Source organism: Pseudomonas sp. GW821-FHT07G10 (assembly GCF_059418545.1).
This window is the reverse complement of record NZ_JBWKQB010000007.1, coordinates 1-57,671: the sequence shown is the minus strand read 5'-3', so window position 1 is coordinate 57,671 and position 57,671 is coordinate 1. Positions and strand designations below refer to the sequence as shown.

Sequence of the window (57,671 nt, the reverse complement as noted above, 5' to 3'; positions counted from 1 at the left end):
GTAACGCCGCGCCCAGCGCCCGCACTACCCAACGGCCTCCATCGATACCCAGCCACAGCGTACCCAGCCCAGTGCCGATAAAAATCGCCAACAGCATCGGCCACAGCCGTTTGATCAGCGAACTCAAATGCCCACCGAAGGCCAATTGCCAGATATTGGTCAGGGTCGCCGGAATGATCAGCAACGCCGCAGCCTGCGCCGGAACCATAGCCAGGCCCAGCAGGCCCATGGCAATGGTTGGCAGACCAAGGCCGATTACACCTTTGATCATCCCGGCTAGCAGAAAGGTGCCAATGACCAATAATGACAAGGCCGGGCCGAGGTTTTGGTAGAACGCGACAAGTGTCTTCATGGCACTATCCTGGGCCCTGCGCGCGACCTTGAAAATTCGCCATATACTGAGGCAGCCTCTTGTGATTGTTGAGGCTAATCGTTCCCACGCTCTGCGTGGGAATGCATCTCGTGACGCTCCGCATCACAAAGGGCAGACGCAGAGCGTCCAGGGCGGCATTCCCACGCGGAGCGTGGGAACGATCCAACGCATCTCGTCTTCATGGCGCTATCCAAGGCCTTGCGCCTGGCCTTGAAAATTCGCCATATACTGAGGCAACCTCTTGTTAAAATTGAGGCTGATCGTTCCCACGCTCTGCGTGGGAATGCATCTCGTGACGCTCTGCGTCACAAGGGGCGGACGCAGAGCGTCCAGGGCGGCATTCCCACGCGGAGCGTGGGAACGATCCAAGTGTCTTCATGGCACTATCCTGGGCCCTGTGCTCGACCTTGAAAATTCGCCATATACTGAGGCAGCCTATTGTTAACGTTGAGGCTGATCGTTCCCACGCTCTGCGTGGGAATGCATCTCGTGACGCTCTGCGTCACAAAGGGCGGACGCAGAGCGTCCAGGGCGGCATTCCCACGCGGAGCGTGGGAACGATCCATCGAAGGCGACCCTATATGCACTTTGATCTGACCGATCTGCGGCTGTACTTGAACATTCTCCAAGCTGGCAATATCACCGCAGGTGCCAGCCGCAGCCATCTGTCGCTGGCGGCGGCCAGTGCCCGGATTCGGGCGCTGGAAGCTTCGCTGGGCACTCCATTTCTAGAGCGTGGACGCCGTGGCGTCAGTCCCACGCCGGCCGGCAAGGCCTTGGCCCAACATGCTCGGGTGCTGCTGCAACAGGCTGAATGCATGCAGCAGGATCTGGCCGAGTACGCCAAAGGCGTCAAAGGCCAGGTGCGGTTGTTGTGCAACACCACGGCAATCACCGAGTACCTGCCGGAATTGCTGGCGGACTTTCTGCGCAGCCATCCCAACCTCGACATCGACCTGCAAGAATTGCCAAGTCTGCGTATCGCCCACGCCTTGCGTCAGGGTTCGGCTGACCTTGGCATCGTCTCCGACGCGGTGGACACCCAGGACCTTCAGACCCGGCCCTTTCGCGACGACCCGCTGGTGTTGATCATGCCGCCCGATCATCCCTTGGCCAATGGCAGGCCGCCGGGTTTCAGCGATACCTTGCTTCACGATTACGTTGGTCTGGCCGCCAATAGCGCGCTGGCGGTGTACCTCGAAGAACAGGCGCTGCACACCGGCGTACGCATGCAAATACGTATCCGCGCTGAAGGCTTCGACGGGGTGATTCGTATGGTCGCCCGCGGCGCTGGCGTGGCGATCGTGCCACTGGCCGCGATCCGGCGCTGGACGGTCGAGCAACCGTTCAAAAGCTTCGCGCTGAAGGAAGAGTGGGCTCAGCGAAAACTGCTGCTGTGCGCGCGCTCATTCGACAGCCTGCCCGGTTATGCCAAAGCCTTGTTTGAGGCCTTGTCTGTTGAATGAGCCACCCATTGACTCTCCCGTTAGGGGCAGACTCTACCCTGAAAGCTCCACTTTCAGGATTTAGTCACGATGAGCAAGCGAGTACTGGTGATTCTGGGTCACCCCTCAACCGATAGTTTCTGTGGAGCCCTGACCAATACCTATGTCGAGGCCGCAAAAAGTGCCGGACATGATGTACGTCTGCTACGACTCGATGCTCTGAACTTCGACCCGGTACTGCACGATGGTTACAACCTGATTCAGATGCTGGAGCCCGATCTACTCAAAGCCCAGTCCGATATCACCTGGGCTGAACATCTGGCGTTTGTTTATCCGATCTGGTGGGGCGGCATTCCGGCCTTGATGAAAGGCTTTTTCGACCGGGTTTTCCTGCCCGGTTTTGCCTTCAAATACCGCAAAGGCAAAGCTTTCCCGGACAAACTCCTGAAAGGACGAACCGCTCACCTGCTGGTGACCATGGATACTCCACCGTGGTACTACAAGTGGGTCTACCGCATGCCCGGGCTGCACCAGATGCGCAAGACCACGCTGGAATTCTGTGGCATCAAACCATTGAAGACCCTGACGTTCGGCCCGATCCTCGGCTCGAAGTCGACACAACGGGACGCCTGGCTCAAGCAAGCCCAGGCTATCGCCAGTCACTGAAGCCTTGCTACGGGCGATGCCGGCTTCGTCGCGCCCTGCGCCCCACACCCGCCGCCATTTAATACGCCCGGGTTCCCGCCTCGGCATGCTTGTGTAAAGATGCCGCGCCGAAGCTTGCCTATCCGTGGAACGATTGATACCACGGGGCCAATCGATAGCTGTTCAGCTGGAACATTGCCTGTCATCACGTCAGTTGATACAGGTGCGGCAGGCGCGTGAACGCTCGGCCTCTTTGTGCACATAAAAAAGGACTTTTCATGTATATCGGCAAAGCCGCCCAGCTGTCGGGCACGACGGTCAAGAGTATCCGGCACTACGAAGAAATCGGCTTGTTACCGCCGCCACAGCGCGAAGGTAAATATCGCGTCTATAGCCAGCAGAGCGTTGAGCTGCTGACGTTCATCAAGTGCGCCCAGCAACTCGGTTTCAAGCTCAAGGAAATGCAAGCGATCCTGCAGGATCACAGGGGCCAGGAACTGCCATGGGACCTGGCGAACAAGGCTATAGCGGACAAAAAACAGGAGCTGATGACCCAGATTGAAGCGTTGCAGAAGGTGCACTCGGGGCTGGTCGAATTCGAAGCCAGCCTCAAGGACGCTCAGGATCAATGCCAGTTCGAACATATCGCCAAAATCGCCTGAACACCGTCACCCCGCTGCACAGAACTGAAACAGTTGTTAAGCCGCTTTGCGCTGCCAAGGCACGCCGGCAATGAGTGGTTACTACAAACCCAATGCCGGCGCATCCTGCTGCAACAGCAGCCCTTGCGCTTAACTCAAGGCGCCATCACGCAATGGGTGTTCACGTTCATCCACGGGCGACTCAGGCACGATCGCGGCAAAGAACCACGGCGAAATCAATGTCACCAGCAAGATGGTCATTACTCCACTGGAAAATAGCGCCAGCGCCACCAGCGTTCCCAGGTCAATGACCGGCTTGTAGGCGGAAAACAGCAACGCCAGGAACCCCACCGAAAAAATCACCACGTTGACCACGGTCGAACGCCCGACGCTGTGCATGGCTGTGAGAATCGCCTCATCGACATGCACGCCTTGCTGAACCAGCAACTTGATCCGCGACAGCAGGTGTACGGCGTAGTCGACCACCCCCACCACCAGGAACGTCACCAGCGTCGTGCCAATGTTCAGCTCGATGTCCAGCAGATACATACAGCCATAGACCGTCACGGACGTGGTCAGCAGCGTGAGCATGCCAAGAATGCCCAGGCGTACCGACTTCAACCAGTACATCATCATCAGCGTGACCACCACCAGCGCCAGGGAGAAGCTCAGCACCTGGCCCTGGGTGATTTCCTGCAGCACTCCAGTCCAGATGTAGGGTGTACCGGCATGGGTCACTTGCAGGTTGGCCGGCTTGTTCACCAGCAGCCAGGCATCCAGGCGATCAAGCATGTCCTGATAGTCGCTGGCGACCGAGGAGGTCATGGTGTAAAGCGTCAGCGCCTTGGAATAGTCGGCATTGAGCACGTTCTGCAAATCCGAGCCGCCGCCGTTCTCGAACATCATGATGTGTTGCTCGATCAGCGAGTTGCCGTCGACCTCAAAGGTTTCTGTCTGCCCCTCATCATTGACCGACTTCACCTGTTCCAGCGCCTGCGGCACACGCAGATAGTCGGGCTTCATGTCATTGAGCACCAGGTTCATGCGCTTGACGTAAGTCGCCACCGAATAGGTGTAACTGACGTTCGGCTGGGACTTGATGAATTGGTCGAGCCTGTCGAGGAACTGCACCACCTCGGTGGTCAGGACACCTCGCGGGGTCTTGCTGTCGAAGGCAATCCAGCCCGGAGAAGTGCCGGCGACATGGGCCCGATTGATGAACTCATCCGAGACCCGGAGCGGGCTGTCCTTCTTGAAGTAGGCAATCCCCGAGTCCTCGATATTGACCATGAAGGTGAATACCGTCATCAACGCCAACAACGGCAGGGTCACGACCAGAACCGGCTTGCGCCACTGGATCAAACGCGCACAGAACGCCACCAGGTAGCGCGAGATGATCGACTCTTTGTGGACTACTTTGCGCGGTGGCTGATCCTTGCCCCAGATGGAGATCCACGCCGGGATCAGCAGCAGGGAAATGATCAAGGCCGCCGTCAGCCCGATAGACATGAAGAGACCGAAATTGCGAATGCTGACGATATTGTTGGTGGTGGAAATCATGAACGTGGCAATGGTGGTGACGGTGGTCAGCACCACTGGAACGACCATCATCCGCATGGTCTCGCGGTTGGCCTCACGAAAGGATTTGCCGGCATTGAGCTGCTCGTAATACTCGGCCATCACATGGATCGCGTCGGCACAGCAAATGGTGAACAAAAAGACCGGCAACACGCTGGTCAGCAAGTCCATCGGTACCTGAAACAGCGCCATCAGGCCCAAGGTCCAGATGGTGCAGAAGAGGATATTGAACAGCGGCAGGAGCACGCCCAAAGGCTTGCGGAAAAAGAACACCAGCAGCGAAGTCACCAGCAGGAACACGATCGGGAACAGCAGCGCCAGGTCGTGATCGATGATCTCCTGCTGCGCCGCAATAAAGATCGGCATCCCGGCGATGAACACCTCATCGGTGAATTGCGGATGTTTGGCCTGGTAGTCCGCGATGATTTGACGAACCTGGTGATAGGCGCGTAGTTGAGCCTGGGCGTCGTCCTGTTTGGTCCCCAGTTCAGCGACCACCATGGCGACTTTCTTGTCGGCGGAAACTACCCCGCCGACCATTTGCTCGTTGCCCATGATCTGCGCTTCGACGACCTTGGGGTCCATGTCCAGGCCATGCAGGGTCTTGTGAATCCACAGTTCGCCATCGGGGCTCAGGCTGATGTTTTCCAGGTCGGCCATGGAGGCCATTTCCTTGATCGGGTTGATCCGCTCGACGAGAAAGCCGAGGAACTGCTGATCGCGCTCGCCCCAGCCCTGACTGCGGGCGTGATCGAGCAATACCTTGGCCTGGGCGTAATCGTTCTGGGAAAAACCCTCATTGAGAATGTCCGCGGCCAGCAGTTGGGCGCGACTGTCCGCCCCATGCTTGCCGACAATGCGCTGAAGTTCGACTTCATCCTCTGCGTTGGCCAGCATCAGCCGCCGCAGGGCTTGCGAAAGTTCGAACTGGGCATTGAGCGAGTCGGTGTTGAAGACACTCTGCCGATTGTTCAGCGCCACCATGACCGAGTCGTAGGTACCGGTGAATTCGTGCTGCAGGTCGAGAATGGTTTTGCGCGCCGGATGGGTTTCCTTGAGTAAATAGGGATTGGTGTCCGACATCAGCGAGCCGAGTGTGTAGGTGAACCAGGCGGTGATCGCCACCAGCACAAATACAATCGCCCGCGCATAGCGCTCAACGAAGTTCAGGTATCGTTCCATGATCATGCGTTCCACAAAGGTCGGAGCAGTGCTTAGCGAGCGGACACGGCGAATTCAGGCAGGTCGCCGGTCTTCAGGCCGCGTTTGATGGCGGTCTGGGTAAACAGTCGGTCGTCCAGCTCAACGTTGTACTGCAACTGGTTGAAACGCAGCTGGGAGCGAGTGCCCGCGATGAAGTCTTCGGTCTCGCTCAGGGTGATGCTGTCAATCTTATCGACAGTCTCGACTTTCAGCGTGCGCATCTGTTTGAACATCACGCCTTTGACATCGAAGAAATCCTGACGCATGACCAGCAGATTCTTTTTGTCGATCCAGACCTTGAGCTTGTTGTAGCCGGTCTTGGCCAGGACTTGCGCGGACGCAGGCGTGCGCTCGATGACATAACACTCACGACCGGCAATGTTCTCTTCGCCGACCAGGGTCTGGCGATAATCGTTGGCCCGGATCTTGTCCAGGTCTGCATAGGAATAATCACTGCCCATGAAGGCGCCGCGCTTGTCGGTGGTCGAAATGCGCCGGGTCTGCCGGCTGACCGGCAAGTACATCCACTGGCTATCTTCGGTGCTCAGTGCTTCGTGGGGGTTTTCAATGTGGAAGGCGACATCGCGCACGTCATTGGGCGCCGAGAAATACATGGTGAACTTGTCGCTGTCCGGATAATCCTTCTGCAGGTAGTTGAACTCGCGCACCCGGCTATTGCCCTGCTTGTCGAGCAGGATCAACGACACCTGCGACATGAAGCTCTTGCCGTCGTTGCGATCTCTGGCCTGGCGGATGATTTCGTCGGCGTCCTGGCCCTCGGCGGCAAACACCGAAGCGCTCGTCAGCATCAACACACCAGCGGTCAGGACCTTTAATAGCGGCAACATAGAATTTTCCTTTTCATCATGTGAGTGAGTTGCTCGCCAACGCACGGTGCACGCAGGCGCTGTATGTTCAGAACAAGCTGTATGGTTAAAACAAATAGCCCGCCGAAAGCCGAACCTGATCGCGCTGGTCGTACTCGCCAAATGACCGGTCCTGCTTGCCAAAAAACACATCCACCTCCAGCCCCAGCTTGAGCCAGTCGACCGGTTTGTAGGTGAAGATGCCCTGCAGCAAGGCGTCGTCTTTGGCCGGCGGTGACATAGCCAGCACCAACCGACTCTTGAGCCGGTCCCGCAGATGTGTGCCTTCGGCAGACAGGGTGAAGAGATCGGCACGTTTGTCCTGCAACATCCCGACCTGCCAGTCGAGCAATTGCTGCTCCTGCCATTGCAGGGAGATCAGCCAGTTGCGCAGCAGATAGTCGACGCCAAGCAGTGACTTGATCATCGGGCTCTCGTCGCTGCCGTACTGGCGGAAGGGATTGGTCACTCTCCAGTCATCGAAATAGGCCACCTCGCTGCGCACGACGATACTGTGCCCGGCATCGATCGCCAGACCGGCCCCGGCCATGCTGTAACGCGGAAACTGCCGTTCCAGGCGAATTCGCTGATCGTCGGCCACACCCTCGACCGCATACACCGGATCTTGCTGACGGGCATTGAGTGCGACGAAGCTGGCGTCCACCGCGCCGATCCGGCCGTTGGCGCTCAGGCCATAGGAGAAACCGCGTTGAGCGTTGTAGTCGGGCGTGGAATCGACGATGAACGTTGCCGGGTCCGGCCGGGCGAACAGCGGAGCGTCGAACTCACTGCCTTGGGCCGGTGCCTGGTTCTTCACAAAGTCGGTAATCCACAGGGCTTCCAGCTCCCACTCGCCCACCGGCTGGGTCAGACGCACCATAGGCACCGCAATGCGGCTGTCTTCGAGCAAGGCAGTCAGGCCCTCGCGGTAGTCGAGCGGGTTGATCTGATCGAGCACTCGCAGTTCATCCGCGCGGCCCCAGACCACCTGCTGCCAACCCACTGTCAGCTCACCGTCACCGACGTATTGTCCCCAGTACAAATGCCGCCAGTCGGCGCTGAAGCGGTAGTCTTCCCGGGCTTCCTGGCTGTAGGGGTTATTGCCGTCATAGCGGGCGTCATAACGCACCCGGCCCTTGGCCTTGTAATAGCCACTGTCCCAGTTGTCCTCCAGATTGGCCTTGAAGTAGACGGCCTTCTGCGTGACCTGGTCGTCACCATGCAAGCGCAGCGCGGTGGCCACGCCGACTTCAGCATCGGCATGGGCCGGCACGATGTCGGCGCTGGCCAGCTGCGGGCCGAGACAGGCCAGCACGGCAACCAGCCCCTGCCTGAATCGCTCTCTGGCCATGACTACATTCCCAACCCGACGCCGCCATCGATCATCAGGCTCTGCGCCGTGACGCCCGCCGCCTCGGGACTCGCCAGGTAACGCACCATCGCCGCCACTTCATCGCCCTGAATGAATCGCCGCAGCGGCAATTTCTTTTTCGCGTTGCGCAGGATCTGCTCTTGGCTGATCCCCGCGATACGGGCTTGAGCCGCCAACTCGCCCTGCAACATCGGCGTATCGATCCAGGCCGGCAGGATCGCGTTGACCGTGATCTGGCGGGGTGCCAGGTCCATCGCCAGTGCCTTGGTCATGCCAATGATGCCGTGCTTGGAAGCGCAGTAAGCGCTGTTACGCACCTTGCCGGCACGCCCCAGAATCGACGACATGTTGATGATCCGCCCACGGTCCGCCATCAGCGGCAGGCACAGCGAGGTGACATAGAATGTTCCGTTCAGGTTGATCGAAATCACCTTGTGCCAGTTGTCCAGGTCCTCAGGCTCGTTTTCGTTGCAGACACCGGCGCTGTTCACCAATACATCGATGTAACCCAGACGCGCGGCCAGTGTCTTGAACAGCACCTGTAAACCGGCAAGGTCGGCGATATCGGCCCCATGGGTTTCGATGCTCGCCGCAAACGCCTGCCCGGTCACCCAGCCTTGCAACTGCGGCAGATCCAGATCGAGCAGGATCAGACGGTTTCCAGCGTCGGCGGCGAAGCTTTCCGCTACCGCCCTGCCGATGCCTTTGGCTGCACCTGTAATCAAAAACGTTCGTAGCGCGCTCATGGCATTTTCAATCCGCCGTTGACGGACAACACTTCACCCGTCAGGTAATGTCCGCGCTCGGCGATGTACAGCACCGCCTCGGCAATGTCCTGTGGTTCGGCGAAGCGTTTGATCAACAGGCGCGACTGGATTTCCTGCTCGTGGGCCCCCAGCAACGCGGCGGTCATGTCGGTATTGACGATGCCTGGCGCAACCGCGTTGACGCGGATGTTGCGCGGTGCCAGCTCAACGGCCAGGGCACGGGTCAGCGCCTCGACTCCGCCCTTGGCGGCGGCATAGTTGCTTTGGCCCTTGCCGGGCTTTTGCGCGGCCACCGAGCTTAAGTTAATGATGCAGCCGCTACGTTGGCGCATCATGCCGGGCACGACCTGCTGGCAGCAGAGCAAGGTCCCGATCAGGTTGGTCTGGATCACCTCGGTGAGGTCATTGATCGACAGCGTCGCCAGCAAACCATCGCGGGTGATCCCGGCGTTATTGACCAGCAGATCGATGCGTTCGAACCGCTGTTCGACGCGGTCGAAAAAGTCCTTGATGCTGTTGCCGTCTTTGACGTCGCATTGCGACGCCAGGCATTCGCGCCCCATGGCCTCGACCTCGGCACGTAACAGCATGGCCGCCTCTTTGTCGCGCACATAACTGAATGCAATCTGATAACCGGCGCCGGCCAGTGCCAGGACAATCGCTTTACCGATGCCGCGACTGCCCCCGGTCACTACCGCTATTTTCTGGTTCATGGCCGTTCCTTAGAGTGAGTTGTTGGTCTTGAACTGAGCAAGGCCGAAGCCATGGATCGCCGCCAATGCGCGGATTTGCTGCACTTGCTCACGACTGATATCGCCATAGGAGTAATGCTGCTTGATCCCCGACAACCCCATCAGGACCGACTCGGCCATGCAGGCATACAACTGACCCTGTTTCAGATAGGCCCGGACATTTGGCGCAAGCCCATCGCCAAGCGGCGTCTGGACAATGCCGCCATGCATGTACAGAACATCCGCACGCTGGCTGCAGAGCGCCTGGTCAACGTTCAACGGCACCGCGATATCGCAAATCACACTGTTCTCGGCAAAATGTCCGGCATCCAGGAACGGCTGCGCAGCGTTCGCCGCACACAGCACGACACGGGCTCGCTTGAGTGCTTTCAGATCATTGGTGACGGTGATGAACGCATTCACCCCGACGCGCTCCTGCACCAGCCGCGAGATACGCAGACCCAGGTCCGGGCTGCTGCCATGTTCCTGGAGCAACTCCTCGATACCGTTGAGCTTGAGCAGACGCATCGCCAGCCGATCCTGTTCGGCGTTGCCCTTGAGGATCGACCGGGCGGCGTCGGCGTAGATCAGCTGCGCGGTTTTCTCCAGGCGACGCACCGAGCCATCGCGACCACTGCCGATCAGGATCAGGTGATCGACGGTGGCCGACAGCAGGGACGCGTAAGTCGAAGCAACGTTGCCGGCCGCCCCGACCACGGCCGCGGTTTGCCCGCGCAGCTCAAGCTGCTGTTGTTTGCAGCCTTGCTCAATGGCTTCCAGCCCCATGCCGATGGTCAAGGCATTGCCGGACGTCAGCGCCATGTCCGGGATCTTCAGCGCCTGGCAGTTGTTAGTCACGATGGAGGTGTACATCCCCAGCCCCGCGACGCTGTAACCATCGGCGCGAGCGTCGAGAATGCGGTTGCCGACCTCTTCGCGGATGACCTCCAGGTCACCGCTGATGATGTAGTCCGCCATGGCGTTGGAGTCCATGCACAACGGATACAAGGTGAACTCCACCGCAGTACCGAGCCGCGAGCGAATCAGCACCGGTCCGACTGGCGCAGCCCGGCGTTCCGGCGCAGTGCGCGTAATGAAAGCGCGCTTCTGTTCGGCGCTCAGCTGGCCTAACGACGGATCGACATCGCCAAGAATGTCGGCATCGATCAAGTGGTTGATGAAGGCAACGCGAGCGACGACCGGCGTGTCCTGGTCGGCTTTGATGCCGCTGGCAGGCCTCTGGAAACTGGCGTCACGCGCGGGCACAACCGGAATCGAATCGGCACAGATAGTCGCCGCCAGCGGGAAGGCGTCGCCCCGGCGAAGCATGTCGCAGACATTTTGCAGCGCGCCGATCAGCCCGTCGATTTCAGCGAAGGTGATGCAGGCCGGCGGCTCCAGGCGGATCACATTGGAGTTGCTGCCCGATGGCGCCACACGCAAGCGTTCGAACTGCAGCAGGTAGCCGGCGATGAGATAACCCAGTGCATCGTTGTACTGGGCCGAGGCCTGCACCAGCGAACTGTTGCCGCTCTGGTCGTGCAATTCGAAACCGAGCAACAGCCCTCGGCCGCGGACATCGGCAATCACATCGGGATAAGCCGCCTTGAGCTCGAGCAGCGAGGTCTTGAGGTACTCGCCCTTGTTGTGCACGTCCTTGAGCATGGCATTGTCGTTGGCGAACAGCCGATTGAGGGCCGACAGCGCAATATGGCAGGACGCATCGTCTTCGGCGAAGGTCGAGCTGTGGATATAGCTGAAGTCGTTTTCATAGTGGCTGCTGCGAATCACGGTTGCCGCAATCTTCATCAAGCCACCGCCCAGCGCCTTGGACAGGCAGTAGTAGTCGCCTTGCAGATTGAAATGGCTGCTGGCCAGGAAGGTGCCGGTACGACCGAAGCCCGACTGCACTTCATCGACAATCAACGGGCATTGCTGTTCGTTACACAGACGCCGCAACGCGAGGTAGAAGTCGGAGGCGAATTCGATGATGCCGCCTTCTCCCTGAATCGGTTCAAGCAACACCGCAGTGATTGCACTGAACGCCTGCCGAGCGACCAGTAACTGCTCGCCGCTCCACTGCAGGGTCAGCCAGTGCCGGGTATGGCGCGCCGGCAGTTCCTGGAGTTGATGCGGCTGTTGCGGATCGATGAACTCGACGTTCAAGCCGAAGCGGGCGAATGGCTGGCGATATTGCCGGCCATAAGTCAGCTGCACGGTATTGACCAGCTTGCCGTGGAAGCTGCCACGCAGCGCGACGAACACCGGCTCGACATGCAGCTGCGCCAGGTTGTACTGACGCACCGCCTCGACCACCTGACGTACCGTTACACTCGTCAGGTGAGCCGGTAGCAGCCCGGCCGGCAGGTCAAGGTCATCGACATCCAGTTCCCGATAAGCCCGGTCGCTGGCCGTCAGATTGGCCAGGGCAAAATCCAGATCGTCGAACTGCTTGTGCAGGGTTTTCTGACGACGATACTCGGCATGCTTGACGGCGATTTCCACCGCTTCGGCACCGCTGTTGGAGAAGGTCGAAATGTACCGTTCGGTGTTCTTCAACTCACGATTGAAGGCCTCGCTGAGCGCACGGCCCAACTCTCCGGCCGCACCGCGTATCGACATTTGCGCGTTGAAAGGCACGTCGTCACGCAACAGCGTGCAGAGCTGGTCGACGAACTGCGGATCGTTGTGCCCGAACAAGGCTGCGCCGTAACCACCGAGAAAATCGGTGACGGTGACTTGTGCACCGTCACGGTCGCGATAGAACAGTTTACTGCCCAGCGCCCGCTGGAACTCGCACTCCAGGCCCAGTGCCTGCAGCAGGTCAACGAACTTGGGGCGAACGAAATTACGGTAATCCATGACAGTCATATCCCTTGAAAGAAGAAGGCGGTTCACAAAAAACGTCAGGCGCTGGCTGCCTGAACGCTGTACTCGAGTTGGTAACAAGCACTGAAACCGTTGTCGTCGCGGTTGATGACCAGACAGTCGCGCAAGTTCGCCGAGCGACTGGCGCCCATCACAAAGGGCAAATGCGCAGCGACTGGCTGTTGCAAGCCGAAAATTGGCGGCACGCTCTGGGCCTGCAGGGCACGTCTGGCCAGAATCAGATCGACCAGGCTGGGGGCCGCGCTGAGAATTCCGGTCACCGGCAGCCCACTGGTGATATGTGCAGCGCCCGTACGGGCCAGGGTCTGGCTCAGCTGACGATCCTTCTGCGGATCGCCGCTGCCCGCGCACACCAGCAGATCGACTTGCTTGTCGGGCAGGTTCAACGCTTCAAGATCGACGTGGGCGGTCATGCCCACCAGGCAAACCTGCGGGGCATCGCACAGGTCCTCGCGTCGGCGCAGGATTAATGCCGCAGCGCCCTCTCCGGCAATGCCGCCCGTCCCTTGCACATCGAAAGGTCGCAGCGTTTGCGAACCGTCGGCGCTGATGATGCCCGCCTGCACCAGTGCGCACAGTGCCAGCGCGTCGAGTTCACTCCCGGAACCAACGATGATAGCGGCGTCGATACGCCGGCTCTGCAGCGCCGCACTGGCCTCGCGCAACGCTGCCAGATTGCCGGAGACGCCCTGCATGTAGGCATTGCATTCGCACTCAAGCTTGAGGGCCAGGCTGACCACGCCGAGCAAGATGTTGCTCAGGCCTTTGAGCACCAGAAATGGATCCTGCACCCGCTCCTGCAGAATCCGTCGGGCCAGCAGGCGCATGTCGGCGCCCTCGCCCTTGCGGCATTCGTGGAGCAACTCGCCATAAGAGGCCAGCGAGGGGTGGGTGAATCCGCCCTGACAGCAATAGAGGCCATAACGCAAACCGTCCTGACCCGGAGCAAGGTTCGCTTCGGCCAACGCCTGGCGTACCGCGCTGACACCCCAGATCACCGCCGGCGCGCAATAGCGCTGCAGGTTCTGTGCGAGGTCCTGACGGCTGCGCTGGTGATCTTCATCCGAAATTTGTCCGAAGGCCGTCACCCGGGCGCTGTGAAACTGCCTGGAGTGCAAGGGCGCAATTGCACTGCGCGATTCACAGACCGCCGACCAGAAACGCTCCACACCCCAGCCGCTGGGCAATACACAGCCAGCACCGGCAATCGCGACCTGAGCGTGTGCAGCCCCCATCATGCGTGCTCCCGATATTTGCCAAGCACCAGGGAGGTGTTGAGACCACCGAAACCGAATGAGTTGCTCAGTGCCACATCGACCCGGCGGTTGACCGCCTGATGGGCGCAGTAGTCCAGGTCGCACTGCTCATCGGCGCTGTGCAGGTTGATCGTTGGCGTAATTCGGTCGTACCGGCAGGCCAGTGCCGTGACGATGCACTCCGGTGCGCCGGCCGCCGCGATCAGATGCCCGAACTGCGACTTGTTGGCGCTGATCGCCAACCGTCGATAGTGCTCGCGTTCAGCGAACACAGACTTGATCGCCAGGGTTTCGGCGGCATCGTTAAGTGGCGTCGACGTCCCGTGAGCGTTGATCAGATCCACCTGTTGCGGCGCGATCCCGGCGTCGTGCAACGCCGTCTGCATGGCCAGGGCAGCGCCACGTCCTTGCGGGTCGGGCGCGGTCACCTTGTATCCGTCCAGGCTGCTGCCAAAACCCAGCACTTCGGCGTAGGGAACGGCGCCACGCGCCAGCGCTCGCTCCAGGGTTTCGAGTACCACAAAGCCGCCGCCCTCGCCCGCAATCAAGCCACTGCGGTGGCGATCGAAAGGCCGGCAAAGTTCGGTTCCCCAGCGCTGCTCACTGCTTGCCGCGCCCAATAGATACAGCGCGGTCATGGTGTCCAGGCTCAACACAGAGTCCGCTCCACCTGCGATTGCCACCTCGACCTCGCCACGACGAATCATCTGGAAAGCATTGCCAATGGCCTGGGACGCGCCGGCACAGGCACTGCTGATATTGATCACCGGCCCTTCGCAACCGATTCCGTCGGCAATGACCCGTGCCAGCCGATCGTTGCTCTGGCGCAACGAACCGGCCGGATTGACTTGATCGACCCGGCTCATCAGATGGCGCCAGGCCGGGGTGCCAGCAGGCTCGCCGGAGTAGGTCAGCAGCATGTCCTGGAGCATGTGCGCAGGTGCGCCGGACGCACACAAGACAGCCGCTTCGCGCAGCCCGGCGGGCTCCAGACCACTGTCAGTAACCGCCTGGCTTGCGGCAATCCAGCCAAATTGGCTGCGCTTTTCCAGGGCCGTCTGCCAGGCTGAATGGTCCCGCAGATAACCAGGCAACAAGCCTGAATCCACTGGCGCCGCATAGCGAACCGGGAATGTTCCGTCCTTCACGCCTTCGGGCTGCCAGGGGCGGATGCAGTGTTCGCCGCGCAACATTTTTTCCCACATCGACTGCCATTCGAAACCGAATCCGGTCACGGCGCCCATGCCGGTTATCACGATCCTTGTCGCACTCATGCGTGCTTCTCCATGATTTCATTCACCAGCAATAGCGCACCCCAATGCCCTGCACGGCTGTGATTGAGCAGCAGCGTGTAATGCGCTTGCGCAGGTTCACTACGATCGTCGTGTAACGTCAGGGCCACCTCGGTCAGCAAGGCACTCGCCCCCAGATCGCCAGTCATGTGCCGGGAACTGTGAATAACCCGCCCTGTCTCTGCGAACAGGCTCATGAGCCGCGCATCCTGGGTATCCGCCACGATGCGTGCGACGTCGCTCAGGCAGAGCTTTTCCTGACTCAATGCCTGCTCGATGACCCTGCTCGCCACCGCGCTTGAGCGCTCGGGCGAGGCGCTATAACCACGCGCGAATCCAGCGATGCGCAACGCCATCGAGCCGCAGGTCGGCGCAGAGGATGTCAGCAACAACGCGGCCGCGCCTTCCCCGTAAGGCTGCGAACCCGCATTGACCGGTCGCTCGGCACGTTCTCGCAGGTACAACGCAGGGGTGATGTTCGGACTGCTGCTGACCACGACAGCCGCCTCGGCGCGACCTTCGGCAAGGTGTTCAAAGGCTTCGATCAAGGCGTCGACACCGGCATTGCCCTGGGAACAGAAACCACCCATGGGGCCATTGCAGTGCAGCGCTTGCGCGACGTGAGCCATGACGCTGCTATTGAGCATCATCAGTGCATGCAGCGGTGGCGTATGGGCAAAGAGTTGCGCGAGCAGTGTGTCGGGTTGCTCACCGATGGCCTGCACGGCATCCCAACAAGAGCTGGGGCCATCGACTTCAGGGATGGCCGCCATCAGCGCAATCCGCTGCGCAGGCAGATTCAAGGCACCCAACGCCGGGGCGATGCGCCCCGCGCAGTACAACAAGCGCGCGCCTTGAGGCTCGATACCGCGCTGAATCTTTCGATCGAAAATGTCCGAGGGCAATCGTGGCGCGGTCACGCAATAGGCCAATCGAGCAGGGTCGAAATCCAGCGGTTGCGGGGTCGTCAGCGGACCCTGCAAGTCTGCGCACTCGCAGCCAGCCGCGTTGAACACCGAGGCCGCAGTAATGTAAACGGGTCTTGTATCCAGCGTATTCATCTCATGCCCTCCCCAGAACCAGTGAACTGTTGACGCCGCCGAAGCCAAAGGAGTTGGACAGCACGACATTGATGGGCTGATGCAAGGGTTCGCTCAGAAAATTCAGCTCGGGGAACTCAGCCTTGTCCGGGTCATAATTGAGCGTTGGCAACAACACCCCATCGCGCAGACTGATCAGCGACAGGACTGCTTCAATGGCGCCACTGCCTGCCAGGGAATGGCCAACTGCCGATTTGTTGGCAGTGAATGTCACGTTGTTCACGGACTCGCCGAATACCTGCTTGAGTGCCAACGCTTCGCTGCGGTCGTTGGCCTGCGTCGACGTTCCATGCGTATTGACATGCTCGACCGCGCTGCTCGTCAGGCCGGCATTTTCAATCGCTGCGGCCATGCAGTGGGCGTACTTGCTGCCATCCCGGCTGCTGGAGGTGATCTTTTGCGCCTCGCAATAATTGGCGTAGCCCAAAACGCGGCCAATCGGGGTGGCCTTGCGACGCTCGGCATGCGGCCTGGATTCGAGAACGATCAGCGCCGAACCTTCGCTGAGCACAAAGCCGCAACGATCCGGCATGAACGGACGGCTCTGTTGATCCGCGGCGAAATCGGAGCGCTGGCACACTGCGCCAAGGCCGTCGAAGCTGTAGTACGAAAGTTCGTGGGACATCAACTCCACGGCGCCGCAAATAGCCAGGTCGATGTCACCGCGCTCGATGGCGCGATACGCACTGCCTATCGCCATGGTCCCGGCAGCGCAGGCATCGGAGTGGGTAGAGATGTGATCACGAATGCCGAGAAATCGGGCAAGGTGCAGAGTCTGTTGGTCGACCCGACGAGAAAATGCTCCGCCCGCCAGTTCGTGGTTTTGCAGATACAGATCAAGATCCACACTGCCAGCTTCGTCCATGTATCGACTGGCCTCCTGCAGATCCTGGCTCACACAGTATTTGTTTGAGCCGAGGAACAACCCGCTGGCGACTTGAGAAAATGCCGAAGGGGTCAGACCTGCATGCTGCAACGCCTGCCTGGCGACGTACTCGGCCAGCACACTCTGTCGCGGTAACGTCAAAACATCGCTCTGAACCTCAGCGGTCATTTCCTGCCACTGACGGTGATCGATATAACCGGCTGCGGTATTTGCAAATCCAAGCTCGGCAAACACCGGATGTTCACGAATACACGAACGCTTCTCGCTGATCCGCGAAAACAGCGTGGCTGCGTCCATCGCCGTGGGCGCCACCAGTCCGTATCCCGTGACATAAACTTCTCGCAGCCGCATGAAGAAACTCCTAGGCCGTTTCTTGCAAGCGGGACGCGGCATATTTTTCCACCAGTTGGCGAGAGATTTCGTCCCCTTCCATCGGGACCAATCGAGCGCTGCAGCCGGAACAGACCACCTGCCGGCGTTCATTGAGACGCGCTTGGGTGGCGCCACACTCCGGGCATGTCGGGGGCAGGTAGTTGAAGACGCTGTGGCACTGTTGTGCCCAGTTGCGCACGGTGGTGGCAGCGAACACGTCCACCGGCTGCATGCCGCCCCGCAGCTGACCCGGGGCATAAGCGCTCAGGCTTTGTTCGAGAAGCTCCACACCGGCGTCGGTGATACGGCCCTTGTCGACAAACTGGCTGACGTCGCCAAACACCGCTACCGCGTGATCCAGCACGCTGGTTTTCGGCAAGGTGCAGCCATAAGTGCGACCCAACTGAAAGCTCAGGTCGACAATATCCAGAGAGTCGGCACTGAGGTCTTCCACGATACTGCTGTGTTCATCGATAGCATCGACTTCCATCACCAGCAACTGCGCGAGGATTTCGCGAGTACTCGTAATAACGCTCTCCAACTCCAATGGATTGTTCATCATTTATCTCCGTATAAATTGTGCGCAGGGTTATTGAAAAACAGCGCAAGAGGTTTGATTCCCCCTGGGTCTTTTCCAACGGCGCCGGAGTCTAAACTCTCCCCTTGAGGGGAGAGTCAACGTGTGGTCATGGTTTTTTAAAGAACTGTTTTGCGCTTAAAACCGGTACTTTAAACACCTGTTCGATGCACAGAAAAAGAGTGCAGCCGAAAGAGCAAAACTGGAACGGTAGTTCCACCATTCACACATTTTAAAGAGAGTGGATTAACTGATGAGGGAGAGTTGTGGCAATTAGCTGACTTCGAGAATGCTTAGAAACAATGCCGGCCCGACGGTCTTTGAAAACCGCCGGGCCGGCAATGCACATCTCCTGCGTCTAAACCTTTGGCAGCGGATTCAATACTGTGGTTGCCTTGGGTTTTCTAAAGAAGATCCAATAGACAACCGTGAGGATCAGCAGGAAAGGCACACCGAATACCAGGGTCATCTTGAAGGCATCGGTAAAGTAGGTGGTGATCATCACAGCGCCCATCAGCACCAGCCCCAACAGCGTGGTGTAGGGGAACAACCGCATGCGGAAGGACAGTTTCCGCTCGCCGTTGCGCTCCTGGTAACGGCGGAAACAGTAGTGGGTCAGGAAGATCATGAACCAGGTGAAGATGGCGCCGAACATCGAGATCGCCATCATCAAGGTAAAGGAGCTTTCCGGGTACACCACGTTCAGCAACGTCGCCAAAGCAATCCCCGAACTGGACAGCAACAAGGCATTGAGCGGGATCCCGGTCTTGCTCAACGCGCCCATGGACTTGGGTGCATAGCCGCCACGGGACAGGCTGAACATCATGCGCGTGGTGATGTAGAGCTGACTGTTCATCGCCGACAACGCGGCGATCAGAATCACGAAGTTCATCACCCCGGTAGCACCGGGAATACCGATGGTCTGCATGACGGTGACGAATGGACTCTGGGCATGACCGGCCTGAACCCACGGCACAATCGCCAACATCAACGCCAGGGTCAGCAGGTAGAAGACCACCAGCCGCACGATGGTCGCGCGAAAGGCCTTCTTCACCGCCCGCTCCGGATCCTGCGCCTCACCGGCTGCCACCGCGATCATTTCCACGCTCAGGTAACTGAAGATCGACACGATCACCGCGACCCACATCCCTTGCAGACCATTGGGGAAGAAGCCGCCGTGAGCCATGTAGTTGTGCACGCCGTAATCCGGATTGCCGGCACCGAACACCACATACACCGCCAGGATGATAAAGCCGACAATCGCACCGATCTTGATGGTCGAGAACCAGTACTCGAAGGTGCCGAAAGTCTTCACGCTGATGGCGTTGAGCACGATCAGAATGCTGGAGAACGAGACGATCCAGATCCATTCCGGCACGTTGGCGAACCAGTACTTCATGTACATCGCGACCGCCGTCACTTCCGTGCCCACCGCCAGCACAATCGCCGCCCAATAGGCGTAGCGCACCAGAAACCCGGCCAGCGGGCTGACATAGAATTCGGCATAGGCACCGAACGAGCCGGAGGTCGAATGGGCCACGGTCATTTCTGCCAGACAGCCCATCAACAGCAGCGTGATGATCGCGCCAATCGCGTAGCTGAGCAGCACGCTCGGCCCGGCATAACCAATGGCGTAGGCACTGCCCATGAACAGGCCGGTGCCAATCGCGCCGCCAATGGCGATCATGCTCATCTGACCCGATGTGAGCTGGCGCCGCAGGCCCTGCTCACGATTGGAAATCGCTTCGAAACCTTTTTTGGAGGTGGTCACTTTGTGTGCCCCTTTTTATTGTGATTGCACGGATACAAAACCTTGACGTCAAGTGACGCTATGGCGGATCTGGAACTGCTCCTGGGACCAGGTTTTCTGATCGAGAATCTCGCCGAGAATCTGCACTGCGTCCCAGACCTCGGTGAAGCCGGTGTACAGCGGGGTGAAGCCGAACCGCATGATCCGTGGCTCGCGGTAATCACCGATCACGCCACGGGCGATCAAGGCCTGGATCACCGCATAACCTTCGGGATGTTCGAAGCTGACATGGCTGCCGCGTTTGGCGTGTTCGCGAGGGGTGATCAGGGTCAGCTCGTGAGCGGCGCAGCGCTGCTCGACCAACTGGATGAACAAGTCGGTCAGTGCCAGGGATTTGCTGCGCAGGCTGGCCATGTCGGTCTGGGCGAAAATATCCAGACCGCACTCCACCATCGCCAATGAAGTGATGGGCTGGGTGCCGCACAAATAGCGGGCAATACCGCTGCTCGGCTCGTAGCGAGACTCCATGGCGAACTGCCGTGAATGGCCGAACCAGCCAGACAGCGGCTGCGTAACCAGATCGCACAGTTCAGGTGAAACCCAGACGAAGGCTTGCGAACCAGGGCCGCCATTAAGGTACTTGTAGGTACAGCCGATGGCGTAGTCGGCGCCCGCCTGATGCAGATCGACCGGCACCGCCCCGGCGGAATGCGCCAGATCCCAGATGGCCAGCGCACCACACTCGTGAGTCAGCGCGGTCAGGGCCTGCATGTCGTGCATGTAGCCGGTCTTGTAGTTGACGTGGGTGAGCATCACCACCGCGGTGTCCTGGTCAATCGCTTGCGGCAGCTCTTCAGGGCTGTCGACCAGACGCAGGCAATAGCCCTGCTGCAGCAGGTCCGCCAGACCTTCGGCGATGTACAGATCAGTCGGGAAGTTGCTGGTCTCGGTGACGATCACCCGCCGCGTCGGCGCTCTCGTGGCCTGCACGCGCAGCGCAGCACTGAGCACCTTGAACAGGTTGATCGAGGTGGTGTCGGTCACCACCACTTCACCGTCACCGGCACCAATCAGCCCCGCCAATCGATTGCCCAGACGTTCAGGCAGGTCGCGCCAGCCGGCGCTGTTCCAGCTGCGGATCAGACCATTGCCCCACTCCTCGGCGATCACCGCCTGAGCACGCGCCAGTGCTGCGACCGGGCGAGCGCCCAGGGAGTTGCCGTCGAGATAAATCACGCCTTCGGGGAGCGCAAACTGCTGACGCAAAGGAGCCAGAGCGTCCTGCGCATCAAGCGCCAGGCAATCGTTTCTTGTAGTCATTGAGTGTCCTGTTTTTTGAATGACGTGCCGTCCGGGCAAATCGCGATAGTCGGGTCGAGCATGGGTGTGAGTGTCGTGTTTCAGGCGTTATTTACGCCTTCACGGTGGAGAGATAATGAACGAAGTTTTGGAGAATTTTCGTGCAAAGTAAGTGGCCGTATAGTAGTTATCTCGAAGAAAATTCGAATCCAACCCAAATAAACGCGGATTTATTCTAGCCATGACTCTCGACTCGACAGACCTGCGAATCCTGCATCACCTGCAACAGGATGGCCGTATCAGCAACCAGGAATTGGCGGAGAAAGTCGCACTGTCGCCGTCGGCCTGTTTACGCCGTTTGCGGCTGCTGGAAAGTGAGGGAATCATCACCGGCTATCGCGCGGTGCTGAACGCCGAACGGCTGGGAATCGAGCTCGAAGCCATCGTCCATGTGTCATTGCGACAGGACGTCGAGGACTGGCACGAGACCTTCATCAAGAAGGTCCAATTGTGGCCGGAAGTGGTCACCGCCTACGTGATTACCGGGGCGAGCAACTATGTGCTGCGAGTCCAGGCGCGCAACCTGAAACATTTCTCGGACTTCATCGTCAATCAGCTGAACCGCACCGCTGGCGTCACCGATATCCGCTCGGAAATCGTCCTGCAGAAAATCAAGGAACGAGAAGAGTTGCTTGATCTGGTGGTGCGTAAGTGAGTGTAGGAGCGAGCTTGCTCGCGATGCGGGTACCGCGGTGTATCTGAATGACCGCGGTGATGCTATCGCGAGCAAGCTCGCTCCTACATTGGATTTTCTTTGCCTCAAGCCCGTGCTCGCAGGTGATCAGCCCTGATCACCACCGCCCACCGGCAGTGTCATGCCAGTGATATAGGACGCCTCGTCCGAGGCCAGAAACAATATCGCCGCTGCCTGCTCATCGACCGTGCCGTAGCGCTTCATCAGGCTGCTGTCGCAGGTCTGTTCAACGATCTGCTGGTACCAGATTTTCTCTTGCGGCGTTTGCTCGGCACTGTTGCGCGGTATGCGCCGGGGCGGTGCTTCAGTACCGCCGGGGGCCGTGGCATTGACCCGGATTCCGCGCTCGGCGGTCTCGAAGGCCAGGCATGCCGTCAGCGCGTTCACTCCGCCTTTGGCCGCGCCATAAGGCACGCGGTGAATACTGCGGGTGGCGACGGAAGACACGTTGACGATGGCTCCGCTGCCCTGCTCCAGCATGTAGGGCAACGCGGCATGGCAGCACCAGAGTGTCGGGAACAGCGAGCGTTGCACCTCGCTCATGATCTCGTCCGGTTTGTAATGCTCGAATGGCTTGGCCCAGATCGTCCCGCCGACGTTGTTGATCAGAATATCCAGCCGACCGAAGCGCTCGACAGCCTGGGCCATGACCCGGCCGCACTCTGCGTACTGCTCAAGATCGGCGGTCAGCGCCAGCACTTCGCTGCCGGCCGCAAGCTCATCGCGCAATTCGAAAATCAATTCAGAACGATCGACCACCACCAAGCGCGCACCTTCGGCCGCCATGCGCTCGGCGACCCGTCGGCCAATGCCCTGGGCTGCGCCGGTGATCAACGCGACCTTACCCTTGAAACGTAAACTGCTCATGTCATCTCCTCAACCATGGGATTGGATTCAGGCCGCGCTGGCAGCGAACTTCTCGTAGTAGAAGTTCGCCGGCGCAATGCCCTGTTCGGCCAGGTAACGGCTGACCCCATCGACCATCGGTGGTGGCCCGCAGAGGTAGACGTCGACATCACCGGCGTTGAGGTGCTGCGGTTCGATATGTTGGGTGACGTAGCCCTTGAGCGGATGGCCGCTGTCCGGATTGGCGACGCACGCACTGAAGCTGAAGTTTGGAATGCTCGCCGCGAACCCTTGCAGCCGCTCCATTTCCACCAAATCGTGGTCGTTGGTCACGCCGTAGATCAGGTGCAACGGATAGTCACTGCCCTGCTCGGCGATTTTTTCCAGCATTGCCGTGAACGGCGCCAGCCCGGTCCCGCCCGCCAGTAACAACAACGGCCGACGAATTTCCCGCAAATAGAAAGAGCCCAACGGACCGGCCAGGTTGATCGAGTCGCCGGCCTTCGCAAGACCTGTGAGAAAACTGCTCATCAGCCCGCCCGGAACATTGCGGATCAGGAAACTGACCTCGCCCTCGCGCTGCAACGAGCTGAAGGAATAGGCGCGGGTCTGTTCGCTGCCGGGCACTTGCAGGTTGACGTATTGCCCCGGCAGGAACGCCAGTTTGCTCAGTGCCTCACCCTTGATCGACAGCGACAGGGTGCTGTCGGAGAGCTGGCGGATCTCGCTGATGGCGGCGTTGTAGTGGGTCTGCTGAGTGCGACAAACGTCCGAAGACACCGGTACTCGCACCACGCAGTCGCTTTGCGCGCGCATCTGGCAGGTCAGCACGTAACCCTGAGCGGCCTCATCCTCGCTGAGCGCATCCTCGATGTACTCTTCGCCCAGATCATAGCGACCGGCTTCAGCGAAACACTTGCAGGTACCGCAGGCGCCGTCACGGCAATCCAGCGGAATATTGATACCTTGACGATAGGCCGCGTCGGCGACGGTTTCGCCAGCATTGGCGGCGATGAAACGGGTCACCCCGTCTTCGAAATTCAATGCAATTTGATGGCTCATGGCAGCGGCCTCACAAATGGTAGATGTCGATGACCTGACGGACGTAATCGTTCTTCAGGATGACTTTCTTGGCCTTGATCAGTGGGGTTTCGCCGCGCACGTCGAGGGTGTAGAAACTGCTCCCGAAATAGCTGTCCACGGTCTTGTAGCGAAAACTCAGGGTGTGCCAGTTGAAACGCACCTTGCACTGGCCATCGGCGACTTCCAGCAACTCAATATTGCTGATGTTGTGCGAGGTCCGGGTGTCCGGCACGCTGGCGCTGGAACGCTCGGTCTTGATACGGAAAACCCGGTCCTCCAGGCCACCACGGTTGCCGTACCAGATCAGCGAGATTTCTCGTTGCGGATCTTCGGTCAGCTCGTCGTTGTCGTCCCAGGACGGCATCCAGAAACTCGCATCGGCGGCGTACAGTTCCAGCCAGTTGTCCCAGTCCTTGTCGTCCAGGTAGCGCGCTTCGCGGTAGAGGAAGTCACGCACCGCGTCATGGGAAATACTCATCACACGGCCTCCACGGGGATCGTTTTCGATTGTTCGGCGGCCAGTGCCTTGAGCATGGTCTCCTGCCAGTACTTGTGTTGCAGCACGAACAGACCTTCATCTTCGGTGCGTACGCCGCTGAGCAGCGGGTGCAAATCGATTTCCTGTGCTGCCGGATCGGCGCCTTCGACCCAATGCATGGCGCCGCGCGACATGTCGTTCCAGCCTGCGCTGCCCTGATAACCCACCTGGCAGGAGCGGAATTCTTCCAGGTCATCGGGAGTAGCCATGCCGCTGACGTTGAAGAAATCCTCATACTGGCGAATGCGCTTGGAACGGGCGTCGTCGCTCTCGCCTTTCGGGGCGATGCAGTAGATGGTGATTTCGGTGCGATTCACCGAGATCGGCCGGGCGATGCGGATCTGCGAACTGAACTGATCCATCAGATAGACGTTGGGGTACAGGCAAAGGTTGCGTGAGTTCTCGATCATCCAGTCGGCGCGGGCCTGGCCGAAGTCCTGGGCCAGCTCATCGCGACGCTCGTACAACGGACGGTCTTCCGGGTTGGCCCAACGGGTCCATAGCAGCATGTGGCCCTTGTCGAAGGAGTAGAAACCACCGCCCTGCTTGGCCCAGCTGCCGGCACTCATGGTCGGATTGCAGTCACCGGCCTCGCGCTGCTTGCGCTGGCTCTGGGTGGCCGCGTAGTTCCAGTGCACGGAGCTGACGTGATAACCGTCGGCACCGTTCTCGGCGGTGAGTTTCCAGTTGCCTTCGTAGATGTAGCTGGAGGAGCCGCGTAGCACTTCAAGGCCGTCGGCGGATTGATCGACGATCATGTCGATGATCTTCGCCGACTCGCCCAGATGCTCGGCCAGCGGCACTACATCGGCGTTCAGGCTGCCGAACAGAAAACCGCGATAGGACTCGAACCGCGCAACCTTGGTCAGGTCGTGGGAGCCTTCGCAGTTGAAACTCGACGGGTAGCCCGCTTCGGCCGGGTCCTTGACCTTGAGCAGCTTGCCGGAGTTGTTGAAGGTCCAGCCATGGAACGGGCAGGTATAGGACGCCTTGTTGCCGGTCTTGTGCCGGCACAACATCGCGCCGCGGTGACTGCAGGCGTTGATGAACGCATTGAGCACGCCACCCTTGTTCCGCGCGATAAAGATCGACTGGCGGCCCATGGTGGTGGTGTAGAAGTCATTCTTGTTAGGGATCTGGCTCTCATGGGCCAGGTACAGCCAATTCCCTTCGAAGATGTGTTCCATTTCCAGGTCGAACAACCGCGGGTCAGTGAACATCTCTCGCTTGCAGCGATAGACGCCTTGTTCCGGGTCTTCTTCAAGCAGTGAATGAAGGTATTCAGGTCGCAAAGACATGGCCACAGCCCTCCGTTGTTTTTATTCAGGCAAGGCTCATGCTAGGGAGGTGGCGCAAACGGCAATATCCGTTGAGTGCAGATCGCTATCCGTTTTCTGCACTGGGGGGGACGGGGATTCAGAGGGGGTGGAGCGCAGATTCAGTGACGGCGTTTGAGGGTATCCGACGGCAGTTCGCCGAACTGCTGGCGATAGCTTTGCGAGAACCGTCCCAGGTGCAGGAAGCCATAGTCCATGGCCAGCTCCGTGACGTTGCGCACGTTGCAGGTCTCATCACTGAGACAGGCATGCACCCGCTCCAGCTTCTTCAGGCGAATGTAGTTATTCGGCGTGGTTTGGGCATGGCGCTCGAACAGCGAATACAGCGAACGCAGGCTCATGCGGGCCTGAAGCGCCAGTTCTTCACTGCAGATGTCCTGTTTCAGGTTCTGCTCGATGTAGTCGACGATGTGCTCGAAGGTGGCACCACGGGAGCTCAGATGAGCGCGACTGACGTTGGTTTTCATCAGGCTGAGCATCTTGCTCGCAACGATCTGGGCGTAATGCTCCTGGACCTGGAGCATGGGTTCGCCCGCTTCAGCTTCCATACAGACCATGGCCAGCAAATTGACGAAGCCTTCCAGCTCTCCCAGGCTGTAGCGATTCTGCATAAAGCGCACACCCGGCTCCGGGTATAACCAGCGCTGCTCCAGGCAGGCCGATTCCAGCAGGCTGGTCGGTACTTTCAGAATGAATTTTTCGCAGTCTGCGGAATAGGTCAGATCGACCGGGTCATCGGGATTGATCAGCAACAATTCGCCAGGCGCCAGGTAGTGTTCCTGATCACGCCCGCGCCACAGGCAATTGCCCCTGAGCAGCACTTGCAGGTGGTAGATGGTTTCCAGTGCCGGTGAGGTGACGTGAACGCTGCCGCCATAGCTGATGCGGCACAGGTCAAGGCTGGCGAATTTGCGATGATTGAGACTGGCCTGAGGGCTGGAGGCCCTGGGCAGATGGATGCAATGCACGCCGACATGCTGATTGACGTAACCGGACACCGCATAGGGGTCGGCACGCTCAAACACCATGCTGCGCTCGCTCAGCAGACGACTTTCCATAACCGGTCACTCTTATTGTTCTTCAGCTGTGATTCTATGCCAGCCAATGCCGCGAACAACGCCGCGAGATAAACGGTCGGTTATCTCGCGGCTTTACGGGCAATGGGCTGTCAGTCTTCCAGGGCGCGGACCCGCTCCATACGCTTCTGTTCAACCGGCTCGGCGGCGGACTGCAAGGTAAAGTCAAAGTCGATCTGCGCGAAACGCCCCTCGACACCCAGCTCGCGGGCCATCTCCTGATCTTCGCTGAAACGAATTTCGGCGATCAGCTCATCACGGGTCGCATAGGCGAAGTCGTCGTGCAGGTACGGATCGCCGGACAGGTTGATCTGAGTGGTCAGGTGCCGATGGCCGGGCGCCGAAATGAAGAAGTGGATATGCGCCGGGCGCTGGCCGTGGCGGCCCAACTGATCCAGCAACTGCTGGGTCGGCCCGGTCGGCGGGCAGCCATAGCCGGACGGCACGATACTACGGAAGCGATAGTGTCCCTGGGCATCGGTCTCGATACGGCGGCGCAGGTTGAACTCCGACTGCGTGCCATCGAAGTAGGAGTAGGTGCCACCGGTGTTGGCTTGCCAGACATCGACAATGGCGCCGGCCAACGGCTTGCCGTCGGTGTCGCGGACCTGGCCTTGCATGAACAACACGACGCCCGGATCCAGACCGTCATCGAGACGCGCTTCGTATTTGGAGAGCGGCGCACCGGCCACATACAGCGGCCCTTCGATGGTCCGTGGCGTACCGCCCGACTTGCCGGCCTGCTCGTCCTCGGCATCCATCAGCAGGTCCAGATAATGCTCAAGGCCTAAACCTGCCACGAGCAAACCGGCTTCCTGGTTTTTGCCCAGTTCGTTGAGGTAGTTGACCGCTTTCCAGAACTCTTCCGGGGTCACTTCCAGGTCTTCGATGATGTTTACCGAGTCACGCAGGATCCGGTAGATCAGCGCCTTGGCCCGTGGATTGCCACCCTCGTTGAGGTTACCGCTGGCTTCTTCGAGAAACTTCTGGACGCTGGCAGTATGGGAAATTCTGACTGACATGATTTATTCCTCATCTTGTATTTATTAGGTTGGAGCACAAAGGTCATCTGGCCTAGCGGTCATCTTCGTGAATCGACGAAGGGTGCCGGCACAGTGCATTCACTTCGATGGCCATGTACGGATAGAGCGGCAGCTGCATCAGCAGATCATGCAGCTCCTGCACGCTGTCGACGTCGAATACGCTGTAGTTGGCGTAGAGCCCGGCGATCCGCCACAGGTGCCGCCACTTGCCTTGCTGTTGCAGGCGCTGGGCCAGGGCTTTTTCATCAGCCTTGAGATGCGCGGCGCGCTCGGGATTCATGTCGACCGGCAGGTTCACGGTCATTTTTACGTGGAACAACATGGTCTGATGTCCTCAGGCGTGTGAAGTGACAGGGGAAGATTTGTCGCGTCGGAAGAACGCCAGGCGCTCCTCGTCGAGGGTCAGGCCCAGGCCCGGCTCGTTTGACACATGCAGCTGAAAATCGCGATAGACCAGTGGTGCGGTGAGAATGTCCTCGGTCAATAACAGCGGACCGAACAGCTCGGTATCCCACGCCAGCCTGGCCAGCGTCAGAAAGGCATGGGCCGACGCCAGCGTGCCAATCCCGCCCTCGAGCATGGTGCCGCCGTACAGGCCGATCCCCGCCGCTTCGGCAATTGCAGCGGTGCGCAATACGGCACGCGGGCCGCCGTTCTTGGCGATCTTCAGGGCAAACACCGAGGCCGCGCCTTCGCGGGCCAGATTGAAGGCGTCTTCGACACATTCGATGGACTCGTCGGCCATGATCGGTGCCGGGCTGGACAGGTTGAGCCGGGCCATCCCGCTGCGGTTATTGCGCGAGATCGGCTGTTCGATCAGATCGATGCCGTTGTCGCCCAACACCTGGCAGGCCCGCAGGGCGACGGCTTCATCCCAGGCCTGATTGACGTCAACGCGGACGCTGGCGCGATCACCCAGGGCCTTTTTGATGGCAATGACATGGGCCAGATCCTGGCTCACTTCACCGGCGCCGATCTTCAGCTTGAAGATCCGGTGGCGGCGCAGATCGAGCATCTGTTCGGCTTCGGCAATGTCTTTTTCAGTGTTGCCGCTGGCCAGGGTCCAGGCCACCGGCAGGGCATCACGGACACGCCCTCCCAACAACTCGCTGACCGGCAGGCCAAGGCGTTTGCCCTGGGCATCGAGCAACGCGGTTTCGATCCCCGATTTGGCGAAGGTGTTGCCGCGAATGCTGCGATCGAGCCGCAGCATGGCCGCGTTGATGTTGCAGGCATCCTGACCGATCAGCAGCGGTGCGAAGTGGCGATCGATGTTGGTCTTGATACTGTCCGGACTTTCGTTGCCGTAGCTCAGGCCACCAATGGTGGTGGACTCGCCGATGCCTTCGATACCGTCGGCGCAACGCAGACGGATGATCACCAGGGTCTGGTTCTGCATCGTGTGCATCGCCAGCTTGTGCGGGCGGATGGTCGGAAGATCGACGATGATCGTCTCGATCGATTCAATGGCGCTAGCGTGCATGTCGATACCCGTCAGGTTCTTTGCTTGTTTTGCCCGATTCTGCCCCCCATTTTTTAGCCGTTCCAATATAGAATTGGTCTCGATCCATACCCCAAGGGTATGCAGCACACTGATCCGCACTCTTTGAGGAGTCCCCATGGAGCTTCGCCACCTGCGTTATTTCCAGGTCCTGGGGGAAACCCTCAACTTCACTCGCGCCGCCGAGCGTCTGCATATCGCTCAGCCGCCCCTCAGCCGACAGATTCAGCAACTGGAAGACGAGTTGGGCGTGGTGCTGCTGGAGCGCGGTCGCCCGCTGCGACTGACTGAAGCCGGACGGTATTTTTATGAGCACTCCAATGTCTTGCTCGAGCAACTGGGCAAGGTCTGCGACAACACCCGTCGCATCGGGCTGGGCGAGAAGACCTGGCTGGGTATCGGTTTTGCCCCTTCGACCTTATACGGCATGCTGCCAGAGCTGATTCGCCGCTTGCGTAACAACGACGCCCTGGAGCTGGAACTGGGCTTGTCGGAGATGACCACCCTGCAACAGGTCCAGGCACTCAAGGCCGGCAGGATCGATGTCGGCTTCGGCCGCATCCGCATTGATGATCCGGCGATTCAGCAACGCGTACTGATCGAAGATCGGCTGGTCGCCGTCCTCCCCGCCGGTCACCCATTGCTGGCCGGGCCGACGACGCTTGCCGAGTTGGCCAAGGAGCCTTTCGTGCTGTATCCGGGCAATCCCAGGCCGAGCTACGCCGACCATGTGATCGCGCTCTTCGATGCCCATGGGCTGAGTATCAAGGTGTCCCAGTGGACCAATGAGTTGCAGACCGCCATCGGTCTGGTCGCTGCCGGCATGGGCGTGACCCTGGTGCCGGCCTCGGTACAGGTGCTGCACCGCGCCGATATCGGCTACACCTCGTTACTCGAAGCCACGGCCACCTCGTCGATCATTCTCAGTCGCCGTGTTGCCGACCAGTCGCCAGGCCTCAATCACTGCCTGCAACTGATTGAAGAGTTGCTGATTCAAGCCTAGACGCCGGGATATTCAGAGCCCACGCATGCGCCGGGCTTCGTTACGCTGCACGGTCATGCTCGGGGATTCGTCGAACAACTTGCGGTACTCGGCGGAAAACCGCCCAAGGTGCGTGAAGCCCCAGCCCATGGCGATCTCGGAGATATTGCGCGCCGAGCCATGCTCGAGGATTTCCTGACGCACGGCATTCAACCGGTATTTTTTCAGGTAGACCATCGGTGACAGCGCGAAGTACTTCTTGAACGCCTCGAACAACTTGAAACGCGAGACGCCGGCCGCAGCTTCGATGTCCTCCAGATGCAACGCTTCGCGGGCGTTATCGTGAATGTACTGCTTGGCCCTGATCAGATAATGCGGCAGCTTGACCCCCAACACGTCCCGCAGCTCCTCGGAATAATTGTTCGGCTGGGCGAGGATCAAACCTTTGATCAAAGAGCTTTCGATGTCCCGAGTGAAGGCCACCTTCTCGTACAGTTCACTGCTGCGTTCCAGCTCGGCAATGAAATAACGCGCCATGCGCCACCATGAGGCCGACGCCCCGTCGACCGCATCCATCACCGACTCGAAACGCAGCGGCGCATCCAGCGGACGTTGCAGCATCCCCTCCAGGGACTCACTCATGGCGACTCGAGTGATCACCACCTGGACTTTGCGACAGTCGCCGGAGATCGCCAGCACCTGGCTTTCATTCGGGGAAATGATCACCCCTTGATCGCGGTTGGACTTCAATAGGGTGCCGTTCTTGCTCAGTTCCTGCTCGCCCACCAAAGGCAAACTCAGGCTGTAACTGCTGAAGTGCTCGGCGTCTTCGATATCGATAGTGACATCAGTGCCATATTCGATGGTGCCCAGGGTCGTGGCCATCGACTTGAACACATTGGCGCTGTGATGAAAGCGGATCCGCTCGGGGGTCGAGGTCTGGAGCCGGTGCGGGCCGCAGATACCGGACATCCAGTGCCTCGCACCCTCAAGGTCATAGCGATCGATACGAATGTCGCGAAACTGCGGATCAGCTTTGCTACTCATCACGGCGCACCCACGGCAATATTTTTTTGCGCGCTCTAACGGCGCGTATCAGGCTTGAAAAGAGCAAGTTCCACGCCACAAGACGACCCAGCCAACCCAGTGGATAGCGATCACCGACTAAGCGGATAAAGCATCCGTCTTGAAGCGCAGGCAAGCCATCGAACAGCGTTCGACGCACCGCAAAACAGTACCTGATTGCTGCAAACGGGTGCAGCCGTTCATCGACTGGTGCACCGCTTTGAGTATTAGCTGCCCAGCGCAAAGCCCGGGTGTTACCCCAGGTTAAAACCGTCCCCGTAGCAGCTGCCGAAGGCTGCTACGGGATCAGCGCGTCAATTGCCCACGAACTTTATGGACTGCCTTCGCCGACAAACCGGATAGACCCCTGCCCGCCCCACTCTCTCTAATGAGCGTACCGATTGGCCCGAATAAAAAAGGTACACACCCATGAGTGGTGCAAAAAGCGTCGAACAGTGGAAAGAGTTTATCGAGGGCTGCCTGGACTTCCGTCCGGCAGACGGCGTGTTCCGGATTGCCCGGGATATTTTTACCGAGCCGCAGCTGTTCGATCTGGAGATGGAGCTGATCTTCGAGAAGAACTGGATCTACGCCTGCCACGAAAGTGAGCTGGCCAACAATCACGACTTCATCACCATGCGTGCCGGCCGCCAGCCAATGATCATTACCCGCGACGGCGACGGTCAGCTCAACGCGCTGATCAATGCCTGCCAGCATCGCGGCACGACATTGACCCGTGTCGGCAAGGGCAACCAGTCGACATTCACCTGCCCGTTCCACGCCTGGTGCTACAAAAGCGACGGACGCCTGGTCAAGGTCAAGGCTCCCGGCGAATACCCGGAAGGTTTCGACAAAGCCACTCGCGGCCTGAAAAAGGCTCGCATCCAGAGCTACAAGGGCTTTGTGTTCATCAGTCTGGACGTGCACGGCGAAAACAGCCTTGAAGATTTCCTCGGCGATGCCAAGGTGTTCTTCGACATGATGGTCGCCCAGTCGCCGACCGGTGAGCTGGAAGTGCTGCCCGGCAAGTCCGCCTACACCTACGACGGCAACTGGAAACTGCAGAACGAAAACGGTCTGGACGGCTATCACGTCAGCACGGTTCACTATAACTACGTGGCCACCGTGCAGCATCGCCAGCAGGTCAACAGCGAGAACGGCACCAGCGCCGGCGACACGCTTGACTACAGCAAGCTGGGCGCTGGCGATGCCAATACCGATGACGGCTGGTTCGCCTTCAATAATGGTCATAGCGTGCTGTTCAGCGATATGCCGAACCCGGCAGTGCGCTCCGGCTACGCCACGATCATGCCGCGTTTGATCGAAGAGCATGGCCAGGAAAAAGCCGAATGGATGATGCATCGCCTGCGCAACCTGAACATCTATCCCAGCCTGTTTTTCCTCGATCAGATCAGTTCGCAACTGCGCATCATCCGCCCGGTAGCCTGGAACAAGACTGAAATCATCAGCCAGTGCCTGGGCGTCAAGCACGAGTCGGACGCGGATCGGGAGAACAGGATTCGTCAGTTCGAAGACTTCTTCAACGTTTCCGGACTCGGCACCCCGGATGACCTGGTGGAGTTCCGCGAAGCCCAGCGTGGTTTCCAGGCGCGCCTGGAGCGCTGGAGCGATATTTCTCGCGGCAGTCACCAATGGGCTACCGGCGCCACCCCCAACAGTGAGTCGATTGGCATCCTGCCGGCAATGACGGGCACCGAATTCACCCACGAAGGGCTTTACGTCAACCAGCACAGCAACTGGCAGAAATTTCTGCTCGATGGTCTGGAAGCGAAATCCTTGAAGCTGCGTGAGGTGTGAACATGAATCAGCAATTGCAGTACCAGATCGAGCAATTTTTCTATCGCAAGTCCGAACTGTGCGACGCCAAGGACTGGGACGCCTATATCAGACTGTTCGACGAACACAGTGAATTCCACCTGCCGCAATGGGACTCGGAACACGTCTACACCCTCGACCCCAAGCGCGAAATGTCACTGATCTACTACCCCAACCGCTCAGGCCTGGAGGACCGGGTGTTTCGCCTGCGTACTGGCAAGGCCGCCTCCGCGACGCCGATGCCGCGCACGCTGCACCTGATCAACAATGTGCGCATCAGTGAACTTGAGGGCGGTGACCTGGAGGTGCGTCTGAACTGGCACACCCTGTTCTATCGCCTGGCCACTTCCGAGCAGTTTTACGGGAACGCGACCTATCGCCTCAAGCCCCGTGAAGACAGCTGGGTCATTACCCGCAAGCACGTCCTGCTGCTCAACGACACCATCAACTCGGTGCTCGACTTCTACCACCTCTGAATCCATGGAGACCGGGGCATGAATCACAAGGTCGCGTTCAGCTTTGCCGACGGCAAAACGCTGTTTTTTCCCGTACAACCCAATGAAATACTGCTCGACGCCGCCCTGCGCAACGGCATCAATATTCCCCTGGATTGCCGCGAGGGCGTCTGCGGAACCTGCCAGGGCCGCTGCGAATCGGGCGACTACAGCCAGGATTATGTGGACGAGGAGGCCCTTTCCAGCCAGGACCTGCAACAACGCAAAATGCTCACCTGCCAGACTCGGGTGAAATCCGATGCCACGTTTTACTTCGACTTCGCCTCTAGCCTGTGCAATGCATCAGGCCCGGACCAACTCACCGGTACGGTCACCGAAGTCAGGCAGGTCTCGGCCAGCACCGCGATCTTGCACCTGGATATGGGCACGGCAGGCCAGCCACTGGATTTCCTGCCGGGCCAATACGCCCGACTGCTGATCCCGGGTACCCAGAGCAAACGCTCCTACTCGTTCGCCAACCGACCGAACAGCAGCAATCACCTGCAGTTCCTGATTCGCCTGCTGCCCGACGGAGTCATGAGCAACTACATCCGTGAACGCTGCCAGGTCGGCGACGAAATCGGGCTGCAAGCGCCGCTGGGGGCGTTCTATCTTCGCCACATCGCCAAACCGCTGATCCTGGTCGCCGGTGGCACCGGGCTATCGGCACTGCTCGGCATGCTCGACGAGATTGCCGAGCGCGGTTGCGAGCAGCCCGTGCATTTGTACTACGGTGTGCGGGACGCCGCCGATCTGTGCGAAAGCGCGCGCATTGAGGCCTATGCCGAATGCATTCCGGGGTTTCGCTACACCGAGGTGGTCAGTGATCCATCGCCGGAATGGGAGGGAAAGCGCGGCTACATTGCCGAGCATTTCGACACCAGCGAACTGCGCGACGCGGCGGTCGACATGTACGTCTGCGGGCCACCGCCCATGGTCGAGTCGATCAAGACCTGGTTGCAGGCCCAAACCCTGGACAACGTTCATCTGTATTACGAAAAATTTACCGAGAGTAATGCCTGAGCCCTTAAAATGAGCGCAATTGAATAAACTGACGCATTCAAACCAAGCCTGACCATTACAACTAAAAGGAAACACGATGGCGGATGACATCTTGCAACAGGGTGAGCTCAAGCGGGGGTTGAAAAATCGTCATATTCAGCTGATCGCATTGGGCGGAGCGATTGGCACCGGACTGTTTCTGGGCTCCGCCGGCGTGCTCAAGTCGGCCGGGCCGTCGATGATCCTCGGCTATGCGATTGCCGGGTTTATCGCCTTTCTGATCATGCGTCAGCTGGGAGAGATGATCGTCGAGGAACCCGTGGCGGGCTCCTTCAGCCACTTTGCCCACAATTACTGGGGCGGTTTTGCCGGTTTCCTGTCCGGCTGGAACTACTGGGTGCTGTATGTGCTGGTGGGCATGGCGGAGCTGACGGCCGTTGGCAAATATGTGCAGTTCTGGTGGCCCGAGGTGCCGACCTGGGTCAGTGCGGCGGTGTTCTTCGTGCTGGTCAACCTGATCAACACGATGAACGTCAAAATCTTCGGCGAAATGGAGTTCTGGTTCGCGATCATCAAGGTTGTGGCGATCATCGGCATGATTGCCCTGGGCTGTTACATGCTGGTCAGCGGCACCGGCGGCCCGCAGGCCTCGGTGAGCAACCTGTGGAGCCATGGCGGCTTCTTCCCCAACGGCACCAACGGTTTGCTGATGGCGATGGCGTTCATCATGTTTTCATTCGGCGGCCTGGAGCTGGTCGGCATCACCGCCGCTGAAGCCAGCGAGCCGAGGAAGATCATTCCCAAGGCGATCAATCAGGTGGTTTACCGCGTGTTGATCTTCTATGTCGGCGCGCTCACCGTGCTGCTGTCGCTGTACCCATGGGACCAACTGCTACAGACATTGGGCGCTTCCGGCGATGCCTACAGCGGCAGTCCGTTTGTGCAAATTTTCGCCTTGATCGGCAGCAACACCGCGGCGCAAATCCTCAATTTTGTGGTACTCACCGCGGCGCTCTCGGTCTACAACAGCGGCGTCTACTGCAACAGCCGTATGCTCTACGGCCTGGCGGAACAGGGCGATGCCCCCAAGGCGCTGATGAAGCTGAACAAGCAGGGCGTACCGTTACTGGCGCTGGGCATCTCCGCGTTGATCACCATGTTGTGCGTGCTGGTCAACTATGTCGCCCCGCATGAAGCGCTTGAGTTGCTGTTCGCGCTGGTGGTCGCCTCGTTGATGATCAACTGGGCGCTGATCAGCCTGACTCACCTGAAGTTTCGCAAGGTCATGGGCCAACGCGGCATCGTGCCAGGCTTCAAGGCATTCTGGTCGCCTTACACCAATTACCTGTGCCTGGCCTTCATGGCCGTGATCATTTACGTGATGCTGTTGATTCCAGGGGTACGTGCGTCGGTCTACGCCATCCCGGTCTGGGTGCTGATCCTGTTCGTGTGCTACCGAATTCGGTTAGCCAGGACTCGCTCGTTGTCGGTCGCTCAATAGCCGTCAACCAGACGATAAAAAGCCCCGGCATTCGGTGAATGCCGGGGCTTCTTTTATTGTGGGTCAGAGGGTGGAACGCACTCGCCACAACTCCGGGAACAACACCGTGTCGAGCATCTTGCGAAGATAGCCGACACCTTCAGTGCCGCCTGTGCCCGGTTGAAAACCGATGATCCGCTCAACGGTCGTGACATGCCGGAAGCGCCATTGACGGAACGAGTCTTCCAGGTCGATCAGCTTTTCCGCCAACTGGTAGAGATCCCAATACCGCGAAGGATCGGTGTACACCACACGCCAGGCGGCTTCGACCGAGGCGTCATGAACGGTCGGGTTGGCCGGGTCGCGCTCGAAGCGCTGCGGATCAATCGCCAATCCTGCGCTGACCATCAACCGAATCGCTTCGTCATACAACGAAGGCGTGGCAATCGCCTTTTCAAGCTCTGCCAACAACTCGGGACGGTGAGCATGCGGACGCAATAGCGTTGCACTCTTGTTGCCCAGAATGAATTCTATCTCGCGGTATTGAAACGACTGAAAGCCCGACGACTGGCCCAGAAATGGCCGGATCGCGTGATACTCGGTGGGGGTCATGGTCGCCAGCACCGTCCAGGCATGCACCAGCTGATCGAAGATCCGCGAAACCCGCGCCAGCATTTTGAACGCCGGCGGCAGCTCACCCAGCCTGACGTGTTCGCGGGCGGCCTTGAGCTCATGCAGCATCAGCTTCATCCACAGCTCGGACGTCTGATGCTGGATGATGAACAGCATCTCGTTATGGTCCGGGGACAAGGGATGCTGGGCGTTGAGAATCTTGCCCAGGTCCAGGTAGTCGCCATAGCTCATGGTGTCGGAAAAATTCAGTTCGGCGTTATGCCATTCATCTGTCTGGCTGGCCGGCGAATAGGGACATTGGCTCATCGAACAGACTCCTCACGTTGCAGTGGATTGAGTGGACGCAGGACCGCCCTGACCGGACTGGCATCCAGGTTGGCAAAGCGCAGCGGCAAAGCGATCAATTCATAGTCCCCTTCCGGGACGTCATCGAGCACGATGCCTTCCAGGATAGCCATGCCATGCCGGGCCACCGCATTGTGCGCATCCATGGTTTTGGATTGTTGAGGGTCCAGTGACGGCGTATCGATACCGATCAACCGCACGCCCAGGCTTGCCAGCAGGTCGACGGTTTCTTTGGCGACAGCGGTGAAGTCCGGATCCCAGGAGGTTAGCGGTGCTTGTCGATAGGTGCGCAGCAGGATGCGTTCAGGCAGGTCTTGCAAGCGACCTTCAAGCTGTTCAGGGTGCACCAGCCGGCCGCTGTCCAGGCAATGCAACACGCGGCACGGACCGATATAGACATCCAGCGACACATCGCCAATTGCTGCTCCGTCAGCGCTGTAATGCAGCGGCGCATCGACATGGGCACCCGTGTGAGGAGACAGAGTGATGCGCCCGACATTCACCGGGCACTCTGGCCCGAACTTCCAGACGCGCTCTTCTTGAAAAGGTGTATCACCCGGCCAGGTGGGTGTAGCGGTGCTCAAGGGCGGACTTATATCCCACCACGATATTGTTTCTTTCATTGCGAAGCTCTCGGCCTGTTCTGAAGTGAATGATACGAGTGATACCTGTGAATATTCTTGCGAAATCCTTCGGAAACGCCCAAGTATTTCGCACATATTGCTAAGAATCAGGCGTTTACCGGGCAGAAATTTCAATGAGCGAAATCGACTTCCGAACGGTTAATCCAAACGCCTGCTTCCATCCTTCGAGCATTACAACGATGCTCGAAGGCCACTGCGTTTCTGGATAGCTCAGTGTCGAGTACAGACAACTGACGCCTCGCCAAGCCCTATAGGGTGCGACTTCAGTTCTCCCTACCGTCCGGAGTCATCATGTCCAAACCGATTACCGTCCTGCGCGATACTCACCCGTTGCCAGTGCTCGATGCCTGCAAATGGGAAAAGCTCGAAGGCGACCCGCACACCGTCAACCTGAACGCCTACACCAGCGAAGACGGCAGCAAGATCATGGGCACCTGGATCTGCACACCGGGCAAATGGCGAGTTGAGTATGTGAAGTGGGAGTACTGCCATTTTCAGGAAGGCTACTGCGTGATCACCCCGGACGGCATGGCGCCGATCCATCTGCGGGCGGGTGATATTTTCGTCGTGGAGCCGGGGATGACAGGCACTTGGGAAGTGGTCGAGACAGTGCGCAAGTATTTCGTGTTTGCCTGAACCTCAGCCTATTGTAGGAGCAGCCGGTCGACGCTCGATTGCTCGCGATGGACGTTAACGATGACGCGTGTTTGCTGGATAAACGCGTCGCCCTTGAGTCCATCGCGAGCAAGCTCGCTCCTACAAACCCCTTACTGGGGTTTGCGATAGCTGTTGATGATCGCCGAGAAGTCCTTGTCCCCTTCCCCACGCTGACTCATCGCCTGATACAACTGCTGGGCCACCGCGCCAAGCACCACCGGCTGGTGCGCCTGACGCGCCGCTTCAGTGGCCAGGCCCAGATCCTTGAGCATCAGCTCGGCATGGAAACCGCCGGTATAACCGCGCGACGCCGGCGCCGTTTCGACAATGCCTGGCCATGGGTTGTACATCTCCGAACTCCAGCAACGCCCGGTCGAACTGTTGATGACTCCGGCCAGCACCTGGGTGTCGATCCCCAGTGCGTCGCCCAACGCCATGGCTTCGCTGACGCCGACCATGGAAATCCCCAGCAGCAGGTTGTTGCAGATCTTGGCGATTTGCCCGGTGCCGACTTCACCGCAACGAACGATGTTGCGGCCCATTTGCGCCAACACCGGTTGCAGGGTGGCGAACAGCTCGGGCGTGGCGCCGACCATGAAGGTCAATGTACCGGCCTGCGCACCGCCAGTGCCGCCGGATACCGGTGCATCGGCCATGGCCACGCCTTGCTTGGCCGCAGCAGCCGCCACATCGCGGGCGGTCTGCGGGTCGATGGTGCTGCAATCCACCGCCGGAACACCCTTGGCAATTCCGGCCAATACGCCGTCTTCATCCAGCCAGACGCTACGTACATGGGCAGCCGCCGGCAACATGGTGATGACCAGTTCGCTGCCTTGAGCCGCTTCACGAGGTGAAGTGCTGATGGTGCCACCCAACTGTGCCAGTTCGGCGAGCACGGTTTGGTTCAGGTCGAACAGGTTCAGCGCGTGGCCGGCCTTGATCAGGTTGCGCGCCATCGGCGCGCCCATGTTGCCCAGACCGATAAATGCAATTTTCATGTTCTTCTCCTCGATCAGCGCAAGTGAATGGTGGTGTTCACGCCATCGTTCACGCTGTCATCGTCGAACCAGCGACTGGTGACCGTCTTGGTCTGAGTGTAGAACTGAACCACTTGTTTGCCGTACGGGCCGAGGTCACCGAGCTTGGAGCCACGCGAACCGGTAAAGCTGAAGAACGGAACCGGTACTGGAATCGGGATGTTGATCCCGACCTGACCGACATCGATCTCGTTCTGGAATTTACGTGCCGCCGCGCCGCTCTGGGTGAACAGACCGGTGCCGTTACCGAACGGGTTGCTGTTGACCAGGGCGATCGCTTGATCAAGGGTGTCGACTTCCATCACCACCAGCACAGGGCCGAAGATTTCCTGGGTGTAGATCTGCATCTCGGGGGTCACGCCAGAGAACAGGGTCGGGCCAATAAAGTTGCCCTGTTCGAACCCCGGAACCTTGATGTCACGGCCATCGAGTTCCAGCTTCGCGCCTTCCTTGATACCGCTTTCGATCAGGCCCAGAACGCGCGCCTTGGCCTTCTTGGAGATCACCGGGCCAACATCGGTACCCGGCTCGCTGCCGGCATTCACTTTGAGTTTTTGCGCCAGTGCCTTGAGGTCCGGCAGCCATTGCCTGGCCGCGCCTACCATCACCACGACTGAAGTGGCCATGCAACGCTGACCGGCCGCACCGAAACCGGCGCCGACCAAGGCGTTGAGGGCTTGTTCGCGATTGGCATCGGGCAGCACCACCGCGTGGTTTTTTGCGCCCATCATCGACTGCACACGCTTGCCGTGTTTGCCGGCCAGATCGTAGACGTGAGTACCGACCGCGGTCGAACCGACAAACGACACGGCTTTGATGTCTTTGTGGGTGCACAGCGCATCCACTACATCCTTGCCGCCGTGCACCACGTTAAGCACGCCCGGCGGAATCCCGGCTTCCAGCGCCAGCTCCACCAGCAACATGGTCGACATCGGGTCCTGCTCGGAAGGCTTGAGGACGAAGGTGTTGCCGCAGGCGATCGCCATCGGGAACATCCACAGCGGGATCATCGCCGGGAAGTTGAACGGGGTAATCCCGGCGCAGACGCCGATTGGCTGGCGCAGTGTGTAAGTATCAACGCCACCGGCGACGTTCTCGGCAAACTCGCCCATCTGCAAACTGCCGATGGAGCACGCGTGTTCGACCACTTCCAGACCACGGAAAATATCGCCTTCAGCGTCAGCGATGGTCTTGCCCTGCTCGGCACTGAGCACTACCGCAATGCGTTTGGAGTGTTCACGAATCAACGCTTGAAGCTTGAGCATGATGCGCATCCGCGCGCCGATCGGCGTCAGCTTCCAGGTCTGGAAGGCGCGATGGGCGGCGCTGATGGCGGCGTCGACTTCAGCGGCGGTAGCGAACGGGACTTTGGCCAGCACTTGCTGGGTGGCCGGGTTGACGATGTCGTGCCACTCGGTGGTCTGCGACTCGACCCATTCGCCGTCGATCAGCAGCTTGACCCGTTGCAGGGTGGTTTCGTCTGGCGTGAGAGATACGTTCATGATGGTCTCCTGGCTTCTTGTTATTGAAGTGGGTTGCTGTGCAGGGAGCCAAGGCGTTTTGTCGCCTTGAAATGAGGCGGTGTCCCGAGTTGGTTGTCGGACTGTTTTTGGAGTATAGATGTGCAAACTTCTAATAAGAACGCACATAAAAGCCGGTCTAACATGCAAAAAAACATCACGTCTTTGGGCTCATTAAACTGGGATGACCTTAAGTTTTTCCTCGAGGTCGCCCGTACTCGCAAGGCCAGCACCGCCGCCAAACGCCTGGCGGTGGACTACACCACCGTGTCGCGGCGCATCAGCTCACTGGAAGGGGCGCTGGGGACGTTGCTGTTCGAGAAGTCGCGGACCAACGGCTTTGTGCTGACCGCCGAAGGTCAGCGCTTGCTGGGTTACGCCGAGTCGATCGAAAGCACGCTGCACATGGCCTGCGAGCAGGTCTCGGGCTCTGGCGTGGCGCTGTCGGGTCATGTGCGCATGGGCTGCACCGAAGGGTTCGGCAGCTTCTTTATCACCCCGCAGCTGAGCCATTTCGTCGACACCTACCCGGCGATTTCGGTGGACATCCTGCCGCTGCCGCACTTCATCAGCCTGTCCAAGCGTGAGGCGGATATCGTCATCGCTCTGGAACGCCCGGAACACGGTCCGTACGTGTGCTGCAAACTCTGCGACTACCGCTTGCAGCTGTATGCGACCCAGGATTATCTCGACAAACACCCACCGATCCGCCGCCCGACAGACTTGGGCAAGCACCAGTTCATCAGCTATGTCGACGATCTGGCGTTCAGCTCGGAGCTGCTTTACCTGGCCAACGTACTGCCCGGCGCCAGCGCCAACCTGCGCAGCACCAGCGTGATCGCTCAGTATGTCGCCGCGCAGCAGGGCCGCTCGCTGGCGATTCTGCCGTGCTTCCTCGCCGCGCAGGACCCGCGTCTGCTGCCGGTGCTGCCGGAGGAAATCAACATCACCCGGCAGTTCTGGATGTACTGCCGGGAAGATCTGAGGAAGCTCAAGCGGATTACCTTGTTGTGGGATTACATCCGCAGCGTGACCGAGCAGAATCAACACTTGTTGATGGGCGAAACCCGGTCGATGCTGTTCGCGGACTAATCCGCGCTCACTACAATCGACGCTCGACGGTTTTCGGTGTGGATTCAGCGCCTGGTTTGAACATGGGCGACAGGGTGCTCCGCCCCGCGGTGTACTGCCCGCCTCGGGAAAGGCGTTTGGCTTGACACATTGCCCCATCGGCAGCATCGAGCAGGGTGCCTGGAGTAACGCCATGATCGGGATAAATGGCAATCCCGATACTGAGTGAGGTCAAGACTGAGGTATTGCCCGGCAACGGGATCGGCATGTCCATGCTGGCAATGATCTTGTCGGCAATGCGCTCGGCGTCCTCGTACTTGTGCAGGGGCGTCAGCAGAATGGCGAACTCATCGCCCCCCAGGCGTGCGACCAGATCCTCTTCACGCAACTGAGCTCTGACCCGTGTTGCCAGGGCAACCAATACCGCATCACCGGCCGAGTGACCAAAATTGTCGTTGATGTCTCTGAACCGGTCACTGTCGAGAAACAACACCGCGACCCGCTCATCGAGCTTGTTCGCACTGCGCAATGCGCGGATCAGCCGGCCCTCGAAAAACGCCCGATTCGGCAGGCCGGTGAGGCTGTCATGACTGGCCTGGTGGGCCAGCGTTTCGTTTTCGTTTTGCAGATTCGTTTGCCAGGCTTCCATTTCATCGAGCAGGGCATTGAAGTCGTTACCCAGATTATTCAGCTCGGCAATCTCGGCCGGTGGCACGCGCTGATCGAAAGCTCGCTCGCTGCGGGCAGCATGGGCCACACTGGCCAGACCGCGCAGCGGGCCGATGACCCCACGAAGCTGACGTCGTGCCAGATGCAGGGCAATCCAGGCACTCAGGGCCGTGCACAACACAATGCCGGCCAGACCACTGAGCAGAAAACGCAACAGGCTGCCGCCATGACCGGTGAGCAGGATGCTGCCGATTTCCCGCCCCTGATGGAGGATCGGCAGGGTGATCGGTTTTTCCAGAAAGGTCTGGGCTATCTGCGCTTCTAACTCAGAGAGCAACCCGGTTGCCGGTCGCTGCCAACGCGCCAGCAACCGCCCGTTCTCGCCGAAAACCTGCGCGTCTGCCACCTCTTCCATGGAGGCGATCAACGCCAACGCTTCAGTCACCGCGACCTTGTCGTCGAACACCACTGCAGCCTCCACGGAGTAGTTGATCGAGCGAGCAATCAGATGCAGGTTGTGATCAGCATAAACGCGCAAGGCCAGCCCCCCAAGCAGGGTCAAGGAAATGCTGGCCAGGCCCACTGCTACCAACGCGACGATCAAATGCCCGCGGCCAATGACCGAGCGCAAGGTCGGAGGGTTATCGAGCTTGAATAAACTCATGGGCCCGCTATGCCAGTCGGCGTTTCTGGCGGAGCAAAAGCGAGGGAGGTCAACAAACAGAGAATGGTCGACAGCAGTAACTGCCTCCAGCCAGAAATGCGTTCTGTCGTCGCGTCCATGCTCGGATTCTCGATGATCGTTACAAGGTGATGCCGCAACGATAGCATAGCCAGTGAAATGCTCACGAAACAGCATTTATAGATAGGTGCCTAATTGTTTAGAGAAACATGAAGTAACGATTTGAGCTTTCCTATTCTTCCCAGCCTCGCGTCCTGCCTACCATCGACACCAATGTGACCTGTGGCCGCCAAGCGGCCGTAATAATAATAAAAGCTGACAGCGATGCAGTGAGAACGGATCCCCAGAGATCCGGCTCATGAAAACCTTTTACTACTGCCATAACAGCCCGATTCGGTCATGTACCGCCTCGAGCCTTGAGTAGTTGAAGGAATCGCGGAGGTTCACCAATGAAACTGGAAATATTCCGTACCCTCTGGGGCTATACCGCAAGCAAGGCTCAGGCACTCGATGAGTTACTGAAAGCCGGCTTCGACGGCATGGAAGCCCGCCTGCCGCTTGAAGTCCGTGAGCGTGCCGAGTTCGGCGCCTTTCTACGGGCCAATCGACTCGGTTACATCAGCACGGTTTTTACCGCCTATGACGTGTTGCCGGAACAATCCGCGCCGCCCGCCGAACACCTTCTTGATCTGGACAAAAAACTCGCCTGGGCCGCCGAGCTCAATCCTCGCTTCGTCAACGTTCTGGCCGGCAATGACCGCTGGCCACTGGCGCAGCAGGTGGAGTTCTTCGGCCAGGCCATGACGCTTGCGCGCAAGCACGGGCAAGTCTGCAGCTTCGAAACCCACCGTTCGCGCTCACTGTTCAACCCCTGGCTGACCCTTGAGCTGATCCGGCAGCTGCCCGACTTGCTGTTCACCAGCGATATCAGCCATTGGGTCGTCACCTGCGAACGCTTGTTGAATGACCCGGCGGATGACCTGAGCGCCTTCGTCGAACGCGTGCACCATATCCAGGCCCGGGTCGGGTATGACCAGGGCCCGCAGGTTCCCCATCCCGCGGCCCCCGAGTACGCCCGGGAACTGGCCTTCCATCAACAGCACTGGGAAGCCATCTGGCGCTCCCAACAGGCTCGTGGCTATCAGGTCAGTACCCTGACGCCAGAGTTCGGCGCCGACGGCTATTTGCATCACCTGCCCTTCACCAATGTGCCGGTTGCCGACCTGTGGTCGCTGAATGTCTGGATGGCTCGAACAGAGCGCGAACACTTCGATCGCTTCAACCACTCAACTCTCTCGTGAGGTTTTGCGTCATGCCTGAGAAGATCAATAACAGCCCGGCCCAAGCTAACTTCAAAAGCATTCCGGTGGTGGATATCGCCGGTTTGTTCAGCATCGAACGGGAACATCGCCTGGCCGTCGCTGAACAGCTCGGGGTGGCCGCCAGTGACGTCGGCTTTCTCTACATCACCAGCCACGGTATTGAGCCGCAGCTGATCGCCAACTTGCGCCAGGCAGCCAGGGACTATTTCGATCAGCCCTTCGCAACCAAGATGCAGCACTACATCGGCGCCTCGCAGACTCATAAAGGTTATGTCCCGGAAGGCGAAGAGGTTTACGCCAAGGGCAAACCAGATCACAAAGAAGCCTTCGATATCGGCTTCGAAGTCCCGGTAAACGACCCGCTGGTGCTGGCCAACACCCCGCTGCTCGGGCCAAATGAATGGCCGCTGCTGCCAGGTTTCAAGGAAGCAGTGCAGGCCTACTACGCAGCGATCTTCGACCTCGGCCGACGGCTGTTCGGTGGCTTCGCCCTGGCATTGGGCCTGGAGGAAGACTATTTCGACAGCATGGTCACCCGACCGCCCTCAAAGCTGCGGTTGATCCACTATCCCTTTGACGACGCGGTCCAGGATGCACCCGGTATTGGTGCGCACACCGACTATGAGTGCTTCACCATTTTGCTGGCTGACAAACCGGGGCTGGAGGTGATGAACAACCTCGGCCAATGGATCGATGCGCCACCCGTTCCAGACGCTTTCGTGGTGAACATCGGTGACATGCTCGAAGTCATGACCGCGGGTGCGTTCGTCGCTACCGCGCACCGTGTGCGCACAGTCAGTGAAGAGCGCTACTCCTTCCCGCTGTTCTACGCCTGCGACTTCCATACCCAGATCAAACCACTACCCGGCTTTGCCAAAACCGAGCACGAGTACGAGCAAATCACCATTGGTGAACACATGTACGGCCAAGCCCTGCAGACATACCAATACCTGCGCAAGCGGGTAGAAGATGGCGAAATCCAGCTTCCAGAAAAGGCCCGCAAGCCGTCGAGCTTCGGACATTTGAAAAACCAGGCGCAGCCTTCCTGAAACCCTGGCGTCGGCCACTACTTCCCTACCCTGGAGTCACCGAACATGTTCACTAAAAACACCGCATCCTGCCTGACCCTGCTTGCCGCCGGCCTGCTTTGCGCCACCGCCAGCTTTGCCACAACCACCGCGACACCGGGCCAGTTAAAAATCGGCATGGAAATCACCTACCCGCCGTTCGAATCCTATGACAGCCAGAAGAATATTGTCGGCTCCGATCCGGAACTGGCTCAGGCCCTGGCCAAGCAGATGCAAGCCAAGGCAGAGTTCGTCGATACCAAGTTCCCTAATCTGATTTCCGGCCTGAACTCCGGGCACTATGACGCGATTATCTCCGGCATGTACATCACGCCCGAGCGTCAGACTCAAGCCATGACCATTGGCTACGCCGTGACTGGCGCGGCAATCATGGCGCCGAAAGACAGCGGTCTGAATGCGCAAACCCCTGAGGACCTCTGCGGCCTGAAAGTCGGCCTGGAACAAGGCACCACCTGGGTCGCTCAATTGAAGAAACTCTCCACCGAATATTGTGTGCCGAACAACAAGGGCGCCATCACTGTCAGCGAGTTCCCGTCGGCACCGGAAGTGACCCAGGCCCTGCTGTCGAAAAACATCCAGGCCCAGATGGAAATCGCCGGCGCAGCGAAGATGATCGCCGAGCACACCAGTGGTCGTGTAGTGGTCACCAGCGAGCATCTGGTCTATCCGCAAACCCTCGGCATCTTCGTCAAGAAAGGCAACAACGACACCTATCAGGCGCTGCTCAAAGCGTTTGATGAAGCCAAAAAAAGCGGTGATTACGCGGCTATCCTGAAGAAGTACAACCTGGAAGAAGCGTCTAACTAAGGCTACGCCCCTTCGCGAGCACGCGCCTACAAAAACACCGCTCCCCATGCGGGAGCGGCTTACCCGCGAAGATTTCAATGCGGTTTGAGGTACTTATGCAATTCGATTGGACGTACTTTTTCTCCCTGTTCGCAGAGTCCGCCTTCTGGCAAGCCTGCGTCACCGTGATCGAACTCAGTTCGCTGGCCTGGTTCATCGGCATGTTGCTGGGTTTTCTCCTGGCCTCGGCCAAGTTGTCTGCTTCGGCCTGGCTTAAAATACCGGCGGCCGTTTATATCTGGTTCTTTCGCAGCATCCCGCTGCTGGTGCTGGTGGTGTTCGTCTACAACCTGCCGCAATTGTTTCCGATGACCGGCTCGGTACTGTCCAATCCGTTCTACTCCGGGTTGTTCGCGCTGGTGATAACCGAAGCGGCGTATATGGCAGAGATCCATCGCGGCGGCCTGATTTCGGTGGCCAAGGGTCAGAAAGAAGCCGGGCGGGCGCTGGGTGTCGGCTTTCTGGGCTTGCAGCGTTTGATCGTGATACCTCAAGCCTTTCGCATTTCCCTGCCCACGCTGATCAACGAATACATCACCGTGGTGAAACTGACATCGCTGATCTCGGTGATCTCCCTGACCGAACTGCTCACCGTCGGCCAGCGCCTGTACGCGCAAAACTTCCTGGTGATGGAAACCCTCGGCGCGGTAGCGGTGTATTACGTGTTTATCGTGAGCGTGTTCGGCTGGTTTTTGCACCGACTGGAACGCTATCTGGATCTGAACCAACGCAAACCACAAACCCTCGACGAAACTGCCGTGGCCCGACTCAAGGCCCAAATCCCACCGCTGATTGCCACCACCGGCCTTCCAGCCATCCACGGTGTAGCACCAGTTCTGCAATTGGAAAAGATCCACAAGCGCTATGGCAATCACGAGGTGCTCAAGGGCATCGACCTGAAAGTCGGCAGTGGTCAGGTGATCTCGATCATCGGCCCGTCAGGCTCGGGCAAAACTTCGTTGATCCGTACTATCAATGGCCTGGAAAGTATTGATCAAGGTGAGATCAAGCTGTTCGGCGAAAGCTTCATCAGCCACGACGACACTCCCAACAGCGCCCGGGTTCGCAGTGGCGTGCGGCATATCGGGATGGTTTTCCAGAACTTCAACCTGTTCCCCCATCGCTGCATTCTCGACAACATAACCCTGGCACCGCGCTACCACGGCAGCGCCAAGCCCTTGAGCGAACAACGCGCGTATGCACTGCTGGACAAGGTCGGGCTGCTGGCCCACGCACACAAATATCCGCATCAGCTTTCTGGTGGCCAGCAACAACGGGTAGCGATTGCCCGAGCATTGGCCATGGAGCCGAAGATCATGCTGTTCGATGAGCCGACTTCGGCCCTCGATCCGGAGCTGGTGGGCGACGTATTGAACGTGATTCGCGATTTGGCGAAGGAAGGTATGACCATGCTGATCGTGACCCACGAGATGGACTTCGCGATGTCGATTTCTGATCGGGTGATTTTCATGGAAGGCGGGAATATTCAGCTGGATGCAAGACCACACGCCATACGCAATGAGCAGGCCGGGGAGCGGGTCCGACGCTTCATGGGCCTGCCCTCCCAGGAAATGCTGCTGGTGGCGGAGTAGTCGTCGCGGGAATTGGCCAATTCTTAGTGGCGAGAGGTGAAACCCTCTCGCCACCGTCACGGCACCGGCTCACCCCAACTCAAGCATCAACCCGCTCAAGCGCTTGACCTTGCGCCGCACCGCCTCTTCGAATACACCGGGCCTTGGCTCGATCAGACTGAACCAGTCCTTGGCCCGGGTAATCCCGGTGTAGATCAGCTCTTTGGTCAGCACCGGGTTCAGTGCATCCGGGAGAATCAATGCGGTGTGGGTAAATTCAGAACCCTGGGATTTGTGCACGGTCATGGCGTACACGGTTTCCACGTCATTCAGCCGGCTGGGCAACACAAAGCGCACACCGCCCTGACCATCGTTGCGCGGAAACGCCACGCGCAGCACCTGACGACCTGCCTGCGGGCCGTCCCGTTCCGGCAGTTTCAGGGCAATGCCGATGTCGCCATTCATCAAGCCCAAGCCGTAATCGTTGCGAGTCATCAGCACCGGGCGACCTTCGTACCATTGCTGGTCGCTGTCGATCAGGCGTGCCTTGAGCAGCGCACTGGTGATGCGCAGATTCAGGCCATCAACGCCCCAAGGGCCTTTTCGCACCGCACACAGCAACTGGAACGCATCGAAGGCCTGCAACACATTGCGTGCCCATTCGGTCCAGCGTGGATCCTCAAGCGCAGTGTCGACTGTCGGTCGCTGGCTGCGTAGAAGACTCAAGTAATGCCGATAACCCTGCGGCCCCTCGCCGTGCCCTTCAAGCAACAGCCGCTCCAGAGCGCGATCCTGCTCCCCCTTGAGTGTCAGCGAGAACAAATCGGCATGGGTGCGAACGGCCAGTAGTTTGCGTGCCTCATCGGCCTGCTGCTGATTGACCCAGCGCGCCAATTGGCCAATACCACTGCCCTCACCGAAACGCCGCGAATGGCGCAACATCACCACCTGCTGAGCCAATGGATGAACGCCCTCGGTGTCTTCCTGCAAACCGCTGGCACTCAGATGTTCACCACTGACCGCCTCCAGCCAGACGCGAGTCTGAGGGCTGTACCAACCGGCCTCGGCATCGCGGCACAAATCACCAAGTACCGCACCGGCCTCCACCGAGGCCAATTGATCCTTGTCGCCAAGCAACACAAGACGGGCATGTGTCGGCAAGGCATCGAGCAGGTTGGCCATCATCTCCAGGTCGATCATCGAGGCTTCGTCGACCACCAGCACATCCAGCGGCAAACGATTACCGGCGTGGTGGCGGAAATGACGGGTGCCCGGACGGCTGCCGAGCAAGCGGTGCACAGTGGTGACTTCAGAGGGGATTTTGTCCCGCACGCTGTCAGCGACTGCCAACGTACGAACCTGTTGGCTGATGGATTCGGTCAGTCGTGCGGCGGCCTTGCCGGTGGGTGCGGCGAGACGGATTCTCAGCGGTTTGCCGGACTCCACGGCCGGCGCCTGCAACAGGGCCAGCAGACGCACCACGGTGGTGGTCTTACCGGTACCCGGTCCGCCAGTGACGATGCTGAAGGCGCCGCGAGTGGCCAGAGCACAGGCGAGCTTCTGCCAATCGATCGGCACCCCGCTCTTGGCCGCGCCGAACAAGCCACTCAAGCGCTCGGGCAGATCATCGGGCGTTGCTTCATGGGCCGCGAGTCGCTGACGCAACGCGGTATCGATGCGCCGCTCGTAAGCCCAGTAACGACGCAAGTACAAACGCTTGCCGGACAACACCAAAGGGCGCTGCTGCGCATCGTCACGGCTATCGGCGGCCAGCGCCACCAATCGGCTGGACGCCAACACCTTGCACCAGTGCGCGCCGTCCAGTGCTTCGAGCAGTTGCGACGGCAACAGCATGGCGCCTGTGTGCACATCCCCTTCCGGCGGCAACGACAGGGCGAAGTCCGGCTCCTTGAGGGTCTCGAACAGATCCAGACAGACGTGCCCGTGACCCAGTTGGTGACTGGTCAACGCCGCCGCAAGCAGCACCAGCGAGTCGCCTTGAGGTTCGAGTTCGTGAAGGAAGGCCACAAAGGCTTTGTCCAGCGCCCTCAGCCAACCGCGTTCGACCCATCGCTCAAGCAACAGCAGCAGATCTTCGGCTCGACTCAGCGGTACCAGCCCGACCAGGCTTTCAGCGGCCAACGGTGTGGGCAGTAAATCGGCAAGGGAACGACTCATAGCAATACTCCTTGTTCCCAGGCGGGCTCGGCCCTGGGTTGCTCCGGTTTGCCCTGAAACAGCCGATCCAGACGCTCGATCAACTCCCGTGGCGGACGGGTAAAGCACACGCCCTGGCTCGGCGCTCGGGTGCCACGCAAGAACAGATAAAGCGCCCCGCCCATGTGCCGCTCGTAATCGTAATCGGCGAGTCGTGCCTTGAGCTGGCGATGCAGGGCCAACAGATACAACACGTATTGCAGGTCGTAACGGTTGTCGAGAATCGACTGTTCCATCGCCAGTTCGGTGTAGGCCGAATCATCGACACCCAGCCAGTTGGATTTGTAATCAGCGACGTAATAACGCCCTTCGTGCTCGAACGTCAGGTCGATAAAACCTTTGAACATGCCATTGAGCAACACCGGCTCGGCCGCCACCCGGGTAACACCGTTATGGGTGTATTGGCACACCAGTTCATCGAGTTTCAACACATCGACTTTATGGCTGGCGAACCAGAACTCCATCTCGACCCGGTACTGGGTCAGTTGTTCGAACACCACCGGTGACAGTCCAGCACCGATACGTAACGGAGCTTGCAGCAGGTGCAGCAACCAATCGCTCAAGGTGCCGATCCAGCCTTCCCAACCACGACGGTTGCAGCGCCGAGCGATGGCGTCTTCGACACTTCGCCGATCGGCGGCAAAGCCTTCGTTACCGGCCCACTCCAGCAAACCATGGAGAAAGGTCCCGGGGTTCGGTCCACGGGGGAAACGATGGATATCGCCACCACTGGCGACCATTTCCCGAGGTGCATCCGGGTCGAGTCGCTCATCATCGAAGAGCTTCTGCGCTTGCGGACTTTCCGGCGCTTCGTCGCTACCGGCGCTCATACTCTCGCCAATACGCAAGGCGCTGTAAGAGGCAATCCACCAGTTCTCGGCAGCCTTGCGCTTGGGAATCAACGGCGCGAGCAAAACGGCTTCATTGCGCGGCGGGTTGAAACGGATTTCGCTCGCTTCGGGCATTTCGCTGCAACTGATTGCCTCACAGCCTTGCTGCAAGTCTTCCAGCCAGCGGCTCAGACCGGCCGATTCGGTCAACGACAAGCCACCACCGAGCAGATAGCCCAACGCCGACAGGTGCAGGACCGAACTGTTGTTATTGCCGCGTTTGAGGTCCGTGACACCCAACCAGCAGGCGTGTTGCGCGCGGGTCAACGCAACGTAGAGCAACCGCAGGTCTTCAGCCAGACGCTCGTCATCAGCTTGGGCGATCAGCTCTGCGGTGGGCTTCAACGACACTTGCGCCTTGCCCGAGTCGTCGTGGTAATGCAGCGGCAGGCGACTGCCATCCACCGGTTTTGCCGAGCAGATGAACGGCAGAAACACCAACGGATATTCAAGGCCTTTGGACTTGTGGATGGTCACCACTTTGACCAGTTGCTCGTCACTTTCCAGCCGCAAAATCTGCTCTTCACCCGCCTGACCGGACAACGCCAGATGCTCGGCCAAATGCCGAATCAAGGCTTGTTCGCCATCCAGTTCGGCGGCGGCTTGCTGCAACAACTCGGACAGGTGCAGCAGATTGGTCAGCACCCGCTCGCCATCGCTTCGAGCAATCAACGCCTGGGGCAACTGAAAGTCATGCAGCAGACGGCGCAGCATCGGCAACACGCCCTGGCTGCGCCAGATCGCCCGATAACCACGGAACTGCATCACCCGCGCTTCCCAGGCCAGTTCGTCCTGATTCAAGCGCTCCAGCTCGGCCAATGGCAGATCCAGTGTGATACAAGCCAGCGCAGCACGTAACGGCCGCTCGACATCCGGTTCGGCGCAAGCCTTCAGCCAGGCCAACAGATCGTGGGCTTCTTGAGCTGCGAACACCGAGTCCTTGTCCGAGAGGTAAACGCTGCGTACCCCGCGGGCGGACAACTCACCGCGTACCGCCTGGGCCTCTTTGCCGTCACGCACCAGAATCGCGATATCGGCCGGGAGCAGGCCTCGCATATCCTGACCGTCGCGAACGAATCCCGCGTGGCCCTGCTGGCCGCCATTGAGCAGCGCGACGATTTCACTGGCGCAGGCGGCGGCCAGTTGCTGCCGGTAAACCACACCGGACAATGGCTGCTCGGCAGACAACTGCCAGATATTCAGCGCAGGCACAGGTTGACCATCAATCTGCAAATCTTCTTTACGTCCCTGAGAAGCAACAGGCAGAAAGGGGACGGGGTTCTCGCCAGTCTTTTCCCGGAACAGAAACGCACCACGGCCATGCTCGCGCGACTCGGCGCGCTCGAATACGTGGTTCACCGCGCCGACCATGCCATGGCTGGAGCGGAAGTTAGTGCCCAGGGTATGCAGGCGGCCACTGGTGGCCTGACGCGCGCGCAGGTAGGTGTAGATATCGGCGCCACGGAAGGCATAGATCGCCTGCTTCGGGTCGCCGATCAGGAACAGACCGCATTCGGGATTGTTGTCTTCGATGCGGTAAATACTTTCGAAGATCCGGTACTGCACCGGGTCGGTGTCCTGGAACTCATCGATCAGCGCGACCGGGAACTGCTCGCGAATCAACGTTGCCAGACGCTCGCCAGCGTCGGCCTGCAAGGCGGCATCAAGCCGCAGCAGCATGTCGTCGAAACCCATTTCGGCGCGGCGACGCTTTTCTTCTTCGAAGCGCGTACCGACCCACTTGGCCGCATGTTGCAGCACTGCAGCATCCGGGGTCGGCAAGGCATCCAGACTGGCTTTCAGGCCGGGCATGGCGTCCAGCCCCGGATGGTCTGGCGCCTGGCCTTTCCAGGCTTCGGCCATACCGTCCGGTGTCAGACGACTGAAACCGGTGCCGATATCCAGTTGCTCTTGAGACTCGTCCTCGGCCCAGGCGCTGATTTTCTCAAACCAGGGTTCGAAGTAACGCGCCTGCATCTTGCGCCCATCGACGGTCTTTTCAGCGACACCTTGCAGACAGATATCCCGCAGCTCGGCCGCCCATTGCAGCCATGGGGTCTTGAGTTGCAGAAGGGCTTCGCGCCGCTCTTGCAGGCAAGCGGTAATCAGCTCGGCAGGCTCTTTTCCATCATCAAGACCTTGCTCGCTTGCGAACAAGGCACGCACGCGCGGCAACAACGCAGCCGGGCCTCCCCAATTGGCACGAACCCAGTTCAGCGCATCACCCTGCATCGGGTAGCAAAACAGTCGCCAGTAATCGCGCAGCACTTCACCGAGCAAATCGCTGTGATCGGTTTCCAGGGTCTGGGTAAACAGGCTGCCGCTGTCGAAGGCGTGCTCGCGCAACATGCGCTGACACCAACTGTGAATCGTTGATACCGCGGCCTCATCCATCCATTGAGCGGCGATGTCCAGACGATTGGCGCAAGTTGCCCATTGCTCAGGGCTGTATTGCTCGCGCAACTCGGCGATCAAGTCATCCGGTGCTGGCGTTTCGTCACGGAAAAACCGCGCAGCCTCGGCAAGACGAGTGCGGATACGCTCACGCAGCTCCTTGGTCGCGGCATCCGTGAAGGTCACCACCAGAATCTGCGGTGGCAGCAACTCGCGGCCAAAACCGGCGACCTCGCCACCGTGACCGAGCACCAGCCGCAGGTAGAGCGCCGAGATGGTGAAGGTCTTGCCGGTCCCGGCGCTGGCCTCGATCAGTTGGCTGCCGCGCAAGGGGAAAGCCAGCGCCAGAGGTGTCTTGGTTGTCATGAGCGAACCTCCTCGCTGGCCAACGATCGCCACGGGGCTTCAAGCAGTGGCCGGTAGAGGGCGTTACACCAATCAGCGAAGGTTTCGTCAGCGACGAGTGCGCTGTAATCGGGAAACTGTCGGGCCAATGCCGGGCTTTCGCGACGCTCACCGTTGGTGGTCTGACCGTCGCCTTCATAGGCCTTGCATGCGGCCGCTTCGGCTTTGACCGGATCGGTCTGGCCAAGCCAGGCGAAGGCAGTCTTCACCGCAACCGGCAATGGCAGACGCATGCCCGATTGCCAGGCCTGCAACAGATCGCCCAAAGAATTAAGGGCTGCGCTATGCTCTATGGGAGCCAGCAACAAGGTGTCGTCACTGGCCACCAGCGCCGTGGTCAGCGACAACCCGCTCGCGCAAGCCGCCAGATGATTGACCCAGGGCCGAGTCAGCCGATGCCATTTGCGGGTCTTGATTGAACCAATGCTGTTGGGAATCGCGGTGATAGCCAACAATCCTCCATCGCTGCGCTGATGCAGACCACTGAGCCAGCCCTCGAGGCTGACACCATGCTGCTCGAGACTCACCGGCAAGGCACTGTTGAGCGGCGTCGGCCATAAAGCCAGCAACTGTTGATAGCGTTGCAGCAAGTCAGGCAGTGGCTCGATCAACTCCTGTTGCAAGCACTCACCAAAACCGGCCATTGGTAACAGACCGCTGCCCTGCAGGCGTTTTGCTTGAGCCTCCAAGGCCAGCTCGGGTTGATCCGGATGGGTAAGCGCCGCTTCAAGTAAACTGTCGCTCAGGCTATAGCGTTGCAACGCATCAAGTACAAAGGGTTCCTCATCCGCCAGAGGTGCCTCGGCGGCCTCGAAAAACACCTTGAGCCGTTGGCTGAAGAAGTGTCGTACCGGGTTTCGCAGGAAATCCTGCAACTGGCCCAGGCTCAGTGGTTCTTCCTGAACATAGGCCGTCAGCGCTGGAAGCTCGGCGACTGCCTCGTGTGTCTGGTGAAGCAACTGCCACTCTCGGGCGTAGCTGAACAGTCCGTCGCCTTCATGGAAATAACGGGCGCTGAAGGGTTGCAGTGGATGTTCCTGGGTCATTGCATCAACAAGCGACTCATCGCTGTTCGACAGATGCCAACCGCTGGCCAGATGATCGCGCAACTGACCTATCAACACTGAAGCCGGACGCTCGCTGTTGTCACGAATGCTGCGGCCGACCCAGCTGATGTAGAGCTGATCACGCGCCGAGAGCAAGGCTTCGAGCAGCAAATAGCGATCATCCTCACGCCGCGAGCGGTCGCCGGGACGGTAATCGCTACCCATCAGGTCGAAGTCCAGCGGCGGTTGCGCGCGCGGATAGTCGCCGTCATTCATGCCAAGCAAGCAGACCAGTTTGAAAGGGATAGCGCGCATCGGCATCAAGGTGCAGAAATTCACCGCACCGGCCAGAAAGCGTTGCGACAAGCGCCCCTGATCAAGCCCCGCCAGCCAGGCCTCACGGACGACGGTCAGCGGTAACTCATCCTGCAAACCTACCGACTCACAAGTCTCCAACCAGCTTTCGCGCAACTCTTCGAGCTGGGCCAGGAGGTAGTCGTCATGCTCATTGCTTGCCAGGAAGAACAGCTGCGATAACGCATGCAGGCGCTCCCCCCATTGCTGCGGCGGAGCAGGTAACGAGAGTTCCTGGTGGGCAATCTGCAAGGCATCAAGCAACGCGACCAGCGGGCCGATCAACGCCGCGTCCAGACCACCTATTTCATCGTAAGGTTCGATGCCGTCACAAGCCGCTCCGCTGCCTACAACATAACCGAGCAGCATGCGCCGCAGGCCGAAACGCCAACTGTTCTGCTCCAACTCATCCGGTAGACCAAGCCCTGCGCGCTGTTCGGCATTCATGCCCCAGCGAATACCGGCGCCTTCAATCCAGCGATGCAAGGTCGGCAGGTCACGCTCCTCTACGCCGAATCGAGCACGTAAGGCTGGAACATCCAACAGATCGAGAATCTCGCTGACCGGGAAACGACTGTCGGGCAATTTGAGCAGATGTTCCACGGCTATCAGCAGTGGATCGCGGCCGCGTTGGCCTTGGTCAGTCAGAGTGAAGGGAACGAAACGTCGGTCATCTCGCTCCAGTTGGCCGAACACGGCGCGGATATGCGGAGCGTAACTGTCGATATCCGGGACCATCACGATCACATCGCGAGGGCGCAATTGCGGATCGGCGCTGAAGCGGGCGAGTAATTGGTCGTGAAGAATTTCGACTTCACGCTGGGCGCTGTGGGCGATGTGAAAACGGATCGACTCATCGTGTACAAGGTCAACACTTGGCCAATGTTCACGGGTTTCATTCAGGGGGCGCAGTTCGAGGATATCGTCCTGCAACTGGTTAAGCATATTCTGCGGCTGGCTTTCGCTGAACAGATCGATCCGCCCATCGCGAAAGGCCGAACGATAGCTGTTGGGGTCATCATAGCTGTCGAGCAGATTGATGTAGTCGCGACCCTGTTTGCCCCACGCGGCCAACAACGGATGAGCATGTTGATGCAGGGTTTGCGGATCGAGCGCCGCGGGCATTCCCGCCTTGCGCGCCTGACGCTTGTATTGGTGCCGTAGCAGGTCTTTATCGGCGACGATGTCGGCCCAATGGTGACGACATGGGTTATGCACGCAAAGCAAAACCTGACTGAAACGCGCCAATCCAGCAAGAGCTTCCAAGGCCTGGGCCGGTAATGAAGAAATGCCGAAAACGATCACTCGGGAGGGCAATCCTTTGGGAGCTGTATCCAGGCTGTTGATCCGCTCAATGAAGCGTTGATGAACTCCGGCACGACTTTGCGCCATGCCCTGCTCACCCACATCCAGCAGCAACGCTCGCCACAACTCAGCCTGCCAGCAATTTGCAGGCGTCAGCGCCTTGGCTTCGCCTCTGCCATTGCGCAGTTGATGGCGACCTGCTGCCCAGTCTTCCAGCCAGTCGGCTCGATATACCTGGTATTGATCGAACAGATCCGCCAAGCGTTCAGCCAATTGATAGCGCTTACGTAGATCTGTGTCGTGGGTAAGAAAGCGTTGCAAGGGTTCGAAGTGCGGCTGATCAATCAGCTCTGGCAACAAGCGCATCAGCCGCCAGGTCAGCGGGGCTTTATCCAGCAGGGATTTGGCCGGAATTTCATCACGCCCCAACACCATACGATAAAGCTGCCACATAAAGCTGCCAGGCAATTGCACATCGATGGCGGCCGCTATTCCACAGCCGCCCATATCGTCATCTTGCGGGTCTTCAGCCAGCGCGAGCTTCAACCACTGGGCGATGCCGTTGCTCTGCACCAGGGCGATTTCATTTTCCAGGGGGGTGAGCGGGTAGCGCCGCATCCAACTGACTACAAGACTACGCAACTCGTCCAGGCGGTTGCCGTGAACCACCATAAAACCAGCACTGAGGGACGTCGCGTCCGGCATAAAGGCTTCCTTGGAAAATGCAAAAGCTAGGGCCGAACCTTAGCACTGTCGGAGGGCCGGGGCAGCAGCGCGTGCCTGAAAGCTGCAGGAGCAGCCGGTCGACACTCGAGTGCGCGCCATGGCGTCTTCGAAATCGCCATCGCGAGCACGCCCGCGCCGACAAATCGCGCGCAAAACAAAACCCCTACCTG

The 57,671-nt window shown here is 59.3% G+C and carries 45 protein-coding genes and 1 pseudogene (1 of these 46 running past the window's edge); 15 read left to right on the top strand and 31 right to left on the bottom strand.

Annotated features, from left to right (window positions below):
* Positions 1 to 352, bottom strand: the 5' portion of a protein-coding gene (locus tag AC07O1_RS11080) for a sulfite exporter TauE/SafE family protein (RefSeq protein ID WP_495088799.1). Its footprint begins 419 nt before the window's first position; the window shows 352 of its 771 coding nt (coding positions 1-352); the start codon lies at positions 350 to 352; the stop codon falls past the left edge of the window.
* Between the two features lie 602 nt (positions 353 to 954).
* Between AC07O1_RS11080 and AC07O1_RS11075 the strand changes: the two genes are divergently transcribed.
* The 3 genes from AC07O1_RS11075 to AC07O1_RS11065 all read left to right on the top strand — a co-directional run bounded on the left by AC07O1_RS11075 (position 955) and on the right by AC07O1_RS11065 (position 3,125).
* Entirely contained in the window at positions 955 to 1,839 is an 885-nt protein-coding gene (locus AC07O1_RS11075) for a LysR family transcriptional regulator (RefSeq protein WP_495088798.1), read from the top strand.
* Positions 1,840 to 1,908: 69 nt separating this feature from the next.
* Positions 1,909 to 2,484: an NAD(P)H-dependent oxidoreductase gene (locus AC07O1_RS11070; protein WP_494995419.1), complete on the top strand. Its 576-nt coding sequence runs from the start codon at positions 1,909 to 1,911 to the stop codon at positions 2,482 to 2,484.
* Between the two features lie 257 nt (positions 2,485 to 2,741).
* Complete coding sequence (locus tag AC07O1_RS11065; protein ID WP_494995420.1) at positions 2,742 to 3,125, top strand: MerR family transcriptional regulator; 384 nt, start codon at positions 2,742 to 2,744, stop codon at positions 3,123 to 3,125.
* Positions 3,126 to 3,254: 129 nt separating this feature from the next.
* On the opposite strand, the gene AC07O1_RS11060 is transcribed toward AC07O1_RS11065, so the two are convergent.
* The 13 genes from AC07O1_RS11060 to kynU form a co-directional block, all read right to left on the bottom strand.
* Positions 3,255 to 5,864, bottom strand: coding sequence for an efflux RND transporter permease subunit (locus tag AC07O1_RS11060; protein ID WP_494995421.1), 2,610 nt, complete (start codon positions 5,862 to 5,864; stop codon positions 3,255 to 3,257).
* 32 nt (positions 5,865 to 5,896) lie between these two features.
* Positions 5,897 to 6,733 carry an outer membrane lipoprotein-sorting protein gene (locus tag AC07O1_RS11055; RefSeq protein WP_495088797.1) on the bottom strand — a complete coding sequence of 279 codons (837 nt, stop codon included), beginning with the start codon at positions 6,731 to 6,733 and terminating at the stop codon, positions 5,897 to 5,899.
* Between the two features lie 85 nt (positions 6,734 to 6,818).
* A complete protein-coding gene (locus tag AC07O1_RS11050; RefSeq protein WP_495088796.1) occupies positions 6,819 to 8,102 on the bottom strand; it encodes a DUF1302 family protein in 1,284 nt (427 codons plus the stop codon).
* A 2-nt stretch (positions 8,103 to 8,104) separates the two neighbouring features.
* Entirely contained in the window at positions 8,105 to 8,869 is a 765-nt protein-coding gene (locus tag AC07O1_RS11045) for an SDR family NAD(P)-dependent oxidoreductase (protein WP_495088795.1), read from the bottom strand.
* Entirely contained in the window at positions 8,866 to 9,603 is a 738-nt protein-coding gene (locus AC07O1_RS11040; protein ID WP_495088794.1) for a 3-oxoacyl-ACP reductase family protein, read from the bottom strand. The genes AC07O1_RS11045 and AC07O1_RS11040 overlap by 4 nt, the downstream gene beginning before the upstream one ends.
* Before the next feature lie 9 nt (positions 9,604 to 9,612).
* Complete coding sequence (locus AC07O1_RS11035) at positions 9,613 to 12,483, bottom strand: aminotransferase class III-fold pyridoxal phosphate-dependent enzyme (RefSeq protein WP_495088793.1); 2,871 nt, start codon at positions 12,481 to 12,483, stop codon at positions 9,613 to 9,615.
* A gap of 44 nt (positions 12,484 to 12,527) precedes the next feature.
* A complete protein-coding gene (locus tag AC07O1_RS11030; protein WP_495013251.1) occupies positions 12,528 to 13,745 on the bottom strand; it encodes a beta-ketoacyl synthase N-terminal-like domain-containing protein in 1,218 nt (405 codons plus the stop codon).
* Positions 13,745 to 15,040: a beta-ketoacyl-[acyl-carrier-protein] synthase family protein gene (locus tag AC07O1_RS11025; protein WP_495088792.1), complete on the bottom strand. Its 1,296-nt coding sequence runs from the start codon at positions 15,038 to 15,040 to the stop codon at positions 13,745 to 13,747. The genes AC07O1_RS11030 and AC07O1_RS11025 overlap by 1 nt, the downstream gene beginning before the upstream one ends.
* The gene (locus AC07O1_RS11020) at positions 15,037 to 16,119 is read right to left on the bottom strand and encodes a beta-ketoacyl synthase (protein ID WP_495088791.1); all 1,083 of its coding nucleotides are present in this window, start codon (positions 16,117 to 16,119) and stop codon (positions 15,037 to 15,039) included. The genes AC07O1_RS11025 and AC07O1_RS11020 overlap by 4 nt, the downstream gene beginning before the upstream one ends.
* A 1-nt stretch (position 16,120) precedes the next feature.
* Positions 16,121 to 17,395: a beta-ketoacyl-[acyl-carrier-protein] synthase family protein gene (locus AC07O1_RS11015; RefSeq protein WP_495088790.1), complete on the bottom strand. Its 1,275-nt coding sequence runs from the start codon at positions 17,393 to 17,395 to the stop codon at positions 16,121 to 16,123.
* Positions 17,396 to 17,405: 10 nt separating this feature from the next.
* On the bottom strand, positions 17,406 to 17,975 hold the full coding sequence (locus tag AC07O1_RS11010; RefSeq protein WP_495088789.1) for an acyl carrier protein: 570 nt from the start codon (positions 17,973 to 17,975) through the stop codon (positions 17,406 to 17,408).
* 376 nt (positions 17,976 to 18,351) lie between these two features.
* On the bottom strand, positions 18,352 to 19,764 hold the full coding sequence (locus AC07O1_RS11005; RefSeq protein WP_495088788.1) for an amino acid permease: 1,413 nt from the start codon (positions 19,762 to 19,764) through the stop codon (positions 18,352 to 18,354).
* A gap of 48 nt (positions 19,765 to 19,812) precedes the next feature.
* Complete coding sequence (gene kynU / locus AC07O1_RS11000; RefSeq protein ID WP_495088787.1) at positions 19,813 to 21,063, bottom strand: kynureninase; 1,251 nt, start codon at positions 21,061 to 21,063, stop codon at positions 19,813 to 19,815.
* A gap of 220 nt (positions 21,064 to 21,283) precedes the next feature.
* Between kynU and AC07O1_RS10995 the strand changes: the two genes are divergently transcribed.
* The gene (locus tag AC07O1_RS10995) at positions 21,284 to 21,757 is read left to right on the top strand and encodes an Lrp/AsnC family transcriptional regulator (RefSeq protein ID WP_419118732.1); all 474 of its coding nucleotides are present in this window, start codon (positions 21,284 to 21,286) and stop codon (positions 21,755 to 21,757) included.
* 126 nt (positions 21,758 to 21,883) lie between these two features.
* Here AC07O1_RS10995 and AC07O1_RS10990 read toward each other — a convergent pair whose 3' ends face one another.
* From AC07O1_RS10990 to AC07O1_RS10955, 8 genes are all read right to left on the bottom strand, one after another.
* Positions 21,884 to 22,663 (bottom strand): 1,6-dihydroxycyclohexa-2,4-diene-1-carboxylate dehydrogenase, encoded by a 780-nt coding sequence (locus AC07O1_RS10990; protein ID WP_495088786.1) that lies wholly within the window; start codon positions 22,661 to 22,663, stop codon positions 21,884 to 21,886.
* A gap of 27 nt (positions 22,664 to 22,690) precedes the next feature.
* A complete protein-coding gene (benC, locus tag AC07O1_RS10985) occupies positions 22,691 to 23,704 on the bottom strand; it encodes a benzoate 1,2-dioxygenase electron transfer component BenC (RefSeq protein ID WP_495088785.1) in 1,014 nt (337 codons plus the stop codon).
* A 10-nt stretch (positions 23,705 to 23,714) separates the two neighbouring features.
* A complete protein-coding gene (gene benB / locus AC07O1_RS10980; protein ID WP_495088784.1) occupies positions 23,715 to 24,203 on the bottom strand; it encodes a benzoate 1,2-dioxygenase small subunit in 489 nt (162 codons plus the stop codon).
* Entirely contained in the window at positions 24,203 to 25,561 is a 1,359-nt protein-coding gene (gene benA, locus AC07O1_RS10975) for a benzoate 1,2-dioxygenase large subunit (protein ID WP_495088783.1), read from the bottom strand. The genes benB and benA overlap by 1 nt, the downstream gene beginning before the upstream one ends.
* A 140-nt stretch (positions 25,562 to 25,701) precedes the next feature.
* Positions 25,702 to 26,658 (bottom strand): AraC family transcriptional regulator, encoded by a 957-nt coding sequence (locus tag AC07O1_RS10970; RefSeq protein ID WP_494995438.1) that lies wholly within the window; start codon positions 26,656 to 26,658, stop codon positions 25,702 to 25,704.
* A 110-nt stretch (positions 26,659 to 26,768) separates the two neighbouring features.
* Positions 26,769 to 27,698, bottom strand: a complete 930-nt coding sequence (gene catA, locus AC07O1_RS10965) for a catechol 1,2-dioxygenase (protein WP_494995439.1) — start codon at positions 27,696 to 27,698, stop codon at positions 26,769 to 26,771.
* Between the two features lie 52 nt (positions 27,699 to 27,750).
* Positions 27,751 to 28,041, bottom strand: a complete 291-nt coding sequence (catC, locus tag AC07O1_RS10960) for a muconolactone Delta-isomerase (RefSeq protein WP_495088782.1) — start codon at positions 28,039 to 28,041, stop codon at positions 27,751 to 27,753.
* A gap of 12 nt (positions 28,042 to 28,053) precedes the next feature.
* On the bottom strand, positions 28,054 to 29,202 hold the full coding sequence (locus AC07O1_RS10955) for a muconate cycloisomerase family protein (protein WP_495088781.1): 1,149 nt from the start codon (positions 29,200 to 29,202) through the stop codon (positions 28,054 to 28,056).
* A 136-nt stretch (positions 29,203 to 29,338) separates the two neighbouring features.
* Between AC07O1_RS10955 and AC07O1_RS10950 the strand changes: the two genes are divergently transcribed.
* Positions 29,339 to 30,223, top strand: coding sequence for a LysR family transcriptional regulator (locus AC07O1_RS10950; protein ID WP_495088780.1), 885 nt, complete (start codon positions 29,339 to 29,341; stop codon positions 30,221 to 30,223).
* A gap of 12 nt (positions 30,224 to 30,235) precedes the next feature.
* On the opposite strand, the gene AC07O1_RS10945 is transcribed toward AC07O1_RS10950, so the two are convergent.
* The gene (locus AC07O1_RS10945) at positions 30,236 to 31,249 is read right to left on the bottom strand and encodes an AraC family transcriptional regulator (protein WP_495088779.1); all 1,014 of its coding nucleotides are present in this window, start codon (positions 31,247 to 31,249) and stop codon (positions 30,236 to 30,238) included.
* 447 nt (positions 31,250 to 31,696) lie between these two features.
* Between AC07O1_RS10945 and antA the strand changes: the two genes are divergently transcribed.
* The 4 genes from antA to AC07O1_RS10925 all read left to right on the top strand — a co-directional run bounded on the left by antA (position 31,697) and on the right by AC07O1_RS10925 (position 36,100).
* Positions 31,697 to 33,085, top strand: coding sequence for an anthranilate 1,2-dioxygenase large subunit (gene antA / locus AC07O1_RS10940; protein WP_495013238.1), 1,389 nt, complete (start codon positions 31,697 to 31,699; stop codon positions 33,083 to 33,085).
* A 2-nt stretch (positions 33,086 to 33,087) separates the two neighbouring features.
* Entirely contained in the window at positions 33,088 to 33,579 is a 492-nt protein-coding gene (antB, locus tag AC07O1_RS10935; protein WP_495088778.1) for an anthranilate 1,2-dioxygenase small subunit, read from the top strand.
* A gap of 18 nt (positions 33,580 to 33,597) precedes the next feature.
* Positions 33,598 to 34,620, top strand: a complete 1,023-nt coding sequence (antC, locus tag AC07O1_RS10930) for an anthranilate 1,2-dioxygenase electron transfer component AntC (RefSeq protein ID WP_495088777.1) — start codon at positions 33,598 to 33,600, stop codon at positions 34,618 to 34,620.
* 76 nt (positions 34,621 to 34,696) lie between these two features.
* Positions 34,697 to 36,100: an amino acid permease gene (locus tag AC07O1_RS10925; protein ID WP_495088776.1), complete on the top strand. Its 1,404-nt coding sequence runs from the start codon at positions 34,697 to 34,699 to the stop codon at positions 36,098 to 36,100.
* Positions 36,101 to 36,163: 63 nt separating this feature from the next.
* Here the strand turns inward: AC07O1_RS10925 and kynA are convergent, their stop codons facing one another.
* Positions 36,164 to 37,018, bottom strand: coding sequence for a tryptophan 2,3-dioxygenase (gene kynA, locus AC07O1_RS10920; RefSeq protein ID WP_495088775.1), 855 nt, complete (start codon positions 37,016 to 37,018; stop codon positions 36,164 to 36,166).
* Positions 37,015 to 37,680: an arylformamidase gene (gene kynB / locus AC07O1_RS10915; RefSeq protein ID WP_495088774.1), complete on the bottom strand. Its 666-nt coding sequence runs from the start codon at positions 37,678 to 37,680 to the stop codon at positions 37,015 to 37,017. The genes kynA and kynB overlap by 4 nt, the downstream gene beginning before the upstream one ends.
* 312 nt (positions 37,681 to 37,992) lie before the next feature.
* Here kynB and AC07O1_RS10910 point away from each other — a divergent pair, with 312 nt between their 5' ends.
* Positions 37,993 to 38,337, top strand: a complete 345-nt coding sequence (locus tag AC07O1_RS10910) for a cupin domain-containing protein (protein ID WP_494995449.1) — start codon at positions 37,993 to 37,995, stop codon at positions 38,335 to 38,337.
* Positions 38,338 to 38,468: 131 nt separating this feature from the next.
* Here the strand turns inward: AC07O1_RS10910 and mmsB are convergent, their stop codons facing one another.
* Positions 38,469 to 39,356 (bottom strand): 3-hydroxyisobutyrate dehydrogenase, encoded by an 888-nt coding sequence (gene mmsB / locus AC07O1_RS10905; protein WP_495088773.1) that lies wholly within the window; start codon positions 39,354 to 39,356, stop codon positions 38,469 to 38,471.
* A 14-nt stretch (positions 39,357 to 39,370) separates the two neighbouring features.
* Positions 39,371 to 40,897: a CoA-acylating methylmalonate-semialdehyde dehydrogenase gene (locus AC07O1_RS10900; RefSeq protein ID WP_494995451.1), complete on the bottom strand. Its 1,527-nt coding sequence runs from the start codon at positions 40,895 to 40,897 to the stop codon at positions 39,371 to 39,373.
* Positions 40,898 to 41,059: 162 nt separating this feature from the next.
* Between AC07O1_RS10900 and AC07O1_RS10895 the strand changes: the two genes are divergently transcribed.
* Complete coding sequence (locus AC07O1_RS10895; RefSeq protein ID WP_495088772.1) at positions 41,060 to 42,007, top strand: LysR family transcriptional regulator; 948 nt, start codon at positions 41,060 to 41,062, stop codon at positions 42,005 to 42,007.
* A 44-nt stretch (positions 42,008 to 42,051) separates the two neighbouring features.
* Here the strand turns inward: AC07O1_RS10895 and dgcN are convergent.
* Positions 42,052 to 43,319: pseudogene (gene dgcN / locus AC07O1_RS10890) on the bottom strand (diguanylate cyclase DgcN/YfiN).
* A gap of 467 nt (positions 43,320 to 43,786) precedes the next feature.
* On the opposite strand from dgcN, the gene AC07O1_RS10885 reads away from it, so the two are divergent.
* The 4 genes from AC07O1_RS10885 to AC07O1_RS10870 all read left to right on the top strand — a co-directional run bounded on the left by AC07O1_RS10885 (position 43,787) and on the right by AC07O1_RS10870 (position 48,185).
* On the top strand, positions 43,787 to 44,638 hold the full coding sequence (locus tag AC07O1_RS10885; protein WP_495088771.1) for a sugar phosphate isomerase/epimerase family protein: 852 nt from the start codon (positions 43,787 to 43,789) through the stop codon (positions 44,636 to 44,638).
* 11 nt (positions 44,639 to 44,649) lie between these two features.
* Positions 44,650 to 45,708: an isopenicillin N synthase family dioxygenase gene (locus tag AC07O1_RS10880; RefSeq protein ID WP_495088770.1), complete on the top strand. Its 1,059-nt coding sequence runs from the start codon at positions 44,650 to 44,652 to the stop codon at positions 45,706 to 45,708.
* 45 nt (positions 45,709 to 45,753) lie between these two features.
* The gene (locus AC07O1_RS10875) at positions 45,754 to 46,554 is read left to right on the top strand and encodes an ABC transporter substrate-binding protein (protein WP_494995463.1); all 801 of its coding nucleotides are present in this window, start codon (positions 45,754 to 45,756) and stop codon (positions 46,552 to 46,554) included.
* Positions 46,555 to 46,649: 95 nt separating this feature from the next.
* Positions 46,650 to 48,185, top strand: a complete 1,536-nt coding sequence (locus tag AC07O1_RS10870; protein WP_495088769.1) for an amino acid ABC transporter permease/ATP-binding protein — start codon at positions 46,650 to 46,652, stop codon at positions 48,183 to 48,185.
* A gap of 69 nt (positions 48,186 to 48,254) precedes the next feature.
* Here the strand turns inward: AC07O1_RS10870 and recD are convergent, their stop codons facing one another.
* Genes recD through recC form a run of 3 tightly spaced genes read right to left on the bottom strand, consistent with a single transcriptional unit; the run spans position 48,255 to position 57,480 of the window.
* Entirely contained in the window at positions 48,255 to 50,342 is a 2,088-nt protein-coding gene (gene recD / locus AC07O1_RS10865) for an exodeoxyribonuclease V subunit alpha (protein WP_495088768.1), read from the bottom strand.
* Entirely contained in the window at positions 50,339 to 54,031 is a 3,693-nt protein-coding gene (recB, locus tag AC07O1_RS10860) for an exodeoxyribonuclease V subunit beta (protein ID WP_495088767.1), read from the bottom strand. Before recB ends, recD begins: the two co-directional genes overlap by 4 nt.
* The gene (gene recC / locus AC07O1_RS10855) at positions 54,028 to 57,480 is read right to left on the bottom strand and encodes an exodeoxyribonuclease V subunit gamma (RefSeq protein WP_495088766.1); all 3,453 of its coding nucleotides are present in this window, start codon (positions 57,478 to 57,480) and stop codon (positions 54,028 to 54,030) included. The genes recB and recC overlap by 4 nt, the downstream gene beginning before the upstream one ends.
* Between the last annotated feature and the right edge of the window lie 191 nt (positions 57,481 to 57,671).

Coding starts and splice junctions, on each gene's coding strand:
- AC07O1_RS10950 (WP_495088780.1), top strand. CDS start 29,339: ATGGAGCTTCGCCACCTGCGTTATTTCCAGGTCCTGGGGGAAACCCTC.
- kynU (WP_495088787.1), bottom strand. CDS start 21,063: ATGACTACAAGAAACGATTGCCTGGCGCTTGATGCGCAGGACGCTCTG.
- AC07O1_RS11065 (WP_494995420.1), top strand. CDS start 2,742: ATGTATATCGGCAAAGCCGCCCAGCTGTCGGGCACGACGGTCAAGAGT.
- AC07O1_RS10990 (WP_495088786.1), bottom strand. CDS start 22,663: ATGAGCAGTTTACGTTTCAAGGGTAAGGTCGCGTTGATCACCGGCGCA.
- AC07O1_RS10910 (WP_494995449.1), top strand. CDS start 37,993: ATGTCCAAACCGATTACCGTCCTGCGCGATACTCACCCGTTGCCAGTG.
- AC07O1_RS10895 (WP_495088772.1), top strand. CDS start 41,060: ATGCAAAAAAACATCACGTCTTTGGGCTCATTAAACTGGGATGACCTT.
- AC07O1_RS10945 (WP_495088779.1), bottom strand. CDS start 31,249: ATGAGTAGCAAAGCTGATCCGCAGTTTCGCGACATTCGTATCGATCGC.
- AC07O1_RS10995 (WP_419118732.1), top strand. CDS start 21,284: ATGACTCTCGACTCGACAGACCTGCGAATCCTGCATCACCTGCAACAG.
- benC (WP_495088785.1), bottom strand. CDS start 23,704: ATGAGCCATCAAATTGCATTGAATTTCGAAGACGGGGTGACCCGTTTC.
- AC07O1_RS11015 (WP_495088790.1), bottom strand. CDS start 17,395: ATGCGGCTGCGAGAAGTTTATGTCACGGGATACGGACTGGTGGCGCCC.
- AC07O1_RS11070 (WP_494995419.1), top strand. CDS start 1,909: ATGAGCAAGCGAGTACTGGTGATTCTGGGTCACCCCTCAACCGATAGT.
- AC07O1_RS11050 (WP_495088796.1), bottom strand. CDS start 8,102: ATGGCCAGAGAGCGATTCAGGCAGGGGCTGGTTGCCGTGCTGGCCTGT.
- AC07O1_RS10970 (WP_494995438.1), bottom strand. CDS start 26,658: ATGGAAAGTCGTCTGCTGAGCGAGCGCAGCATGGTGTTTGAGCGTGCC.
- AC07O1_RS11020 (WP_495088791.1), bottom strand. CDS start 16,119: ATGAATACGCTGGATACAAGACCCGTTTACATTACTGCGGCCTCGGTG.
- AC07O1_RS11025 (WP_495088792.1), bottom strand. CDS start 15,040: ATGAGTGCGACAAGGATCGTGATAACCGGCATGGGCGCCGTGACCGGA.
- recB (WP_495088767.1), bottom strand. CDS start 54,031: ATGACAACCAAGACACCTCTGGCGCTGGCTTTCCCCTTGCGCGGCAGC.
- kynA (WP_495088775.1), bottom strand. CDS start 37,018: ATGAGCCAATGTCCCTATTCGCCGGCCAGCCAGACAGATGAATGGCAT.
- AC07O1_RS10870 (WP_495088769.1), top strand. CDS start 46,650: ATGCAATTCGATTGGACGTACTTTTTCTCCCTGTTCGCAGAGTCCGCC.
- AC07O1_RS10885 (WP_495088771.1), top strand. CDS start 43,787: ATGAAACTGGAAATATTCCGTACCCTCTGGGGCTATACCGCAAGCAAG.
- AC07O1_RS11040 (WP_495088794.1), bottom strand. CDS start 9,603: ATGAACCAGAAAATAGCGGTAGTGACCGGGGGCAGTCGCGGCATCGGT.
- catC (WP_495088782.1), bottom strand. CDS start 28,041: ATGTTGTTCCACGTAAAAATGACCGTGAACCTGCCGGTCGACATGAAT.
- catA (WP_494995439.1), bottom strand. CDS start 27,698: ATGTCAGTCAGAATTTCCCATACTGCCAGCGTCCAGAAGTTTCTCGAA.
- AC07O1_RS11055 (WP_495088797.1), bottom strand. CDS start 6,733: ATGTTGCCGCTATTAAAGGTCCTGACCGCTGGTGTGTTGATGCTGACG.
- AC07O1_RS10955 (WP_495088781.1), bottom strand. CDS start 29,202: ATGCACGCTAGCGCCATTGAATCGATCGAGACGATCATCGTCGATCTT.
- AC07O1_RS10900 (WP_494995451.1), bottom strand. CDS start 40,897: ATGAACGTATCTCTCACGCCAGACGAAACCACCCTGCAACGGGTCAAG.
- AC07O1_RS11075 (WP_495088798.1), top strand. CDS start 955: ATGCACTTTGATCTGACCGATCTGCGGCTGTACTTGAACATTCTCCAA.
- antA (WP_495013238.1), top strand. CDS start 31,697: ATGAGTGGTGCAAAAAGCGTCGAACAGTGGAAAGAGTTTATCGAGGGC.
- antB (WP_495088778.1), top strand. CDS start 33,088: ATGAATCAGCAATTGCAGTACCAGATCGAGCAATTTTTCTATCGCAAG.
- antC (WP_495088777.1), top strand. CDS start 33,598: ATGAATCACAAGGTCGCGTTCAGCTTTGCCGACGGCAAAACGCTGTTT.
- benB (WP_495088784.1), bottom strand. CDS start 24,203: ATGAGTATTTCCCATGACGCGGTGCGTGACTTCCTCTACCGCGAAGCG.
- AC07O1_RS11010 (WP_495088789.1), bottom strand. CDS start 17,975: ATGAACAATCCATTGGAGTTGGAGAGCGTTATTACGAGTACTCGCGAA.
- mmsB (WP_495088773.1), bottom strand. CDS start 39,356: ATGAAAATTGCATTTATCGGTCTGGGCAACATGGGCGCGCCGATGGCG.
- recC (WP_495088766.1), bottom strand. CDS start 57,480: ATGCCGGACGCGACGTCCCTCAGTGCTGGTTTTATGGTGGTTCACGGC.
- AC07O1_RS10875 (WP_494995463.1), top strand. CDS start 45,754: ATGTTCACTAAAAACACCGCATCCTGCCTGACCCTGCTTGCCGCCGGC.
- AC07O1_RS10880 (WP_495088770.1), top strand. CDS start 44,650: ATGCCTGAGAAGATCAATAACAGCCCGGCCCAAGCTAACTTCAAAAGC.
- AC07O1_RS11030 (WP_495013251.1), bottom strand. CDS start 13,745: ATGGGGGCTGCACACGCTCAGGTCGCGATTGCCGGTGCTGGCTGTGTA.
- AC07O1_RS11035 (WP_495088793.1), bottom strand. CDS start 12,483: ATGGATTACCGTAATTTCGTTCGCCCCAAGTTCGTTGACCTGCTGCAG.
- AC07O1_RS11060 (WP_494995421.1), bottom strand. CDS start 5,864: ATGGAACGATACCTGAACTTCGTTGAGCGCTATGCGCGGGCGATTGTA.
- recD (WP_495088768.1), bottom strand. CDS start 50,342: ATGAGTCGTTCCCTTGCCGATTTACTGCCCACACCGTTGGCCGCTGAA.
- AC07O1_RS11045 (WP_495088795.1), bottom strand. CDS start 8,869: ATGAGCGCGCTACGAACGTTTTTGATTACAGGTGCAGCCAAAGGCATC.
- benA (WP_495088783.1), bottom strand. CDS start 25,561: ATGTCTTTGCGACCTGAATACCTTCATTCACTGCTTGAAGAAGACCCG.
- AC07O1_RS10925 (WP_495088776.1), top strand. CDS start 34,697: ATGGCGGATGACATCTTGCAACAGGGTGAGCTCAAGCGGGGGTTGAAA.
- kynB (WP_495088774.1), bottom strand. CDS start 37,680: ATGAAAGAAACAATATCGTGGTGGGATATAAGTCCGCCCTTGAGCACC.